Source organism: Acidovorax sp. CCYZU-2555 (assembly GCF_018413525.1).
Lineage (GTDB): Bacteria > Pseudomonadota > Gammaproteobacteria > Burkholderiales > Burkholderiaceae_C > Comamonas.
Genome location: NZ_JAHCDD010000046.1, coordinates 1 through 46,512, shown reverse-complemented (window position 1 = coordinate 46,512; position 46,512 = coordinate 1). Strand labels below are relative to the sequence as shown.

47 protein-coding genes are annotated in these 46,512 nt (G+C 65.2%); 21 read left to right on the top strand and 26 right to left on the bottom strand.

Going from position 1 to position 46,512, the window contains the following annotated elements; all coding sequences use genetic code 11:
• The 8 genes from KHY18_RS16585 to accD all read left to right on the top strand — a co-directional run.
• Positions 1–626: hypothetical protein (locus KHY18_RS16585; protein WP_213302156.1), on the top strand; the 626-nt coding region annotated here is incomplete at its 5' end.
• A gap of 303 nt (positions 627–929) precedes the next feature.
• Positions 930–2,039: an aspartate-semialdehyde dehydrogenase gene (gene asd / locus KHY18_RS16580; RefSeq protein ID WP_213302153.1), complete on the top strand. Its 1,110-nt coding sequence runs from the start codon at positions 930–932 to the stop codon at positions 2,037–2,039.
• 287 nt (positions 2,040–2,326) lie between these two features.
• Positions 2,327–5,230: a FimV/HubP family polar landmark protein gene (locus tag KHY18_RS16575; protein ID WP_213302150.1), complete on the top strand. Its 2,904-nt coding sequence runs from the start codon at positions 2,327–2,329 to the stop codon at positions 5,228–5,230.
• 52 nt (positions 5,231–5,282) lie between these two features.
• Positions 5,283–6,134: a tRNA pseudouridine(38-40) synthase TruA gene (gene truA / locus KHY18_RS16570; RefSeq protein WP_213302148.1), complete on the top strand. Its 852-nt coding sequence runs from the start codon at positions 5,283–5,285 to the stop codon at positions 6,132–6,134.
• Positions 6,131–6,844, top strand: coding sequence for a phosphoribosylanthranilate isomerase (locus tag KHY18_RS16565; RefSeq protein WP_213302145.1), 714 nt, complete (start codon positions 6,131–6,133; stop codon positions 6,842–6,844). The genes truA and KHY18_RS16565 overlap by 4 nt, the downstream gene beginning before the upstream one ends.
• The gene (gene trpB, locus KHY18_RS16560; RefSeq protein WP_213302142.1) at positions 6,844–8,097 is read left to right on the top strand and encodes a tryptophan synthase subunit beta; all 1,254 of its coding nucleotides are present in this window, start codon (positions 6,844–6,846) and stop codon (positions 8,095–8,097) included. The genes KHY18_RS16565 and trpB overlap by 1 nt, the downstream gene beginning before the upstream one ends.
• Complete coding sequence (gene trpA, locus KHY18_RS16555; protein ID WP_213302139.1) at positions 8,094–8,903, top strand: tryptophan synthase subunit alpha; 810 nt, start codon at positions 8,094–8,096, stop codon at positions 8,901–8,903. The genes trpB and trpA overlap by 4 nt, the downstream gene beginning before the upstream one ends.
• 177 nt (positions 8,904–9,080) lie before the next feature.
• Positions 9,081–9,953 (top strand): acetyl-CoA carboxylase, carboxyltransferase subunit beta, encoded by an 873-nt coding sequence (accD, locus tag KHY18_RS16550; RefSeq protein WP_213302136.1) that lies wholly within the window; start codon positions 9,081–9,083, stop codon positions 9,951–9,953.
• Between the two features lie 485 nt (positions 9,954–10,438).
• Here accD and KHY18_RS16545 read toward each other — a convergent pair whose 3' ends face one another.
• Entirely contained in the window at positions 10,439–10,990 is a 552-nt protein-coding gene (locus KHY18_RS16545) for a YggT family protein (RefSeq protein WP_213302133.1), read from the bottom strand.
• A 90-nt stretch (positions 10,991–11,080) separates the two neighbouring features.
• On the opposite strand from KHY18_RS16545, the gene KHY18_RS16540 reads away from it, so the two are divergent.
• The 6 genes from KHY18_RS16540 to KHY18_RS16515 all read left to right on the top strand — a co-directional run bounded on the left by KHY18_RS16540 (position 11,081) and on the right by KHY18_RS16515 (position 16,483).
• A complete protein-coding gene (locus KHY18_RS16540; RefSeq protein ID WP_213302130.1) occupies positions 11,081–11,716 on the top strand; it encodes an LON peptidase substrate-binding domain-containing protein in 636 nt (211 codons plus the stop codon).
• Between the two features lie 141 nt (positions 11,717–11,857).
• Complete coding sequence (lysS, locus tag KHY18_RS16535) at positions 11,858–13,417, top strand: lysine--tRNA ligase (protein WP_213302127.1); 1,560 nt, start codon at positions 11,858–11,860, stop codon at positions 13,415–13,417.
• Between the two features lie 192 nt (positions 13,418–13,609).
• Positions 13,610–14,635, top strand: a complete 1,026-nt coding sequence (locus KHY18_RS16530; RefSeq protein WP_349630308.1) for a GGDEF domain-containing response regulator — start codon at positions 13,610–13,612, stop codon at positions 14,633–14,635.
• Positions 14,636–14,725: 90 nt separating this feature from the next.
• Positions 14,726–15,358 (top strand): mechanosensitive ion channel family protein, encoded by a 633-nt coding sequence (locus KHY18_RS16525; RefSeq protein WP_213302124.1) that lies wholly within the window; start codon positions 14,726–14,728, stop codon positions 15,356–15,358.
• A gap of 102 nt (positions 15,359–15,460) precedes the next feature.
• On the top strand, positions 15,461–15,910 hold the full coding sequence (locus KHY18_RS16520) for a CesT family type III secretion system chaperone (RefSeq protein ID WP_213302120.1): 450 nt from the start codon (positions 15,461–15,463) through the stop codon (positions 15,908–15,910).
• A gap of 18 nt (positions 15,911–15,928) precedes the next feature.
• Complete coding sequence (locus tag KHY18_RS16515) at positions 15,929–16,483, top strand: hypothetical protein (RefSeq protein WP_213302117.1); 555 nt, start codon at positions 15,929–15,931, stop codon at positions 16,481–16,483.
• Positions 16,484–16,525: 42 nt separating this feature from the next.
• On the opposite strand, the gene nagZ is transcribed toward KHY18_RS16515, so the two are convergent.
• The 21 genes from nagZ to KHY18_RS16410 all read right to left on the bottom strand — a co-directional run bounded on the left by nagZ (position 16,526) and on the right by KHY18_RS16410 (position 34,869).
• Positions 16,526–17,617, bottom strand: a complete 1,092-nt coding sequence (gene nagZ / locus KHY18_RS16510; protein ID WP_213302113.1) for a beta-N-acetylhexosaminidase — start codon at positions 17,615–17,617, stop codon at positions 16,526–16,528.
• 62 nt (positions 17,618–17,679) lie between these two features.
• Positions 17,680–18,078, bottom strand: coding sequence for a holo-ACP synthase (gene acpS, locus KHY18_RS16505; RefSeq protein WP_213302110.1), 399 nt, complete (start codon positions 18,076–18,078; stop codon positions 17,680–17,682).
• Between the two features lie 4 nt (positions 18,079–18,082).
• Positions 18,083–18,856 (bottom strand): pyridoxine 5'-phosphate synthase, encoded by a 774-nt coding sequence (locus KHY18_RS16500; protein ID WP_213302107.1) that lies wholly within the window; start codon positions 18,854–18,856, stop codon positions 18,083–18,085.
• Positions 18,853–19,623, bottom strand: coding sequence for a DNA repair protein RecO (gene recO, locus KHY18_RS16495; protein WP_213302104.1), 771 nt, complete (start codon positions 19,621–19,623; stop codon positions 18,853–18,855). Before recO ends, KHY18_RS16500 begins: the two co-directional genes overlap by 4 nt.
• Before the next feature lie 15 nt (positions 19,624–19,638).
• Positions 19,639–20,646 carry a GTPase Era gene (era, locus tag KHY18_RS16490; RefSeq protein ID WP_213302101.1) on the bottom strand — a complete coding sequence of 336 codons (1,008 nt, stop codon included), beginning with the start codon at positions 20,644–20,646 and terminating at the stop codon, positions 19,639–19,641.
• Positions 20,639–21,325, bottom strand: a complete 687-nt coding sequence (rnc, locus tag KHY18_RS16485; protein WP_213302098.1) for a ribonuclease III — start codon at positions 21,323–21,325, stop codon at positions 20,639–20,641. Before rnc ends, era begins: the two co-directional genes overlap by 8 nt.
• A complete protein-coding gene (locus tag KHY18_RS16480; RefSeq protein ID WP_502769069.1) occupies positions 21,326–21,691 on the bottom strand; it encodes a DUF4845 domain-containing protein in 366 nt (121 codons plus the stop codon).
• Between the two features lie 56 nt (positions 21,692–21,747).
• Positions 21,748–22,725 (bottom strand): signal peptidase I, encoded by a 978-nt coding sequence (gene lepB, locus KHY18_RS16475; protein ID WP_213302094.1) that lies wholly within the window; start codon positions 22,723–22,725, stop codon positions 21,748–21,750.
• A complete protein-coding gene (gene lepA, locus KHY18_RS16470) occupies positions 22,725–24,533 on the bottom strand; it encodes a translation elongation factor 4 (protein ID WP_213302091.1) in 1,809 nt (602 codons plus the stop codon). The genes lepB and lepA overlap by 1 nt, the downstream gene beginning before the upstream one ends.
• 365 nt (positions 24,534–24,898) lie before the next feature.
• Positions 24,899–26,326 carry a DegQ family serine endoprotease gene (locus KHY18_RS16465; RefSeq protein ID WP_249729175.1) on the bottom strand — a complete coding sequence of 476 codons (1,428 nt, stop codon included), beginning with the start codon at positions 26,324–26,326 and terminating at the stop codon, positions 24,899–24,901.
• A gap of 192 nt (positions 26,327–26,518) precedes the next feature.
• Entirely contained in the window at positions 26,519–27,139 is a 621-nt protein-coding gene (locus KHY18_RS16460) for a sigma-E factor negative regulatory protein (RefSeq protein WP_213302087.1), read from the bottom strand.
• A 47-nt stretch (positions 27,140–27,186) separates the two neighbouring features.
• Complete coding sequence (gene rpoE / locus KHY18_RS16455; protein ID WP_213302085.1) at positions 27,187–27,816, bottom strand: RNA polymerase sigma factor RpoE; 630 nt, start codon at positions 27,814–27,816, stop codon at positions 27,187–27,189.
• Positions 27,817–27,870: 54 nt separating this feature from the next.
• Positions 27,871–28,338, bottom strand: coding sequence for a hypothetical protein (locus KHY18_RS16450; protein WP_213302083.1), 468 nt, complete (start codon positions 28,336–28,338; stop codon positions 27,871–27,873).
• A gap of 89 nt (positions 28,339–28,427) precedes the next feature.
• Positions 28,428–29,672 carry a beta-ketoacyl-ACP synthase II gene (gene fabF, locus KHY18_RS16445; protein WP_213302081.1) on the bottom strand — a complete coding sequence of 415 codons (1,245 nt, stop codon included), beginning with the start codon at positions 29,670–29,672 and terminating at the stop codon, positions 28,428–28,430.
• A gap of 40 nt (positions 29,673–29,712) precedes the next feature.
• On the bottom strand, positions 29,713–29,952 hold the full coding sequence (gene acpP / locus KHY18_RS16440; protein WP_048441207.1) for an acyl carrier protein: 240 nt from the start codon (positions 29,950–29,952) through the stop codon (positions 29,713–29,715).
• Between the two features lie 101 nt (positions 29,953–30,053).
• The gene (gene fabG / locus KHY18_RS16435) at positions 30,054–30,794 is read right to left on the bottom strand and encodes a 3-oxoacyl-ACP reductase FabG (RefSeq protein WP_213302079.1); all 741 of its coding nucleotides are present in this window, start codon (positions 30,792–30,794) and stop codon (positions 30,054–30,056) included.
• Complete coding sequence (fabD, locus tag KHY18_RS16430) at positions 30,791–31,735, bottom strand: ACP S-malonyltransferase (protein ID WP_213302162.1); 945 nt, start codon at positions 31,733–31,735, stop codon at positions 30,791–30,793. The genes fabG and fabD overlap by 4 nt, the downstream gene beginning before the upstream one ends.
• Before the next feature lie 70 nt (positions 31,736–31,805).
• The gene (locus KHY18_RS16425) at positions 31,806–32,783 is read right to left on the bottom strand and encodes a beta-ketoacyl-ACP synthase III (protein ID WP_213302076.1); all 978 of its coding nucleotides are present in this window, start codon (positions 32,781–32,783) and stop codon (positions 31,806–31,808) included.
• Positions 32,784–32,795: 12 nt separating this feature from the next.
• The gene (gene plsX, locus KHY18_RS16420) at positions 32,796–33,842 is read right to left on the bottom strand and encodes a phosphate acyltransferase PlsX (protein WP_213302073.1); all 1,047 of its coding nucleotides are present in this window, start codon (positions 33,840–33,842) and stop codon (positions 32,796–32,798) included.
• 112 nt (positions 33,843–33,954) lie between these two features.
• A complete protein-coding gene (gene rpmF / locus KHY18_RS16415) occupies positions 33,955–34,137 on the bottom strand; it encodes a 50S ribosomal protein L32 (protein ID WP_159917732.1) in 183 nt (60 codons plus the stop codon).
• 180 nt (positions 34,138–34,317) lie between these two features.
• Entirely contained in the window at positions 34,318–34,869 is a 552-nt protein-coding gene (locus tag KHY18_RS16410) for a YceD family protein (protein ID WP_213302070.1), read from the bottom strand.
• Positions 34,870–34,895: 26 nt separating this feature from the next.
• Here KHY18_RS16410 and KHY18_RS16405 point away from each other — a divergent pair, with 26 nt between their 5' ends.
• The 6 genes from KHY18_RS16405 (at position 34,896) to KHY18_RS16380 (ending at position 40,894) form a co-directional block, all read left to right on the top strand.
• The gene (locus tag KHY18_RS16405) at positions 34,896–35,510 is read left to right on the top strand and encodes a Maf family nucleotide pyrophosphatase (protein ID WP_213302067.1); all 615 of its coding nucleotides are present in this window, start codon (positions 34,896–34,898) and stop codon (positions 35,508–35,510) included.
• Entirely contained in the window at positions 35,507–36,295 is a 789-nt protein-coding gene (locus KHY18_RS16400; RefSeq protein WP_213302063.1) for an SAM-dependent methyltransferase, read from the top strand. The genes KHY18_RS16405 and KHY18_RS16400 overlap by 4 nt, the downstream gene beginning before the upstream one ends.
• 80 nt (positions 36,296–36,375) lie before the next feature.
• A complete protein-coding gene (locus tag KHY18_RS16395; RefSeq protein WP_213302060.1) occupies positions 36,376–37,110 on the top strand; it encodes a sterol desaturase family protein in 735 nt (244 codons plus the stop codon).
• Complete coding sequence (locus KHY18_RS16390; RefSeq protein ID WP_249729173.1) at positions 37,111–38,028, top strand: fatty acid desaturase; 918 nt, start codon at positions 37,111–37,113, stop codon at positions 38,026–38,028.
• Between the two features lie 18 nt (positions 38,029–38,046).
• Positions 38,047–39,978, top strand: coding sequence for a beta-ketoacyl-ACP synthase III (locus tag KHY18_RS16385; RefSeq protein WP_213302057.1), 1,932 nt, complete (start codon positions 38,047–38,049; stop codon positions 39,976–39,978).
• Positions 39,979–39,988: 10 nt separating this feature from the next.
• Positions 39,989–40,894, top strand: a complete 906-nt coding sequence (locus KHY18_RS16380) for a DUF6999 family protein (protein WP_213302055.1) — start codon at positions 39,989–39,991, stop codon at positions 40,892–40,894.
• A 200-nt stretch (positions 40,895–41,094) separates the two neighbouring features.
• On the opposite strand, the gene KHY18_RS16375 is transcribed toward KHY18_RS16380, so the two are convergent.
• From KHY18_RS16375 to KHY18_RS16360, 4 genes are read right to left on the bottom strand one after another with little or no spacing between them, the layout of a single operon-like run.
• A complete protein-coding gene (locus tag KHY18_RS16375; RefSeq protein WP_213302053.1) occupies positions 41,095–42,144 on the bottom strand; it encodes a S49 family peptidase in 1,050 nt (349 codons plus the stop codon).
• Between the two features lies 1 nt (position 42,145).
• A complete protein-coding gene (locus KHY18_RS16370) occupies positions 42,146–42,511 on the bottom strand; it encodes a Rieske (2Fe-2S) protein (protein ID WP_213302051.1) in 366 nt (121 codons plus the stop codon).
• 7 nt (positions 42,512–42,518) lie between these two features.
• Positions 42,519–43,187 carry an HAD family hydrolase gene (locus KHY18_RS16365; protein ID WP_213302049.1) on the bottom strand — a complete coding sequence of 223 codons (669 nt, stop codon included), beginning with the start codon at positions 43,185–43,187 and terminating at the stop codon, positions 42,519–42,521.
• Between the two features lie 34 nt (positions 43,188–43,221).
• On the bottom strand, positions 43,222–44,226 hold the full coding sequence (locus KHY18_RS16360; RefSeq protein WP_213302047.1) for an RluA family pseudouridine synthase: 1,005 nt from the start codon (positions 44,224–44,226) through the stop codon (positions 43,222–43,224).
• 590 nt (positions 44,227–44,816) lie between these two features.
• On the opposite strand from KHY18_RS16360, the gene KHY18_RS16355 reads away from it, so the two are divergent.
• On the top strand, positions 44,817–46,512 hold a 1,696-nt coding region (locus KHY18_RS16355; protein WP_213302045.1), incomplete at its 3' end, for an Rne/Rng family ribonuclease.

Genomic DNA, 46,512 nt, shown 5'->3' with positions numbered 1-46,512 from the left:
ATTTGAGCTACAGCGCGCTCAAGAGCATGCATGCATGGAACTTCGCCACTTCGGACCAAGACCCGCAAAAATGCAGCGCCACCATGGTCACCGAGCTCGCGGGCGCGGCGGGCGAAAAGCTGCAGGACTTGGGCTACAGCGCGCTCACCATGTTGTCCGACAAGGCCACGCAAGCCGGTTCGGCCGTCTGGGCCGAAGTGCGGGTTCAGGCCCCGGCGCTGGGCCAGGTGCTGCTGCAGGAGGCCCACCATCTGGCCAGCGTGGCCACCGATGCGGCAAGGGACGGTTTGAGCCTGCTTTCGGGCAATCCCCTGCAGTTCGACGCAATCGAAGTGCATTTCGAAGGTGCCGTTGCGCAGGCCCCCCACCTGAACCAGAGCGAAGTGCTGCCAACCTCGGTGCTGCCGGCCGGCCTGGACGGCAACGCGCCAGTGGATTTCGGCGCAGCCGTCGAGGGCAATGATGATTTCGGCGGCGTGCAAGAAGTCGAGCAGATGGGCCTGAATGTGATGGTGGCGCCCGAAGGCCAGGAAGACTTTGACGCGTACTACGCAGCGCAGCAAGCTTTCGAAGGCATGTCGCTGCACAACCACCTGGGCCACAGCACCACCGTGATGGCCTGTTGAGGCCCCGGCCTGCCAGCCTGTCGCGCCGCGGGCGCCACGGGCTGGCAGCCGCCTTCAGCCATGCAGGCGCGCAGCTTGACTGCGCCTGCGGGGAATCCATTACAATACGCGCCTATGTCTGCCGCCCACACCCGCATCGCCTCATTGACAACTGTCCCTTCGGCAGCTGTGGCTGCGCGCGCAGCAACCATTACGACGATTAAAGGCTGACACAGCCCGGTTCGTCGCGCGCCCTCTCCCGGCCAGACGAGCCGGGTCCCAGTCTGGTCGAACATTGTTTCTTAAACCACAGGGGCGTTGAAAATGAGCAAGTTGGTAGGTTTGGTAGGCTGGCGCGGCATGGTCGGCTCGGTGTTGATGGACCGCATGCAGGCCGAAGGTGACTTCGATCTGATCGAACCCATTTTCTTCTCCACTTCGAATGCCGGCGGCAAGGCGCCCGCCCAGGCCCGCACCCACACCACGCTGCAGGATGCGAACGACATCGCTGCACTGTCCCGCTGCGACATCATCATCACCGCCCAGGGCGGCGACTACACCAAGGCCGTGTTCGGCCCCCTGCGTGCTGCCGGCTGGCAAGGCCACTGGATCGATGCCGCTTCCTCGCTGCGCATGGAAGACGACGCCGTCATCGTGCTCGACCCGGTCAACGACGACCTGATCCAGACCAAGCTCGCCGCGGGCGGCAAGAACTGGATCGGCGGCAACTGCACCAACTCCATTTTGCTGATGGGTCTGTCCGGACTGTTCAAGGCCGGCCTGGTCGAATGGGTCAGCTCCATGACCTATCAGGCAGCGTCGGGCGGCGGTGCCAACCACATGCGCGAACTGCTCAAGGGCATGGGCGTGGTGCACGCCGCCGTGTCGGACGCACTGGACACCCCCGCTTCGGCGATTCTCGACATCGACCGCCAGGTCGCACACACCATCCGCAACGATGTGCCCACCGAATACTTCGGCGCACCGCTGGCCGGCGGCCTGATCCCCTGGATCGACGTGCAGCTGCCCAACGGCCAGTCCAAGGAAGAGTGGAAGGGCCAGGCGGAAGTCAACAAGATCCTGGGCACTTCGTCCACGATTCCCGTCGACGGCCTGTGCGTGCGCATCGGCGCGATGCGCTGCCACTCGCTGGCGCTGACCATCAAGCTCAAGCATGACCTGCCGCTGGCCGAAATCGAAACCCTGATCCAGACGGGCAACCCCTGGGTCAAGTTCGTCGCCAACGACCGTGCGGTGACCGTGAAGGAACTGACGCCCGCAGCCGTGACCGGCGGCCTCGAAGTGGCCGTGGGCCGTGTGCGCAAGCTCAACATGGGCCCCGAGTACCTGTCGGCCTTCGTGATCGGCGACCAGCTGCTGTGGGGCGCGGCCGAACCGCTGCGCCGCATGCTGCGCATCCTGCTGGCTAAATAAGCAACTGCTGCTTTTTGGCGTCAACCGCCCTCCAGACCATGGAAAATGGGCTGGAGGGCGGTTTGTCGTTGCCCAGGGACAACATCTGGCGCGTTCACCGGGCGCGTCGCCCTGCCATGCCCGTCAGGTGTTGGACAATGCCCTCTGTCACCTTGGCTTGTCACTGCTATGCATTGCTGCTAAGGTATTTTTCACTATGACGCGCGCGCTGTGCCGGTGCGGCGGTCATTCTTGAGAACAACTATGCCGCTCGCCCGGGCCGCACAACAACAGAAGTTGACGCCACCATGCATCGTTGGAAACTCTCTGCGCTGGCCGCAGCGGCCCTCGTCTCTGTCAGCCTGACGGCCACCGACGCCTGGGCGCTGGCGCTGGGCCGCATCAGCATCCAGTCCGCGCTGGGCGAACCCCTGCGCGCGGAAGTGGAACTGCCACAGATCACCGCCGCCGAAGCCGACAGCCTGCGCGCGACCATCGCCACGCCCGCCGTTTTCCGCGCCCAAGGAATGGAATACACGGCCACTGCCAGCCAGTTCCAGGTCCAGCTGCAGCGCCGCCCCGACGGCTCCGCCGTGCTGCGACTGAGCAGCGCCCAGCCCGTGTCCGAGCCTTTTGTCGATCTGGTGATCGACGCCTCCTGGGCCGCGGGCCATGTGGTGCGCAGCTACACCTTGCTGCTCGACCCGCCTGCGGGCCGCCAGCCCGCGCCGGCAGCGACTTCGGCAGCACAAATCAGCGCCCCTGCGCCCCAGGCAACCGCCCCCGCCCGCAGCACGCCTGCGCGCACCGCGCCTCCGGCTGGCGCCGCAACGCGCAATGCGCCGGCCGAGGCGCCGAAATCTTCGACACTCACCGTGCGCCCAGGCGATACCGCCAGCCGCCTGGCCCAGGCCAGTCGTCCGGCCGGCGTGTCGCTTGACCAGATGCTGGTCGCGATGCTGCGCGCCAACCCCCATGCGTTCATCAGCGGCAATGTGAACCGCATGACGGCCGGTGCCGTGGTCGAGATGCCCGACCAGGCCGCTGCCCAGGCCACGTCGGCCAGTGAAGCGCGGCAGATCGTCGCGGCGCAAAGCCAGGACTTCAACCAATACCGCCGCCGGCTCGCGGGCGCTGCCCCGCTGGCGGCCGTGACCGCCGCCCAGCGCAGCGCCAGCGGCAACGTCGAGGCCCAGGTTCAGGACAAGAAATCCTCGACGGCGGCCCCCGACAAGCTCACGCTGTCCAAAGGCGCGCTGCAGGGCAGCCAGAACGCCGACGAACGCCTGGCACGCGAAAAACAGGCCCAGAGCCAGTCCGAGCGACTTTCCGAACTCTCGCGCAACCTCAATGAGCTGAAGACCGTCGCGGGCGCGGCCCCGGCAGCGACCGCTGCTGCGGGCGCACCGGCGCCAGGCGCGCCTGCAGCCACCGCACCTGCGCCAGGCGTAGCGGTGCCGGGCGTACCGGCTGCAGGTGCTCCAGCGGCTAGTGCTCCGGCAACGGGCGCCCCCGCTGCAGGCGTTGCCGCTCCGGGAGAACCGGCTGCGGCCCCCCCTGCGGCAGCCGTGCCACCGACGGCCACACCGGCTGTCGGTGACGGCACCACCGCGCCAGCCGACCCGGCTGCACCCGAGACAGCTGCCGCCGAGGCACCGGCTGCGACGGACGCCGCGCCCGCACCTGCGCCCGCCCCGGCCGCGCCCGTGGCCGCCGCGCCCGTTGAAGCCCCGCCTGAAGCACCCAGCTTCATTGATACGCTGACCGAAGATCCGACACTGCCGCTCGCCGGCGTGGGCCTGCTGGCCTTGCTGCTCGGCTATGCCGGCTACCGCCGCGTGCAGCAGCGTCGCCAGCAGAATGCCGCAGGCGACAGCCTGCTGCACCCCGATTCCGTCTTCGCTGCGGGCCAGGGCCAGCATGTCGACACCGCGCTCACGCAGTTCGGCAGCTCGACCTCCTATTCGCACAGCCAGCTCGATGCAGGCGGCGAAGTGGACCCGGTGGCCGAAGCCGACGTCTACCTGGCCTATGGCCGCGACCTGCAGGCCGAAGAAATTCTCAAGGAAGCGCTGCGCACCCAGCCCGAACGCCTGGCGCTGCACCAGAAGCTCGCCGACATCTACGCCAAGCGCCAGGATCGCAAGGCCTTCGAGGCAGTGGCGCAAACCATGTTCGTGCTGACCGATGGACGAGGCCCTGAGTGGCAGCATCTGGCCGAACAGGGTCGCTTGCTGGACCCTTCGAATGCGCTGTACCAGGCCGCAGCCGATGCACTGCCCGCCACCGCGACCAACGCCGCGGCGCAAGTGCCCGCGCCAACGCAGGACCGCGCGATCGCACAGGCATCCGTGGCCGCGGCGCTCGGCGGACTTGCAGCCTCGACGGCCAAGCCTGAACCCGCGATGCTGCCAGACTTGGATCTGGACCTCGATCTGCCTTCGCCCACGGCCGAACAACGCGCGCCCGCGTCGGCGCTGCCGGCTGAAGAGCCGCGCGTGCAAACGCCCACCGACATCGACTTCGAGCCCATAGAGCCCATCTGGAAGCAACCTGCGTCTGCCACGCCAGCCCCTGCGCTGCCGGAAATCGCTTTCGACCCACTCGCTGACCTGCCGCCGGTCACGCCCCAGGACGAGCCCGCAAGCGCCGCGCTGCCAGATCTGGAATTCAGCCTCGACAAGGATGTGGAAACGAAGGCCGCCGACACCGCGCCTATCGATGCCCCTGCAGCAGATGCTGACGTGCCGGCCGCTATCGAACCGGTTGAAGCAACGCCCGCCCTGGAACCCGACAGCGTGTTCGAACCCGCTCTCACCCCGACCGACGTTCCCGCGCCCGTAGCCGCCGACATTGCGACGCCCGCGCCCGCGCCTACCTTCGACACGCCGCTCTTCGAGCTCGAAGACACCGACGCGCCCAAGACCGGCGCCACGCCGGCAGCGCCTGCGGCCGCACCCGCGTTCGACTTCCTCGAGTTCGACCTGGGCAACCTGTCGCTAGACCTGGGCAATGCCGCGCCTGCGGATGCGCTGTCGCAAAGCAGCCAGGCTGCAGCCGAAGATCCGCTGGCGACCAAGCTCGCGCTGGCCCAGGAATTCGCGGCCATTGGCGACAGCGACGGCGCGCGCACGCTGATCGAGGAAGTCATCGAAGAATCCGAAGGTGAACTCAAAGAACGCGCCCAGCGCCTGCTGTCCGAAATCGATTGATGTTTTTTCTGCAGATCAACGCGGCGCCTGGCGCCCGCGGCAAGGACTTGCCATGCGCATAGCCCTGGGAGTGAGTTACAACGGCCAGCGCTACAACGGCTGGCAAAGCCAGACCTCGGGCAACACGGTGCAAGACCATCTCGAAGCGGCCCTGGGCCGCTTTGCCACCCAGGCCGTGCCCACGGTCTGCGCGGGTCGCACCGATGCCGGCGTGCACGGCATCATGCAGGTGGCGCATTTCGACACCGCGCTCGAGCGCACGCCTTACTCGTGGGTGCGCGGCACCAACACTTTCCTGCCCGCCGACATCGCCGTGCAATGGGCCCAGCCCGTGGGCGACGACTTTCACGCGCGCTTTTGCGCCACGCGCCGTCGCTATGCCTATGTGCTGCTGCAGTCGCCGGTGCGCCCCAGCGTGGAAGCCGGCCGCGTGGGCTGGGTGTTCCACGAACTTGATGGCGCGGCCATGCAGGCCGCCGCCGCACAGTTGCTGGGCGAGCATGACTTCTCGTCATTCCGCGCTTCGGCCTGCCAGGCCAAGAGCCCGGTCAAGACGCTGCACCGGCTCGACGTGTCGCGCCGCGCCGCGCCCGCGGGCGATGCCCTCAGCCGCCTGCACGGCCTGGGCCGTCCCGGCGATCCGCCGATGGAAACCTGCTACTGGCATTTTGAGTTCGAAGGCAGCGCCTTCCTGCACCACATGGTGCGCAACATCATGGGCTGCCTGATCGCCATCGGCCAGGGCAAGCAGCCCGTGGACTGGATGCAGACCGTGCTCGCGGCGCGCTCGCGCGATGCCGCGGCGCCCACCTTCTCGCCCGACGGGCTGTACTTCCTCGGCCCGGTCTACGACCCGGTCTGGGGCCTGCCGACGCGCGCGGCGGCATTCGATTGGCTGCCATGACCACCACCTTGCCCCTGCGCACGCGCATCAAGATCTGCGGCCTCACGCGCGAAGAAGACGTCGACGATGCCGTGGCCGCGGGCGCCGATGCGATCGGCTTCGTGCTCTACGCGCCCAGCCCGCGCGCCGTGAGCATCGCGCGCGCGGCCGAGCTCGCGCGCCGGCTGCCGCCGTTCGTCACGCCCGTGCTGCTGTTCGTCAACGAGAGCGCAGCGCTTGTCCAGGCGGCATGTGCGGAGATTCCCGGCGCCTGCCTGCAATTCCACGGTGATGAGTCGCCCGCGCAATGCCTGGAAGCCAGCGGCGGCCAGCGGCCGTTCCTGCGCGCCGCGCGGATTCCCCTAGGAGACGCCGCCGCGCGCTTCGACCTCGTAGAATATGCACAGCGTTACTCTCACGCCCAAGCCATATTGCTCGATGCCCACGTGGACGGCTATGGCGGCGGCGGCAAGGCATTCAATTGGTCACTCCTTCCTCCAAGCGTCGACTCTCACCTCGTTTTGTCTGGTGGACTCACGCCTGCAAACGTGACCGATGGCATTCGGCAGGTGCGCCCGCGTTGCAAGACGCTCGCCGTTGATGTCAGTTCTGGCGTAGAAGCCACGGGCCCCGACGGCCAACCGCTCAAAGGCGTCAAGGACGCCGACAAGATCCACCGCTTCGTTGCCGCTGTGCGTGCGGCCGATGCCCAACCACGGCAGAATTTGTAATGTTTGAATACCAGCACCCCGACGCATCCGGGCATTTCGGTCGCTATGGCGGCAGCTTTGCCAGTGAAACCCTGACCCACGCGCTGACCGAACTGCGCGACGCCTACGCGCGCTACCAGAACGACCCCGAATTCGTCGCCGAGTTCGAGTCGGAGCTGAACCACTACGTGGGCCGTCCCTCGCCCGTCTATCACGCGGACCGCATGAGCCGCGAAATGGGCGGCGCGCAGATCTACCTGAAGCGCGAAGACCTGAACCACACCGGCGCGCACAAGATCAACAATGTGATCGGCCAGGCGATGCTCGCCAAGCGCATGGGCAAGAAGCGCATCATCGCCGAGACCGGCGCGGGCCAGCACGGCGTGGCCACGGCCACCATCTGCGCGCGCTACGGCCTCGAGTGCATCATCTACATGGGCGCCGAAGACATTCGCCGCCAGAGCCCCAACGTCTACCGCATGAAGCTGCTGGGCGCGACCGTCGTGCCCGTCGAGTCGGGCAGCAAGACGCTCAAGGACGCGCTCAACGAAGCCATGCGCGACTGGGTCGCCAATGTCGACAGCACCTTCTACATCATCGGCACGGCCGCGGGCCCGCACCCCTATCCCATGATGGTGCGCGACTTCCAGAGCGTGATCGGCACCGAGTGCCTGACGCAGATGCCCGAATTCCTCAACGGCGGCCAGCCCGACGCGGTCGTGGCCTGCGTGGGCGGCGGCAGCAATGCGATCGGCATCTTCCACCCCTACATCCCGTTCGAGGCCACGCGCCTGATCGGCGTCGAAGCCGCGGGCGAAGGCCTGGACTCGGGCAAGCATTCTGCATCGCTGCAGCGCGGCAGCTCGGGCGTGCTGCACGGCAACCGCACGTTCATCCTGCAAAACGATGACGGCCAGATCATCGAGACGCACAGCATCAGCGCCGGCCTCGACTATCCCGGCGTGGGCCCGGAACACGCCTGGCTGCAGGAAATCGGCCGCGCCGAATATGTCGGCATCACCGACACCGAAGCGCTCGAGGCCTTCCACTACCTGTGCCGCGCCGAAGGCATCATTCCCGCGCTCGAGTCGAGCCACGCCGTCGCCTATGCGATGAAGCTGGCCAAGCAGATGCGTACCGACCAGTCCATCCTGGTCAATCTTTCTGGCCGCGGCGACAAGGATATCGGCACCGTTGCCGACCTGTCGGGCGCCGATTTCTATGACCGCCCTTCGATGCGCGGTCTGACTGTCAAGGGAGGGCCTGCCGCATGAGCCGCATCGCCACCACATTCGAAAAACTCCAATCCGAAGGCCGCACGGCCCTGATCCCCTATGTCACGGCCGGTTTTCCGTTCGCCGCGATCACGCCCGCGCTGATGCACGGCATGGTCGAAGCGGGCTCCGACGTGATCGAGCTGGGCATTCCGTTCTCCGACCCCATGGCCGACGGCCCGACCATCCAGAAGGCCGGAGACAAGGCTCTGGCGCTGGGCGTGGGCCTGGTGCAGGTGCTGGCCTATGTGCGCGAGTTCCGCCAGAAGAACGACAGCACTCCCGTGGTGCTGATGGGCTACGCCAACCCTGTCGAACGCTATGACCAGATCCACGGCGAAGGCGCGTTCGTCAACGACGCCGCGAATGCCGGCGTCGACGGCATGCTGATCGTCGACTACCCGCCCGAAGAGTGCGAGGAATTCGCTGCCGCGCTGCGCGCGCGCGACATGGACCTGATCTTCCTGCTGGCCCCGACCAGCACCGATGAGCGCATCCAGCAGGTCGCCCGCGTGGCCAGCGGTTATGTCTACTATGTCTCGCTCAAGGGCGTGACCGGTTCGGCAGCGCTGGACCCGGCGGCCGTCGCCGCCATGCTGCCGCGCATCCGCAAGCATGTCCACATTCCCGTGGGCGTGGGTTTCGGCATCCGCGACGCGCAGACCGCCCAGGCGATCGGCGAGTTTTCCGACGCCGTGGTGATCGGCAGCCGCATCATCGAAATGCTCAACGACCAGCCGCATGAGAAAGTCGTTCCATTGACGATTGACTTCCTGCGCGGCGTGCGCAAGGCACTCGACGCATAATGTGAAAATTTAAGCACCCCCTGAGCGCCTTCGGCGCTTCCCCCTCTCAACCTTCGGTGGAGGGGGACGGCAGCCTCGCTGCGGGGCGGCTCTTGCTCGCTGCCCCCACGCTGGGGCGCGCCAGCTTCAAGGGCTGCAGGCATTGCTGGTGCCACGGATAAAAAAGAGGAAATACTTATGTCTTGGCTTGAAAAACTGCTGCCTGCCAAAATCCAGCACACCGACCCGACGGAACGCCACCAGATCCCCGAAGGTCTGTGGATCAAGTGCCCGTCCTGCGAGACCGTGCTTTATCAGGCCGACCTGGAAAAGAACCAGAACGTCTGCCCGACCTGTGGTCACCACCACCGCATCGGCGCGCGCGCCCGCCTGAACCATTTCCTCGACGCCGAAGGGCGCTATGAAATCGGCCAGGAAGTCGTACCCGTCGATCCGCTCAAGTTCAAGGACAGCCGCAAGTACCCCGAACGCCTCAAGGAAGCGCTGGAGAACACCGGCGAGACCGATGCGCTGATCGTCATGGGCGGCGCCGTGAAAAGCGTCAACGTGGTCGTGGCCTGCTTTGAATTCGATTTCATGGGCGGCTCCATGGGCTCCGTGGTCGGCGAGCGCTTCGTGCGCGGCGTCGAAACCGCGATCGAGCAGAAGGTGCCGTTCATCTGCTTCACCGCCACCGGTGGCGCGCGCATGCAGGAAGGCCTTCTGAGCCTGATGCAGATGGCCAAGACCAATGCCGCGCTCACGCGTCTGGCGAAAAAGGGCCTGCCCTACATCAGCGTGCTGACCGACCCGACCATGGGCGGCGTGTCGGCCGGCTTTGCGTTCGTGGGCGACATCGTCATCGCCGAACCCAAGGCCCTGATCGGCTTCGCCGGCCCGCGCGTGATCGAAACCACGGTGCGCGTCAAGCTGCCGCCAGGCTTCCAGCGCGCCGAGTTCCTGCAGGAAAAGGGCGCGGTCGACATGATCGTCGAACGTCGCCAGCTGCGCGATACCGTGGCCAATTCGCTGGCCATGCTGCAACGTTTGCCAGCGGACGCGGTGTCCTGAAAACACTCCTTTAGGGGGCAAAAGCGGCCAGTGCAGTGATGCACTGGCCGTTTTTTGCTTGCACCATGCCTCGCCCTTCGGGCAGGAGCCGGGTCTCGGCCCGGCAGCCGAGGTACTTTTCTTTGCTTCGCCAAAGAAAAGTACCCAAAAGAAAGGCGAGCCCTGCTGTCTGCGACCCTCCGCTTCGCTCCGGGCAACCTGCCGTGCTCGGTCCCGGGCTGCGCCGCAGAACTCGCTACGCGCCTGCGGCGCTGCGCTCGAACAACTGCGGCGAGTCAGATGACGAAGCAGGTGTGTCCTTCGGCACACCTGCCAGCCCGGGCCCTGCGCGCGCCAGGCGCAGCCAGAAGGGCGGGACAGCCGTCAGCGCCATGACGAAGCAGGACAAAGCCAAGGCATCAAGAAAGCCCAGACCCGGCTCCCGCCCTCGGCAGAGGCATGATGTAGCCACTCCCACTCCCACTCCCACTCACCCGGCACTAGGGTTACATCAACACGCCAGCTTGCACGTAGGCCAGCACCATCAACCCAATCTGCAGCAGCACCAGCAGCACCAGCGGCGAAAGATCGATGCCGCCGATCAGCGGCATCACCTTGCGCACCGGGCGCAGCAGCGGCTCGGCCAGGCGTTCCATCACCATGGCGATGGGCGAACGCGTCTGCACCCAGGAAAGAATGACGTAGATCAGCACGATGCCCACGCAGCCCGAAAGCGCCACGCGCGCCACGCCGCACAGCGCGAGCCAGGGCAGCCACAGGGCCTGGCCTGCGCCCGCGCCCATCATCAGCCACAGCAGCACGTACTGCAGCATCTGCAGCAGGTAGGCGGCGATCACGCTAGACGCATCCCAGCGGCCGGAAGCCGGCACGATCTTGCGCAGCGGCAGGATGATCCAGTCGGTCAGCGCGAACACCAGCCGGCCCACGGGGTTGGAGAAAGGGATGCGCTGGGCCTGCATGTACAGGCGCAACAGGCACAGGCCGGTGAGCAGGCCCACGACGACATCCAGCAAGAAGGTGATGATTTGAAAAAGCATGTAGGAATTGAATGAGCAAAGACAGTCGCTTGAGCCTGCATGACAGCGACGGGTACAGCATGGGATGATAGTGGGCCAGCGCGGATCACCATGACATTACCCTTGACCCTCACTTCCCTGCCGCTGTTCCCATTGGGCAGCGTGCTGTTCCCCGGCGGTCGCCTGCCGTTGCGCGTGTTTGAAGTGCGCTACCTCGACATGGTGCGCAAATGCGCGCGCGCAGGCGCGCCGTTTGGCGTCGTGGCGCTGAGCGACGGCCACGAAGTGCGCCATGCGGGCGCGCCACCCGAGCAGTTTCACAGCGTGGGCACGCTGGCCACGATCGCCCAGCTGCAGTTTCCCCAGGCCGGGCTGATGCACCTGCTGTGCCAGGGCACGCAGCGTTTTCGCATACGCGAGCGCCGCTGCCTGCCCCACGGCCTGTGGGTCGCCGATGTGGAGCTGATAGACGCCGATCTGGCCGTGACCGTGCCCGAAGACCTGCAGGCCGCGGCCCAGGCGCTCGACAAGCTGCTGCAGACGCTGCGCAGCCAGCATGCCGACGATCCCGGCCTGGCCTTGCCCGACGTGCTGCATCTGCAAGACTGCGGCTGGGTAGCCAACCGCTGGTGCGAGCTGTTGCCCCTGCCCACCACGCTGCGCCAGCAGCTGATGGAACTCGAAAATCCCCTGGTCCGGCTCGAGCTGGTGGCCGATGTACTTGAGCGCACGGGCATAGGTTTTTGAGCCATTGCGCAGGGCGCTGCACCGCCGAACCCAAATGGCCCCACGGCCATTGCACATGTGTTCTCCCCAATCCGGCTAAAAAACCTAAAATCAAGGGTTTTGGCCCCGTTCCACCAGCGCTTGCCCGCTGGCGCTCTTTTCATGTCTGACAACAACACCACTTCCGCAGCCGATACCGCCGCCCCGCAGGACGAAAACCAACTGATCGCCGAGCGCCGCGAAAAACTCAAAAGCCTGCGCGAAGCCCAGGCCCAGGGCGGTGGTGTGACTTTCCCCAACGACTTCCAGCCCACGCACCATGCCGCCGCCATCCAGGCCGCGCATGCCGAGCAGGATGCCGAAGCCCTCGAAGCCGCGGCAGTCAGCGTGAGCGTAGGCGGCCGCATGATGCTCAAGCGCGTCATGGGCAAGGCCAGCTTTGCCACCGTGCAGGACGGTTCGCTGGGCGCGACCGGCGGCCGCATCCAGCTCTACATCACGCGTGACGCCATCGGCGAAGAGCTGTATGCGCAGTTCAAGCGCTGGGATCTGGGCGACATCATCGGTGCCACCGGCACGCTGATGAAGACCAAGACCGGCGAGCTGTCGATCAAGGTCACGGCGCTGCGCCTGCTCACCAAGAGCCTGCGCCCCATGCCCGACAAGTTCCACGGCATGGCCGACCAGGAACAGAAGTACCGCCAGCGCTATGTCGATCTGATGATGGACCAGGCCGCCCGCGAGCGCTTCACCGCGCGCTCGCGCGCCATCAGCGGCGTGCGTGAGTTCATGGTTGCGCACAACTTCCTCGAAGTCGAAACGCCCATGCTGCACCCCATCCCGGGCGGCGCGAACGCCAAGCCGTTTGTCACACACCACAACGCGCTCGACCAGGAAATGTATCTGCGCATCGCGCCCGAGCTGTATCTCAAGCGCCTGATCGTCGGTGGTTTCGAGCGCGTGTTCGAAATCAACCGCAGCTTCCGCAACGAAGGCATTTCGGTACGGCACAACCCTGAATTCACGATGATGGAGTTCTACGCGGCCTTCTGGAACTACCGCGACCTGATGGACTTCACCGAGAAGCTGATCCGCGACACCGCGCAGAAGGCTGTCGGCAGCCTGCAGCTGACCTATGGCGGCAAGCCTGTCGATCTGGCCCAGCCGTTCGAGCGCCTGACCATCCGCGAAGCCATCCTGAAGTACACCGAAGCCGGCGACAACGTCGACCAGCGCGACTGGCTGATTCCCGCGCTGCGCAAGCTGGGCCTGACCGAAGAGAAGAACAAGCTGAGCGGCCGCACGCTGGCCAGCCTGCAAGTGTTGTACTTCGAAGAACTGGTCGAGGAAAAGCTCTGGAACCCCACGTTCATCATGGAGCACCCGACCGAAATCTCGCCGCTGGCGCGTGCCAACGACGAGCGCCCCGAAGTGACCGAGCGCTTCGAGCTGTACATCACGGGCCGCGAATTCGGCAATGGTTTCAGCGAGCTCAACGACGCCGAAGACCAGGCCGCGCGCTTCAACGCCCAGGTCGATGCCAAGGACAGCGGCGATGACGAAGCCATGTTCTTCGACCACGACTTCGTGCGCGCGCTCGAATACGGCATGCCTCCCACCGGCGGCTGCGGCGTGGGCCTGGATCGCCTGATGATGTTGCTCACGGACAGCGCCAGCATCCGCGACGTGATTCTGTTCCCTGCGTTGCGCCGCGAACACTGAGTCGGCTAAGTTGTGACGGCGCGGCGGCGCCCGTTTACACTTGTATCGTCTTCCCGCCATTTTGCAGGCAGGCATACTCAGACTGGTGGGGCATTGCACGCAATGCCCGGGCCGTTTCGCAGGGACACAAGCCCCGCGGACCGGCGCCAGTCACAGGAAACCGATGTGATACCGACGCAGCCTCCACCAGCCATCGAGCCCCACGCAGCCCGTTTCACCGCGCGTTCCACGGACACCGCACCGTTTTCGGTGCTGGTCGTGGAGGACCAGGCGTCCATGCGTGCCTCGCTGGTGCATGAACTGCAGCACGCGGGCGTGACCGAAGTCATGGAGGCAGCCGACGGCCAGATTGCACTGCAGCTGTTCAAGCTGCGGCGTCCCGATCTGGTGCTGCTCGACATCCGCCTGCCCGGCCTCGACGGTTACGGCGTGGCCCACCAGATGCGCGAGTCCGAGGCAGGCGACTGGACGCCCATCATTTTCCTGTCGGGCCTGGACACCGATCTCGACGTCTGGCGCGGCATCGAGTCCGGCGGTGACGACTACCTGGTCAAGCCGGTCAAGCCCATCGTGCTGGTCGCCAAGCTGCGCGCCATGCGCCGCCTGCTGGACATGCGCCGCCGGCTGATTTCGATGTCGGCCGAGCTGCATCTGGCCAACCAGCGCCTCAATGAGATGGTTGAAATGGACGCGCTCACGGGCCTGGTCAACCGCCGCGGCTTCGACCGCATCCTGCACGCCGAAATCATTTCAGCGCAGCGCGACAACAAGCCGCTGACCCTGATGCTTTGCGACCTCGATCACTTCAAGCGCTACAACGACAGCTGCGGCCATGTCAAAGGCGACGACTGCCTGCGCGCCGTCGGCAAGCTGCTGCGCGATGTCTGCATGCGCCCGCGCGACGTCGCTTCGCGCTATGGCGGCGAAGAGTTCGCGATGATCCTGCCCAACACGCCACGTTCGGGCGCGATGACGTTCGCGCGCGCGCTCGGCAAGATGCTGCGGGTGCGCGCCATCCACCATCCCGACTCGCCGCTGGGCGATGTGCTGACGCTGTCGGGCGGCATCACCACCTGCCTGCCCGACGCCAGCACCAGCGCCGAAAGCATGGTGATGCGCGCCGACCAGGCCCTCTATGCCGCCAAGGCCCAGGGGCGCGACCGCTTCTTCAGCTTCGAGATGCAGATGGACACGATTGAACAGAGAAGCACGCCCTGAGCCTGGCCAAGGGTGCGTGAACGGTCACGCACGACACGATAGCTGATAGGCTTGGGGTCACCTTTTCTGTTTGTTGACCCCATTGGAGTTATGCGTCGTCTCTCAATTCACCTGCCCAGCTGGCTGCAGGACTGGCTGGAAATCCTGATTCCGGCCTCGCAAATCCTGCTGATCCTGTTTGCCGCCTGGCTGATCAACCTGTTCTTCAAGCGCGTGATCTATCGCGCCGGCGCCCACTATGCGCTGCCGCGCGAGCTGCTGGTACCGCTGCGCGGCGTGATCCGCTGGCTGATCATCGCGGCCACCGTGCTGTTGATACTCGAGCGCCTGGGCGTGTCGGCCACCGTGCTGTGGACCGCGTTCACCGGCTTCGCCACCGTCGGCGCAGTGGCGTTCTTCGCCGCCTGGAGCGTGCTGTCCAACCTGTTTTGCGCGCTGCTGATCGTCACCGTGGGCCCTTACCGCCTGGGCGACTACATCGAGTTGCTCGACACCGCGGAGAAGCCCGGCGCCAAGGGGCGCGTGGTCGACATCAACATGCTCTACACGACGCTGGAAGATGTGACGCATCGTGAAGGCGCGTTGCTGCAGATCCCGAACTCGCTGATCTTCCAGCGCGTGGTGCGCCGCTGGAAAGGCGGCATCCATGCGCATATGCCTGACGATGCGCCCTCCTCCGCGCAGGAAGAGGCGGCGGCGCAGGCATTGACCACGCGCCTCTGAAAAGCGCAGTGGCCGGCGGGGTGCGGCCGGCCAGGTACATGGGGAACGCCCGGCCCGGCCCGGTTACTAAGGAGATTCCATTCCTTAGAACAGGCAGCATCCATGTCCCAGGCCTACCACACCCTTTTGAGGGAGCTTGCAGAAGAAATCGGCCTCGACCCCGACGAGCTGCTGAAGACCGAGGAGATCGTCATCGATGAACTGCCCATCGGCCTGCAGCTCGAGGGCAAGGGCGACGAATGCGAAATCTGGCTTTGCGCCCTGCTGGCCGCACCGTCCGCCGACCGCTGGGCGGAAGTCGCGCGCACCGTGCTGCAGGCCAACCATCTCTGGACCGCCACCGGCGGCGGCACCCTGGGCATGCTCCCTTCCGACAGCACGGTGAGCCTGAACGTGCGCCGGCTGCTGCGCGATCTCGATTGCGAAAAGCTGGCGGTGCTGCTGGCCAAGACCGCCGATATCGGCCTGGCCTGGCAGGACTTCATCACGCTGGGCATAGGCACCGACGATCTGCCGGCGTTTTCCAGTGCCGACATGAACATGCGCGCCTGACGCTCAAGGAGATTACCCATGTCTGTAACTCCCGTTCCCCCAAAACCGCCATTGGCGGGCCAAAGCGAGGTCTTTGCCGCCAAGGCAAAAGGCCTCAATGCGGCCGACAAGGCCACGGCCACCAATCCCCACAACGCGCTGGCCGGCAGAAACTGCAGCGTAGGCCCGGGCAATAGCCGGGCCAAGGCGCAGTCCGAAGGCACGACGATCAAAGGCCTTATTACTTCACTGTCCAACGGCTTCACGAGCGTCGTGCACGGCGCCAAGAACCTGTGCAAATCGGCGACATCCTATGTCTTTCGTCCAAGCCAGCCCGAGGCGCCGCTGCAGCCCAAGAAAGCCATGACCGCGATCTTGGGTGCGGCGGGCCAAGGAGTGGACACGGTCACCGATTTCCTCAACCGCACCCCGGCCATCAAGGATGCCTACCGCGGCGTGCGAGATGCGCTGAATCCGCCCAAATCGACCATGGTTGCCCTGGGACGAGAAGCCAGCGATGCCATCACGGACATCAAAAGCGCTGAGCAGGGCCTGATGGACGACGTCGGGAAGTTCTTCAAGAAGCTCTTCTGAGCACGCCGCAGGCGCCAGGCCTGGCGCCTGCCGGTCCCGCACTCAGGGCAGACGGTCCAGCGCGTTGCGGTACGCGGGCTGCAGCATCAGTTCGTCCCAGTTCTGCGGCAGCGTTTCCGGCAGCAGCGCGAGGCGGCGTGATTCGCTGTCGGCGCTGGGCGTCCAGCGGCCCTGGTCGCGCGCGGCCTGCATGCCATCCAGCCACTCATCCACGGCCGCGCCGCCGTTGAGACTCTGGTTGCACAACAGCGCCATGTCGCAGCCCGCATTCAAGGCTTCGATCGCGGCGGCAGTGAAGTCCAGCGTCTGGCCGTCAAGCCGGCGCGCGGCTTCCATGCTCAGGTCGTCGCTGAAGATCGCGCCGTCAAAACGCAGGCGACTGCGCAGAATGTCCTGCAGCCACTTGGCGGAGAAGCCCGCGGGGCGCTTGTCGACCTTGGAATAGATCACATGCGCGGGCATGACACTGGTCAGCACCGAGGCCAGCCACGGATAGGGCGCGGCGTCGTCGGCCAGAATGGCCGTGAGGCCGCGGCGGTCGACCGGAATATCGGTGTGCGAATCGGCCTTGACGAAGCCATGGCCGGGAAAATGCTTGCCACAGTTGGCCATGCCGGCCTGCAGCAGGCCGTGCATCAGGCTCTTGGCCAGCGCCGCGACCACGCGCGCATCCGAATGGAAGGCGCGGTCGCCAATGACGCCGCTTTCGCCCCAATCGAGGTCCAGCACCGGCGTGAACGAGAAATCGATGCCGCAGGCGCGCAGCTCGCTGCCCAGCACATAGCCCGCGGCCGTGGCCGCGTCCATGGCGTTCAGCGCGCCGCTACCCTCGCGGTGCTTGCTGCCCTGGCCGTCGTCCATCCACATCCGGCCAAACGCGCGCATCGCCGGCAGGTGCGTGAAGCCGTCGGTGCGAAAGCGCTGCACGCGCCCGCCCTCATGGTCGACGCAGATCAGCAGGTCTTCGCGCACGGCCTTGATCTCGGCCGTGAGCGCCAGCAGCTGGGCGCGGTCCTGCCAGTTGCGCGCGAACAGGATCATGCCGCCGACCAGCGGATGCGCGAGGCGGGTGCGATCGGCAGGCGTGAGTTCGGTGCCCGCGATGTCGATGATGAGGGGAGCGTGCTCGGTCATGTCCGGCCTTCAAGAATCAATCAAGCCACGGATGATGCCAGCACCGCTGGCGCGGGCGGCAACTATGCGGCTTTTTTCTCGACCACGCAGAAGCTCGCGGCGTAGTCGCTTTCGTCGGTCACCGTGAGATGCACCTGCAGGCCCTGGGCCTCGAACCACTCCTTCAGCGCGCCATGCAGCACGATGCTCGGCTGGCCGCTGGGCAGGTTGACGATCTCGCAGTGGCGCCAGGTCATGGGCATGCGCATGCCCATGCCTATGGCCTTGCTGAACGACTCCTTGGCCGAAAAGCGCGTGGCCATGTAGCGCACGCCGCGGTCGGGCCAGCGCGCGCTGCGCGCGCGCCAGGTCGCGAGTTCGCCTTCGGCCAGCACTTTCTCGGCAAAGCGGTCGCCCAGGCGCTCCAGGCTGGAGCGGATGCGCCGCACATCGCAGATATCGGTGCCTATGCCGTAGATCATGATTTCAGCCGTTCTTTGCCGCCATGCCGGCGTCTATGGTCTGCTGGTAGGCCTGCACCGCGCCCGCATAGCCGCGCTCGAGCGCATCGGCAATCAATGCATGGCCGATGGACACTTCCTGCAGTCCCGGCACACCGGCCACAAAGGCCGCGAGGTTGTCCAAACTCAGGTCATGGCCGGCGTTGACGCCCAGGCCCGCATCGAGCGCGGCCTGGGCCGCCGCGCGGTAGGCTTCGAGCTGTTCGGCCTGCGCCGGCGTGCCCCAGGCCGCGGCATAGGGTTCGGTGTAAAGCTCGACGCGGTCCGCGCCCACGGCCTTGGCCGCGGCCATCTGTTCGGGAATGGGGTCCATGAACAGGCTCACGCGCACGCCCAGCGCCTGGCATTCGGCGATCAGCGGCGCGAGGCGCTCGGCGTCCTGCGGAAAGATCCAGCCGTGGTCGCTGGTGAACTGGTCTTCGCCGTCGGGCACGAACGTCGCCTGATGGGGCCGCTGCGCGCGGATGAAGTCCATCAGGTTGTGGAAGGGATTGCCTTCGATGTTGTATTCCGCCTCGGGCCACTGCTGCAGCAGGTCGTGCAGCTCCTGCACGTCGCTGGCGCGGATATGGCGTTCATCAGGGCGCGGGTGCACGGTGATGCCCTGCGCGCCGGCTTCGAGGCACAGCCGCGCGGCGAGCGTCACGCTGGGAATGCCCAGGTGGCGCGTGTTGCGCACCAGCGCGACCTTGTTGACGTTCACCGACAGCGCGGTGCGGGAGGAGGCGGAAGTAGTCATAGGTTTTGCAGATCCATCATCAGCTGGCGGGTGCGCAGCAAGGGACTGCCGCAATGGTATTGCAGCAGCGTGCGCAGTTGGGATTTGAGGGCCAGCGCCACGGGCGCGGCGGCGCGCAATGTGGCGGTGTAGGCCTGGGGCGAATGGCCAGTGCCCAGCGCCTGTTCCAGCGCCTGCCATTGCGCGCCCGTGAGCGCCGCGCGCTCGCCCGCCGCGGCCTGGCGCAGTCCGCCTTCGGGCACCAGCATGTAGCGCTTGCCGGCGCTGAGCGCGGACAGCGTCATGGTTTCCTCGGCCAGTCCGGGCAGCAGGCCCAGCTCGCGCAGCAGCACCAGCTCGAACGCGCGCAGCACGGGCTCGAGCGCGTCGCCCTGGGTGCCGGCCAGCACGCGCACCACGCCGCTGTAGACGTCGAACAGCGCCGCATAGGGGTCGTCGCGCGCCAGCAGGCGCAGCAGCAGTTCGTTGAGGTACATGCCCGACAGCAGGGCCTCGCCCATGGGCATCACATGGCCGCCGGCCCATTCCGCGCCCTTGAGCGTGTGAATTTCGGCATTGCCTTCGCCGCCCAGCGTGTAGGTGACGCGCAGCGGCTGCAGCGGCAGCAGCACGGGGCGGAAATTCGAAGTGGGCTTCTTCGCGCCGCGGGCCGCGAGCGCGACCCGGCCCCGATGGCGTGTGAACACCTCCAGGATCAGGCTGGATTCGCTCCAGTCATAGCTGTGGAGCACGAACGCAGGTTCGTCGGAGACGCGCTTGGCGGCCATGCTGGCCTAAACGCCTTATTCGTAGCCGAAGGAGCGCACGCGCGCTTCATCGTCGGCCCAGCCCGAGCGCACCTTGACCCAGACTTCGAGGAAGACCTTGGCGTCGAGCAGGCGTTCGAGTTCCTGGCGGGCTTCGGTGCTGATGCGCTTGAGGCGGTCGCCCTTGTCGCCGATGACCATGGCCTTGTGGCCGTCGCGTTCGACGATGATGGTCACGGCCACGCGCACGAAGCGCTTGTGTTCCTTGCTCTTCTCTTCGCTGAACTTGTCGAGCACCACAGTGGAGGTGTAAGGCAGTTCGTCGCCGGTGAAGCGGAACAGCTTTTCACGCACGGTTTCCGTGACCAGGAATTTCTCGCTGCGGTCCGTGAGTTCGTCGGGGCCGTAGAACCAGGCCTGCTCTGGCAGGTACTTCTCGCAGATGCCGAACAGGCGCTGGATGTCGTCGCGCTTCTTGGCGGACATCGGCACGAACTCGGTGAACGGGTGGCGTTCCTGCATGCTCTTGAGCCAGGGCGCGAGATCGGCGCGGCGATGCACCTGATCGAGCTTGTTGGCCAGCAGCAGCGTGGGAATGCCGGGCTTGAACAGGCTCAGCACCTTGGCGTCGGCCAGCGTGAAGTTGCCCGCTTCGACGACGAACAGGATCAGGTCGACGTCGCTGATCGCGCCCATGACGGTCTTGTTCAGCGACTTGTTGAGCGCGGTCGAGTGCTGGGTCTGGAAGCCCGGCGTGTCGACGAACACGAACTGCGTGGCTTCGCGCGTGGCGATGCCGGTGATGCGGTGGCGCGTGGTCTGGGCCTTGCGCGAAGTGATGCTGATCTTCTGGCCGACCAGGGCGTTCATCAGCGTCGACTTGCCGACGTTGGGCTTGCCGACAATGGCGATCAGGCCGCAGCGCTGGCCTTCGACATGGACCGGAGCGCCGGCCGCGGCCAACATGGCGCCGATATCGTCGAGTTGCGCCTCAGGCTTTTCCTCGCCTGCGTCGCCGGCTACGTCTTGGGTAGCGTCATTCATGATTTTTTGCTTTCAATGTGGTCAACATGGCCTCGGCCGCGGCCTGCTCGCCCGCGCGGCGGGATCCACCCATGCCACGCTCGACCAGGTCCATCTCGGCGATGGCGCATTCAATTTCAAATTCCTGGCGGTGCGCCGCGCCGGTGGTTGCCACCACACGGTACTGCGGCAGCTTCATCTTGCGGCCCTGCAGCCACTCCTGGAGTGCGGTCTTTGCATCCTTGGCGGCGGCTTCCATCTGCGGATTGATTTCCACCTTCTCGAACAGGTGGTGCACCAGCACTTCGGCCGGCGTATAGCCCGCGTCCAGATAGACAGCGCCGATCACGGCTTCGACGGCATCGGCCAGGATGGAGGGGCGCTGTTTGCCGCCCGACTTGAATTCGCCTTCGCCCAGCCGCAGCACGTCGGGCAATTGCAGGCGCACGGCGATGCGGTGCAGCGTGTCCTGTTTCACCAGATTGGCGCGAACGCGCGAAAGGTCGCCTTCGGGCAGCGAGCGCAGGCGCTCGAACAGCAGGCTTGAAATCGCCAGGCTGAGCACCGAGTCGCCGAGAAACTCGAGGCGTTCGTTGTGGTCTGCCGAAAAACTGCGGTGCGTCAGCGCACGCTGCAGCAAGGCAGAGTCTTTGAATGTGTACTGCAGGCGCTGCTGCAATGCGATTAGTCCGGGTTGCACCTAGGGAGTCTGCTTCTCAAAACGGTAAACGAGATAGGCCGGCCCGACGAGATGTATCTCGCGGGTATAGCTGAAGGAGACCTGCACCCGTTCATTGTGCTTGGTCACCTCCAGGTCCTTGCCCTGAATGGAAGTAATGGTGTCGATCGTGGCGGATCGGTCGAAGCTGGCGCGTACTTCAGGCACCGTGCTGCCCTCGCGGGCAGCCTTCTTCGCGGCCTTCAGCACGGCCTGGTATTCGACGAAGATGGGAACGGATTGTCCACCAATCGCGACCAGCGCGACGGCGACCACCCCGATAAACACCAAACTCAGAAAGGACAGCCCACGCTGGCGCGTGCGGCGGGTGATGCTTTGCATTCTCATGTTCCCGTTTCCTCGTCGCGGGCCCCCTCGGCCCTGGCCAATATGCTCGGCAGCGTTCAGTGGAAACCACCGATGCGCTGAATATCGCCGAAGTTCATCCAGACAAAGAATGCCTTGCCGACAATATTCTCGTCAGGCACGAAACCCCAGTAGCGTGAATCCAGCGAATTGTCGCGATTGTCGCCCATCACGAAGTAATGGCCGGCGGGCACCTTGCAGCTCACGCCTTCGACACTGTAGCGGCAGTTTTCACGGAAGGCGAAATTGCTCGCGCCCTGGATGAAAGCCGGTGTATTGGCGTTGTTCAGCAGGCGGTGCGGCTTGTCGCCGAGCTTTTCCTCGAACTGCTGGAAATAACGCATTTCGTCTTTTTCGAAGAAATCGGGCAGCTTGCTGGTTTCCACGGGCTGGCCGTTGATCGTCAGACGCTTGTTCAGATAGGCGACCTCATCACCCGGCACGCCGACCACACGCTTGATGTAGTCGAGGTTCGGCTGGGGCGGGTAGCGGAACACCATCACGTCGCCGCGCTCGGGGCTGCCGGTCTCGATGATCTTCTTGTTGATCACGGGCAGACGCACACCGTAGGTGAACTTGTTGACCAGGATCAGGTCGCCGATCATCAGCGTGGGAATCATCGAACCCGAAGGGATCTTGAACGGCTCGAACAGGAAAGAGCGCAGCACGAACACGATGGCGATCACCGGGAACAGGCCCGCGGTCCAGTCCAGCCACCAGGGCTGCATCAGGATGCGACCACGGGCTTCGGGGCTGACTTCGAGATCGACCTTGGCGATGCCCTTGCGGTCGAGCTCGGCGCGGCGGGCCACGATGGACTCTTCCAGCGCGACCGCGGCCTTGCGCCGGCGCGGCCAGAAGTACATCCGCTCGGCAACCCAGTAGACGCCAGTCACCACCGTCGCCAGGAACAGCAGCAGCGAAAAGTTGCCCTGCAGAAATCCCAGATACCAGGCGCCGATGTAGCCCAAGAAAGCAGCCAGCACGGCCGCCGTGATCCATTGCATTGCTCGCATCAATCCTCCACTTGCAAAATCGCCAGAAAGGCTTCCTGCGGCACTTCGACCGCGCCGATTTGCTTCATGCGCTTCTTGCCGGCCTTCTGCTTTTCAAGCAGCTTGCGCTTGCGGCTGATGTCGCCGCCGTAGCACTTGGCCAGCACGTTCTTGCGCAGCGCCTTGACGGTTTCGCGCGCGATGATGTTGGCGCCGATCGCCGCCTGGATGGCGACGTCGAACATCTGGCGGCTGATGATTTCGCGCATCTTCGCGACCACGGCACGGCCGCGGTAGGCGGATTGCGAGCGGTGCACGATGATCGACAGTGCATCGACCTTCTCGCCGTTGAGCAGAATGTCGACCTTGACCACGTCGGACGCGCGGAACTCCTTGAACTCGTAGTCCATCGAGGCATAGCCGCGCGAGACGCTCTTGAGCTTGTCGAAGAAGTCGAGCACGATTTCGCCCAGCGGCATTTCGTAGGTCAGCATGACCTGGCGGCCGTGGTAGGCCATGTTCATCTGCACGCCGCGCTTCTGGTTGGCCAGCGTCATCACCGGGCCCACGTATTCCTGCGGCATGTAAAGGTGAACCGTGACGATGGGTTCGCGAATCTCTTCCATGCGGCCCTGATCGGGCATCTTGGACGGGTTCTCGACCATGACCACTTCACCATCGGCCTTGACCACTTCATAGACCACGCTGGGCGCGGTGGTGATCAGGTCCTGGTCGAACTCGCGCTCCAGGCGCTCCTGCACGATTTCCATGTGCAGCAGGCCCAGGAAGCCGCAGCGAAAGCCAAAGCCCAGCGCCTGCGAGACTTCGGCCTCGTATTGCAGCGAGGCATCGTTGAGCTGCAGCTTCTCGAGCGCGTCGCGCAGCGAGTCGTACTCGCTGGCTTCGGTCGGGTACAGGCCCGCGAACACCTGGGGCTGGATTTCCTTGAAGCCGGGCAGCGCCTGCGTGGCCGAGCCCAGGTTGTTGGGCAGCTTCTTTTCGAGCGTGATGGTGTCGCCGACCTTGGCGGCCTTCAATTCCTTGATGCCGCAGATCACATAACCCACTTCACCGGCGCGCAGCGCTTCGCGCGGCTCGTTGCCCGGCGTGAACACGCCCAGCGAACCGGCTTCGAAAACCGCGCCCGTGGCCATCAGCTTGATGCGCTCGTTCTTCTTGAGCTGGCCGTCGACCACGCGCACCAGCATCACGACGCCCACATAGGAGTCGAACCAGCTGTCGATGATCATCGCGCGCAGCGGCGCTTCGGGCTCGCCCTTGGGGTGAGGAATCTTGGCGACGATGGCTTCGAGGATCTCGTCGATGCCCATGCCACTCTTGGCGGAGCAGGGAATCGCGTCGGTCGCATCGATGCCGATCACGTCCTCGATCTCGGCCTTGGCGTTGTCGGGATCGGCGTTCGGCAGATCCATCTTGTTGAGCACGGACACCACTTCCACGCCCAGGTCGAGCGCGGTATAGCAGTTGGCCACGGTCTGGGCTTCGACGCCCTGGGAGGCATCGACCACCAGCAGCGCGCCTTCGCAGGCCGACAGCGAGCGGCTGACTTCATAGGAGAAGTCAACGTGGCCCGGGGTGTCGATCAGGTTCAGGTTGTAGATCTGGCCGTCCTGGGCCTTGTATTGCAGCGCCGCCGTCTGGGCCTTGATGGTGATGCCGCGCTCTTTCTCGATGTCCATCGAGTCCAGCACCTGCGCTTCCATTTGGCGCTCGGCGAGACCGCCGCAGCGTTGGATCAGTCGGTCTGCAAGAGTCGACTTGCCATGGTCGATATGCGCAATGATGGAAAAATTTCTGATGTGCTTCATCAACGAAGGGCGTCTGGTAAGAAAAAAACGAAAGGTGGCGCGTGCAAGAAAAAAGGGCGCGTCTACTGAAGGACGCGCCCTGAACCAACAATCTAGGGCAACTGCGATGGTTGGGGCTTCATTGTAGGCAAAAAGCCCATCTTCCAAAGCCCGGCCACCGCCCCCCGAAGGGAATTGCCACATGCCGACAGGGGTAAAGCGTGCGGGCGAATGCGCGCGCGCTGCGCGCCCGGAGGTTTTCCGGCGCGCATCAGCGCAGCAGCCCGTCCAGGCCGCAACCGGCGATTCTACCCAATGCGCCGCAGGCCGCGTATCGGTGGCTCAAGCGCTTCCCCGGGAGATAGGGCCTGGCCACCGCTGTGACTTCAGCGCGTCGGGCGGATCAGCACGTACTGTGCCCATTCGCCACGGCGCACCAGCAGGTTGATGGGCTTGGCCTTGTCGGCCTTGGCCAGCGCGGCTTCGAAGCTCTTGAGACCCGAAACTTCGGTGTTGGCCACGGCCAGCAGCACATCGCCTTCGCGCAGGCCAGCACGCGCCGCCGCGCCTTCGGCCGAGACCACGCGCACGCCGCCCTTGACCTTGAGTTCCTTCTTCTGCGCTTCGGTCAGCTCGGCGACCGCCAGGCCCAGCTGCTGGGCAGCGGCCGACGCCTTGGGCGTCTTCTCTTCGGCGGGCGCACTGGCCGCTGCGGTCTTCTCGTCGGGCTCGACTTCGGCGATGGTGATGCTCAGGTCGCGCTGGCTGCCGCGACGGAACACGGTGATCGCGCTCTTGGTGCCGGGCTTGGTGTTGCCGACCATGCGCGGCAGGTCGCCGAACTTGTCGATGGCCTTGCCTTCATAGCGCGTGATCACGTCGCCGGGCTCGATGCCGGCCTTCTCCGCCGGCGAGCCGGCTTCGACGGCGCTGACCAGCGCGCCCTGGGCCTTGCCCAGGCCAATGGATTCGGCGACATCCTTGGTCACGGCGCCGATCTGCACGCCGATGCGCCCGCGCGTGACCTTGCCGGTAGTGCGCAGCTGGTCGCTGACGCGAATCGCTTCATCCATGGGGATGGCGAAGGAAATGCCCATGAATCCACCCGAGCGCGAGTAGATCTGGCTGTTGATGCCGACCACTTCGCCGCGCATGTTGATCAGCGGGCCGCCCGAATTGCCAGGGTTGATGGCCACATCGGTCTGGATGAACGGAATGTATTCGCCGGTATCGCGCTGCTTGGCGCTGACGATGCCCGCGGTGACGGTGTTCTCGAGGCCGAACGGCGAACCGATGGCCATGACCCACTCGCCGACCTTGAGGCGGTTGACGTCGCCGACCTTGACCGCGGGCAGGCCCGTGGCTTCGATCTTCACCACGGCCACGTCGGTGCGCTTGTCGGAACCGATGATCTTGGCCTTGAATTCACGCTTGTCGGTCAGCGTCACGATGACTTCGGACGCGCCTTCGACCACATGCGCATTGGTCATCACGTAGCCGTCCTGCGTCAGGATGAAGCCAGAGCCCACGCCGCGCGGCTGCTCTTCTTCAGGCTGCTGCTGCTGCGGGCGCTGGGGGCGCTGGGGCATATTGGGAATCGGCACGCCGAAACGCCGGAAGAACTCCAGCATGTCTTCGTCCATGCCGCTGGCGCCGCCGCGCGCCGCGACTTTTTCCGAGGTGCGAATGTTGACCACCGAAGGCCCGACCTGCTCCACCAGCTCGGTGAAGTCTGGCAGCCCGCGCACGGCCGTCGCAGGCGCCTGCGCCAACGCGGGCAAAGGCAGGATTGCGCCGACGGACGCGACCGTCATGACCGATGCCAGCACGTAGGAACGGGCCGATTTCCAGGGGGTATGGGACATTCTCATCCTTTCACAATTCTCGAAGCGAACACAGTTTGGAAGGCGCTCAAGCGATTTGGTTCCCTGCGGCGCGCATGCGCGCGTATTCCACGCCATCATGCACGCATTGACGGCGCTTTGCAGCGCCCCGGTGCACGGCGTTCAGCGGCGCACCGAAGCGTCCGAAAAACTGGCGTTGCGCAGGAAGTTGGCCGGCATCTGCAGCGCCGCGACGCTGCTGTACTGGCGGTGGGCCGCGAGCAGCTCATCGAGGCGCGGGTCGCGCAGCATGACGGGCGCGCCGTCGCCGGCCTGCATGGCCACGATCTCCGTGGGCACCGACTGCTGCGGTGCGCCGCCCTGCACCAACTGCACGGCGGCCGAGGATGCCGCGCCGTCGGTCAGCAGCGAGGTCCAGCCCAGCGCGGCAACGGCCGCCACCGAGGCCATGCCCGCGGCCATCTTCCAGCGGAACACCGAGCTGTTCGCGGCGCGGTCGGGCCCGCGCGCAGCGGCGATCGGCACCAGCGGCACGGGCTGCAGCTGCGGGCGCGGCTCCTTCGCGAGCTGGGCACGCACGCCCGACAGCACATCGTGCTGGGCATGGTGGGCCAGTTCGGGCGAACGCAGCACATCGCCGACGAGCTGGTACAGCTGCCAGGTCTGGCGCCCTTCATCGCTGTCGGCAAACGCCAGCGCCTGCGCGATGTCGTCGGCCGCGAGCTCTCCGTCGGCCAGGGCCGACAACTGTTCTCTTTGACTTTGGTTCAGTTCTTCATTCATGATGCCATCCACCTGCGCCCGCTGTTCAGAGCCGGCTACGTCCACCACTACCATCGCTTGCCCGCCTGGTTTTCCAGCATGGGTTTGACCCGCGCGGAAATTGCCTCACGTGCACGAAAGATGCGCGAGCGCACCGTGCCGATCGGACACCCCATTGCCGCGGAAATTTCCTCGTAGCTCAAGCCTTCGATCTCCCGCAGCGTCACCGCCTGACGCAATTCTTCGGGCAAGGCCTGCATCGCGTCGTTCACCGCCTGCGCGATTTCCTGTGCCGCAAGCACTGTTTCCGGTGTCTCGTCCGTGGTTAGTTCTTGTCCGAGGTAAGAAGTTTCATCTTCATCGCTCTGACTACGTAAAGCCGACTCGGACACCACCGGGTTGCGCTTCATGTCGAGCAGCGCCTTCTTCGCGGTGTTGACCGCGATGCGGTAGAGCCACGTATAGAACTGGGCCTCGCCGCGGAACTGGTGCAGCGCGCGGTAGGCGCGGATGAACGTTTCCTGGGCGATGTCCTGGACCTGGTCGGTGTCGCGCACCATGCGCGCGATCAGGCGTTCGATGCGGCGCTGGTACTTGATCACCAGCAGCTCGAAAGCCCGCTGGTCACCGGCATTGGTCCGCTCCACCAATTGGAGGTCGCTGTCGCTGGCGGAGGGTGGAGTCACGGGAGGGTTCATTGAATCGTTCAAGGCCAGCCTAGTATCGCGCATGGCCGACCCGCGGTCGCGGCGTCATGTACTCTGGGCAGGTCGGGGGCGCCAATATACCGTACGCCTGAGATCCCCCCACAGTGCGGGCGCGCTGGCGCGCTGCAGCCACAGCCAGCCGCCGCGCAAACGCCCGTGCACGTGCAGCAGCAGGAAATCCTGGCCGTCCCAGCAGACCCGGGGCGCCGCGGGCAATGCCTGCGGGCGCGCGTGCGGCGCATCCGGGGAGCCCGCAGAGCGCTGCAGCCACCATCGGTCGCCGTCCCACTCGAGCCGCCCTTCGGGCCAGGCGCGCCAGCAGCGCCATGCGCCGTTGCAGACCACAAGCCACAGCAGCAGCCCCATGGCCGCGGGCCAGGGCGCCGCGCCCTGGCGCGCCCACAGCAGCAGCGCGGCCGCGCACAGCCCGGCCAGGGCCAGCAAAGCGCAGCCCAGGGCCCGCGGCGGGCGCACCAGCGCATAGCGCAGGCGCGGGGGTGCGGTGCGTGTCATGGGATGGCCCGGCCATGAAAAAAGCGCCGTCTCACCGACACATGGACGGGAGAGCGGCGCCTGGGCATGGTGCAGCGGCTGAAAAGTACTCAGATCCGCTTGAAGATCAGCGAGCCATTGGTCCCGCCGAAACCGAAGTTGTTCTTCAACGCCACGTCGATCTTCATGTCCCGTGCGGTGTTCGCACAGTAATCAAGATCGCATTCCGGATCCTGCGAGAAGATGTTGATGGTCGGCGGCACCTTTTGGTGGTGCAGCGCGAGCACGGTGAACACGCTTTCGATGCCGCCCGCGCCACCCAGCAGGTGACCGGTCATCGACTTGGTCGAACTCACCACCATGTTTTTCGCATGGTCGCCGAGCGCCGCCTTGATGGCGTTCGTCTCGTTGAGGTCGCCCAAAGGCGTGGAGGTGCCATGGGCATTGAGGTAATCCACCTGGTCGGCGTTGATTCCTGCATTGCGCATGGCGCTGAGCATGGCGCGGCGTGGGCCGTCCATGTTGGGCGCTGTCATGTGACCGGCGTCGGCACTCATGCCGAAGCCTGCCAGTTCAGCGTAAATCTTGGCACCGCGGGCCTTGGCATGTTCGTACTCTTCGAGCACCAGCATGCCTGCACCCTCGCCCAGCACAAAACCATCACGGTCCTTGTCCCAGGGGCGCGAAGCGGTCTTTGGATCGTCATTGCGCGTGGAAAGCGCGCGCATCGCGGCAAAACCGCCGACGCCCAAAGGCGAGACTGTCGCTTCCGTGCCGCCAGCAATCGCCACGTCGGCGTCGCCGTACTCGATCATGCGACCCGCTTCACCGATGCAATGCAGTCCGGTGGTACATGCCGTGACCACAGCGAGATTCGGCCCCTTGAAGCCAAACCGCATGGACACATGTCCGGCCACCATGTTGATGATGGACGCGGGCACGAAAAACGGCGTGATGCGGCGCGGGCCGCGGTTACCCAGTTCGATCTGGGTGTTTTCAATCAGAGGCAGGCCACCAATGCCTGAACCCACCACGCACGCAATGCGCGTGGCGAATTCGTCAGACAAGGCTTCGCCCGTAGGCAAGCCTGCGTCCTGCACGGCTTGCGCCGCAGCCGCAATGCCATAGTGGATGAAGCTGTCCATACCGCGCGCATCTTTTGCGCTGATATAGGACTCGACATCAAACCCTTTGACCTCCCCTGCGATCTTGCAGGAAAAGTTCGACGTGTCGAACTTGGTAATGAGGTCAATTCCGGACTGGCCGGCCAAGATATTGGCCCAGGCATCCGCCACCGTGTTACCTACGGGGCTGATGCAACCCAGGCCGGTCACGACAACGCGACGACGGCTCATGCGTAAAACTTTCTACTGAACGCGCAGTGCGCGCAGACCCTTAGGCCTTTTGGTGGGTATTGGCGTAGTCGATGGCGTTTTGCACCGTCGTGATCTTCTCGGCGTCTTCGTCGGGGATCTCGATGCCGAACTCGTCTTCCAAAGCCATCACCAGTTCCACGGTGTCCAGGGAGTCTGCACCCAGATCAGCCACGAAGGCCTTTTCGCTGGTGACTTGAGACTCTTCCACGCCAAGTTGTTCGGCAATGATTTTTTTGACACGTGCTTCGATATCGCTCATGGTTTCCCTCTGGGGGTTGTGAATGAATCCGCGATTCTAGCTGCTCAGGGCAAAACCCCTGCACAACTTGCCGCTCGGACATACGGCGTGACTCTTGACAATTACATATACATGCCACCGTTGACATGCAATTCCTGGCCTGTGACATAGCCCGCACCCGTGGATGCGAGGTATGCGACAGCGTGTGCGATGTCGGACGGCTGACCCAGTTGCCCCAGGGCAATCTGGGATTGCAGCGCCTGGCGCTGCTCCTGCGGCAGCTGCGCGGTCATGTCGGTCTCAATGAAACCGGGGGCCACGCAGTTGACGGTGATGTTGCGGCTGCCCAGTTCGCGCGCCAGCGCGCGCGTCATGCCGGCCACACCGGCCTTGGCAGCGGCGTAGTTGGCCTGACCGGGGTTGCCCGATGCGCCGACCACGCTGGTGATCGAAATGATACGGCCAAAGCGCTGCTTCATCATGGGACGGATGGCGGCGCGGCTCACGCGGAAGACCGCTTTGAGATTGGTGTCAATCACCGCATCCCAGTCTTCGTCCTTCATGCGCATCGCCAGCTGGTCGCGCGTGATGCCCGCGTTGTTGACCAGCACATGCAGGCCGCCCTGGGTCTTGACGATGCCGTCGATCAGCGCCTCGACGGCTGCGCCGTCGGTGACATTGAGGTTGACGCCGCGGCTGCCAGGGAAGGCCGCGAGGGCCTCGCTGATGCGCTCGGCGCCGCTGTCGGAGGTGGCCGTGCCGACCACCTGGAAGCCGCGGCCCGCGAGTTCGAGCGCGATCGCCGCGCCTATGCCACGCGTGGCACCGGTGACGAGGGCAATTTGGGGCTTGGTTTCTGTCATGCGAACAATTCCTTCACTTCGGCCAGCGTGGCCGGATCGTACAGGGCTGCGCCCACGAGTTCGGCGTCAATGCGCCGTGTCAGGCCCGCGAGCACCTTGCCCGGGCCGCATTCGACCAGATGGGTGATGCCGCGGGCCTTGATGGCCTGCACGCATTCAACCCAGCGCACCGGGCCGAAGGCCTGGCGGTACAAGGCATCGCGGATCGCATCGGCCTCGGTCTGCACCGCGACGTCGATGTTGTTGATCACGGGGATCTGCGGCACGCCGAACGTCGTTTCAGCGAGCGCGACGCGCAGCTTTTCGGCCGCGGGCTTCATCAGGCTCGAATGGAACGGCGCCGAGACCGGCAGCGGCAGCGCGCGCTTGGCGCCCGCGGCCTTGAGGGCTTCGCAGGCTTTCTCGACGGCCAGCTTGCTGCCCGCGATCACGGTCTGCGAGGGATCGTTGAAGTTCACGGCCTCGACGACTTCAGCGCCGCCCAGGGCCGCGGTGACTTCGGCGCAGCCTGCGGTCACGGTGGCGGCCGGCAGGCCCAGGATCGCGGCCATGGCGCCCGTGCCCACGGGAACGGCTTCCTGCATGGCCTGGGCGCGCAGGCGCACCAGCGGCGCGGCCTGGGCCAGCGTCAGCACGCCCGAAGCGACCAGCGCCGAGTACTCGCCCAGCGAGTGCCCTGCGAGGGCCTGGGGCTGGGCGCCGCCTTCGGCGTTCCAGACGCGCCATGCAGCGACCGCGGCAACCAGCATCACCGGCTGGGTGTTGGTGGTCAGCGCCAGCGCTTCCTTGGGGCCTTCATGGATCAGACGGGCGACGTCTTCGCCGAGCGCGTCGGATGCTTCGACCAGGGTCTGGACGACCACGGGGTGGTCCAGCCATGCGTCCAGCATGCCCACGGATTGCGAGCCCTGACCAGGAAAGACAAATGCAAAGTTCTTCATACTCATGGTCTGTGATTTTGGTGAAAAAAGGGGCGGCCTCGCCGCCCCGCCAGTGCCGTGCCGCAGCTGGTTACAGCTTGAGCAGCACCGCGCCCCAGGTGAAGCCGCCGCCCACCCCTTCGAGCAGCAGGTTCTGTCCGGGCTTGATCTGTCCGGAGCGCACGCCATGGTCGAGCGCCAGCGGAATGGACGCCGCCGACGTGTTGCCGTGCTGGTCCACCGTGACGATGACTTTTTCCATCGGCAGCTTGAGCTTCTTGGCGGTGCTCTGCATGATGCGGATGTTCGCCTGGTGCGGAATCAGCCAGTCGATGTCGGCGTCGGTCATGCCGGCCTTGTCGAGCGTGGCGCGCGCAGCTTTCTCGAGCACGCCCACGGCCAGCTTGAACACTGCCTGGCCGTCCATCTTGAGCACCGGGTCGCCGATGATCTTGCCGCCCGAGACGTTGCCGGGAACGCACAGGATGCCGCTGTGCTTGCCGTCGGCATGCAGGTCGCTGGCCAGGATGCCGGGCTGCTCGGAAGCTTCGAGCACGACCGCGCCCGCGCCGTCGCCGAACAGCACGCAGGTGGTGCGGTCGTTGAAATCGAGAATGCGGCTGAAGACTTCAGCGCCGATGACCAGCGCGCACTTGGCCGAGCCGGTCTGGATCAGCGCATCGGCCACCGTGAGCGCGTAGACGAAGCCACTGCACACGGCCTGCACGTCGAAGGCCGGGCAGCCGTTGGCGCCGAGCTTGTGCTGCAGGATGGTTGCGGCCGAAGGAAAGACCATGTCGGGCGTGGAGGTGGCCACGATGATCAGGTCGACTTCCTCGGGCGTGCGGCCTGCGGCCTCGAGCGCGTTGCGCGCGGCTTCGAGTCCCAGGTCGCTGCAGGTGACATCGGGCTCGGCGAAATGCCGCGCCCGGATGCCGGTGCGCTCGACAATCCACTCGTCAGAAGTTTCAATGCCACGCGTGGCCAGATCGGCCTGCATGTCCTGGTTGGTCACGCGCCGCGGAGGCAGATAACTTCCGGTGCCGGTGATGCGGGAGTAAATTCTCATCTGTTTTTAAGCTCAAGACGCCGACACTGCCGGAACCGGAGTGGCAGGCACGGCGTCCAGCAAGGGCGCTGCACGGGCAATCCGGGACTGAACGCGGTCGAGCAAGTTATTGCAGGCCGCATCATACGCCCGGGTCAATGCGTACTCGAAAGCAATCGCATCCGCTGATCCGTGGCTCTTGAAAACCAGGCCGCGCAGGCCCAGCAGCGCGGCGCCGTTGTAGCGGCGGTGGTCCATGCGCTTCATCAGCGCCGACAGCACCGGGTAGGCGACGACGGCCGCGAGCTTGGTCAGGATGTTGCGCTTGAACTCCTGCTTGAGCCCGTTGCTGATCATCGAGGCCACGCCTTCGCTGGTCTTGAGCGCCACGTTGCCGACGAAACCGTCGCAGACCACGATATCGACCGTGCCCTTGAAGATGTCATTGCCTTCGACATTGCCGAAGAAATTGATGTCGCCCGCCTGGCCGGCCTTGCGCAGCAGCTCGCCGCTGCGCTTGATGACATCGCTGCCCTTGATGGCTTCCTCGCCGATGTTGAGCAGGCCGACCGAAGCTTTCGAGTTCTCTTCGAGCGCCGAGACCAGGGCCGTGCCCATGAAGGCGAATTGCAGCAGGTGTTCTGCCGAGCAGTCGACGTTCGCGCCCAGGTCGAGCACCGTGGTCGCATGGCCCTTGCTGTTGGGCAGTTGGGCGGCGATCGCGGGACGGTCTATGCCGTCGAGCGTCTTGAGCACATAGCGCGCGATGGCCATCAGCGCACCGGTATTGCCGGCAGAAACGGCGGCCGCGGCGGCGCCGGATTTGACCTGTTCGATGGCCACACGCATGGAAGAGTCTTTTTTGCGCCGCAACGCGACCTCAACGGGGTCATCCATGCCAACGACTTCGGACGCGGGCACCAGGGTGACACGTTCGTGCTGGAAGGATTCCAGGCTGTCGGGCTTGCCGACCAGCAGCAGATGCGCCTTCGGATGTTTGTCGAGAAACTGACGGCACGCCGCGAGCGTGACGCGGGGGCCGTGATCGCCCCCCATGCAGTCAACAGCCAGTGTGATCATGGGCGACTTGCGGACCTGCATTGAGGTCTCAAAGAAAAAATCATGCGTTCAAAAACACAAAAGCCCGCGCTACTTTTTTTGTAGCCGCGGGCCCTGTGGGAGCGGTCGAAGATCAGGCTTCAGACTTGTTCTTCAGCACCTGACGGCCGCGGTAGACACCGGTGGGGCTGATGTGGTGACGCAGGTGGGTTTCACCAGTTGTCGGCTCGACAGCGATGCCGGGCACGTTCAACGCATTGTGCGAACGGTGCATGCCGCGCTTGGAGGGGGATTTTTTGTTTTGCTGAACAGCCATGGTGGCTCCTGAGTCTTGAAGGGGTTGGTAAAAAACGCGATCAGCCCATTGAAGACACGAGGGGATTCGCGAGAAGCCTAAGAGTATAACGCAAACCAAAAGAAAGCGGTAATAACCCCCTGAGCGGCTTCGCCGCAGGCGGACCTTGTGTCTTGTATCGGCTGTGCGAACAGCAGGGGATTATGGCTTGGGCTTGGAAATGCGCAGGCCGGCAAGCGCCGCGAAAGGGTTGGGCTTTTCGCTGTTGGCCTGTTCGAAATCTTCGTCGCTCGACGCCAGGGGCACGGCTTCGGGACAGACATCATGCAGCGGAACCACGGGCAGCTCCATCAGCAGTTCGTCTTCGAGCAGCTCGAGCAGATTGAATTCCTTGCTCAGGGCGAGCAGGTCTTCTTCGCTTTCGTCGTCGAGCGCTTCGGCCGTGGCTTCATCGGCGACAAAGCGGAAAGACCGCTCCACGTCGAGGGCGATAGGCGCGGGCGTGAGGCAGCGCTGGCAGATCATCGGCAGGTCGGTTTCGCCCTGCAGATGCAGCCACACCTGGGGCTCGGCGCCGGCTTCGGCGCGCAGTTCGCCCTCGGCGGCCCAGCGTACATGCACACCATCGTGCGGGCCCTGGGCTTCGAGCGCCAGGCGTTTGAATTGCGAGAGCGGATCCTGGCCTTCGATGTGCGCCTGCGCTTGCGCAAACGCCTTGACATCGAGCCGTTCCGGGGAAAATTCCTTGGTCATGGCAGCCAGTGTAAGAGAATCAGCCCATGCTTGAATCCCCTGCCACTCCGAACCCTTTGCGCCAGCGTCCCTTGATTCTGGGCTCGACCTCGCGCTACCGCCGCGAGCTGCTGACACGCCTGGGCCTGCCTTTCGAGACCGCATCGCCCGAAGTCGACGAAACGCCGCTGCCCGGTGAAGCCCCGCGCGCGCTCGCCTTGCGCCTGGCCGAGGCCAAGGCCCGCGCCGTCGCCGCGCTGCACCCCGAAGCCATCGTGATCGGCTCCGACCAGGTTGCCGACCTCGCGGGCCAGCCCCTGGGCAAGCCGCTGACCCACGAGCGCGCCGTGCGCCAGCTGCAGGCCATGCGCGGCCAGACCGTGCTGTTCGAGACTGCCGTGAGCGTGGTGTGCCAGGCCAGCGGCTTCGCACAGACCGAACTCGCCACCGTGGAAGTGCAGTTCCGCGACCTGACGGACGACGAGATCGAGCGCTATCTGCGCGCCGAGGAACCCTATGACTGCGCGGGCAGCGCGAAAAGCGAAGGACTGGGCATCAGCCTGCTGATGCAGATCCTCAACGACGACCCGACCGCGCTGATCGGCCTGCCGCTGATCCGCACCACCCAGCTGCTGCGCGCCGCAGGAATGCAACTGCCATGAACACTTCCACCAAGCCCGCCCGCGGCACGCTGTACCTCGTTCCCGCGCCGCTGGACTTCGGCTGCGACAGCCAGGCCCCGCTGACCGATGTGCTGCCTGAAGCCACGCTGCGCCGCGCCGCCGGCCTCACGCACTGGATCTGCGAGAACGCCAAGAGCACGCGCGGCTATCTGAACCGCATCGCCCCCCTCTTCCCGCTCGCGGCGACCATGCAGGAGCAGTCCATCGTCGAGCTGCCGCGTGAAGCGCACAAGAAGGGCGACCATGGCGACAAGGGCAGCGCGGTGTTCGACGCCAAGTCGCTGCTCGCGCCCGCGCTCCAGGGCCACGATATCGGCCTGGTCAGCGAAGCCGGCATGCCCGCGATCGCCGACCCGGGCAGCTCCATCGTGCGCGCCGCGCACGACCTGGGCCTGGCGGTCGCGCCCTTGGTCGGCCCGGTGTCGCTGCTGCTGACGCTGGCCGCGAGCGGCCTCAACGGCCAGAACTTCGCGTTTGTCGGCTACCTGCCGCAGGACGGCGCGGCGCGCATGCAGCGCATCCGCGAACTCGAAGCGCTGGCGCTGCGCCAGGGCCAGACCCAGCTGTTCATCGAAACGCCCTACCGCAACCCCGCGCTGTGGCAGGCGCTGCTGCAGACGCTGCAGCCCAACAGCCGCCTGGCGCTGGCCGCCGGCCTGACGCTGGCCACGGCGCGCATAGAAAGCCGGCTGGTGCGTGACTGGAAACAGTTGCCCGTGCCCGCCGACAACCGCACGCCCGTGGTGTTCGCCATAGGTCGCTGAAGTCGCTGAGGCCGGCGCGGACCAAGCCTCTGCCGCTATCATTGCGCCCGGTTGGAAGGCGTTCACGTCATGGAGACTTCATGGACACTGGTACCTGGTTCACCCAGCTTTCCGCCTGGCAGGTGATGGCGCTGGGGCTGGCCTTTTTCGGCGGCCTGTATTGCCTCGGCGGCTGGGGCATGTCGGCGCTCACGCGCTCGCTGGCGCGGCGCGGCCTGGGCCGGCCGCTCGATACCCGCGCGCTCAAGCCCGACCAGCTGCGCCGCGAATGGCGCCAGTCGTTCCACTCGGTGCTGGTGTTCGGCCTGGGAATGGTCGTGCCCTGGGGCTTTCTGCAGCTGGGCTGGGCGCAGCTCACGCCCAATGCCGGCGCGGGCCGCATCGCGCTCGAGATCGCGGCGCTGCTCATCTGGAACGACGTACATTTCTGGATCAACCACCGGCTGCTGCACACGCGCAAGCTGGTGCGCTTTCATGGCGACCACCACCGCTCGGTGGTCACCACGCCCTGGTCGACCTACAGCTTTCACCCGATAGAAGCCATGATGCTGGGCAATGTCATCCTGCTGCCCATGCTGGTGCATGACTTCTCGTTCTGGTCGCTGGCCAGCGTTCCGGTGCTGAGCCTGCTGCTCAATGTGATTGGTCACGCCAATTACGATTTCTTTCCACGCGTGGGCGACAGCCACCCGCTGGCCGCGAGCCGGCGCCACCATCTGCACCATGCGCGCCCGGCCGGCAATTACGGCTTCGCGCTGGCGTTCATGGACCAGATCATGCGCACCCAGGTCAAGACCGCGCCGGGCGCGCGCTGAATGACATTGCAAGCGCCGCGCCTGCGCCACCGGCGAGACTGGCAATCGGTCGCTTATATGCTCGCATTGCCGCTTCTGGTCGCGTGGCAATGGACCCAGGGCTTCCATTGGCTGCTTTACGGCCTGACGCTGTTCCTGACGCTGGGCACGGGCGTCATTCACCACAACCACACGCATCTGCGTATGTGGCGCGGGCGCCGCGCCAACCGCTTCACCGACTACTGGCTCACGCTGCTGCAAGGCCACCCGACTTTCGTGTTCTGGCCCGCGCATGTGGGCAACCATCACCGCTTTCGCCATGGGCCGCGCGACATCGCGCGCACCTACCGGCCGGAATTCGGCGGCGACACCAACCATCTGTGGGGCTATCTGATACACCCGCTGCAGGCCGGCGTGGTGCTCTACCCATTGTTTCTGCGCTGGCTGCAACGCCTGCGCCGGCATTCGCCGGGCGCGTTCCGCTACTGCATGGGCCAGTACGCGCTGTGGCTGGGCAGCTGGGCCTTGCTGCTCGCGCTCGACTGGAAAAAAGCGCTGCTGTTCGTCATCGTGCCGCAGTTGCATGGCCTGCACTGGCTGCTCGCGACCAACTACCTGCAGCATGCCCATGCCGACGGCCGGCCGCTGACGCGCGCCCAGCGCCAGACGCCGGGCCAGCCGCTGAATTACGCGCGCAATTTCGAAGGCTGGGTCAACCCGCTGCTGTTCAATATCGGCCTGCACACGGCCCACCACGAGCACCCCCAGGCCCACTGGTCGCAGCTGACCCGGCTGCATGCCGACCATTACCGCCAGCGCGTGGACCCGGCGCTCAATGAAGGCGGGCTGCTGCCTTATATGGGACGCGTGTTCGTGCTGGGCCTGGTCTGGCCCGCGGCGCGCACCCGCGCGCAGATGCCGGCCGACGCCATCCAATAATCAACGACAAAAGAAGCCATGCCAGTTGCCTATTCCAACGTCTTTCTCCAATCCGCGGGAATGTTCCTGCCCGGCGCGCCCGTGGACAACGCGGGCATGGATGCGTTTGTCGCTCCGCTCAACCGCATTTCCGAGCGCCTCAAGCGCCGCATCCTGGCCGAGAACGGCATCCTGACGCGCCACTACGCGATCGACGGCGAAGGCGCGACCGTGTTCAGCAATGCGCAGATGGCCGCGGGCGCGATTGAGCAGACGCTCGCGGGAGCCGGCCAGTCGCTGGCCGATATCGGCTTTCTGTCGAGCGGCTCATCGGGCGGCGACGCGCTGATGCCGGGCTTTGCGAACATGATCCAGGGCGAAATGGCCGCGCCGCCGATGGAGACGCTGTCGGTGCACGGCGTCTGCGCGGCCAGCGTGGGCGCGCTGCAGGCCGCTGCCATGGCCGTGGAAAGCGGCGCCCATCGCCTGGCGCTGTCGGTGGCCAGCGAAATGCCTTCGCGGCTGTTCAAGCGCTCGCGCTTCGCGGCCCAGGGCTACGACACCGACTTCGACGCCCACTTCCTGCGCTGGATGCTGTCGGACGGCGCGGGCGCGGTGCTGCTGGGCGGCCCCAAGGCCTTGCCGCAGATCAACGGCCTGCGCCTGCAGCTCAAGTGGACCCATCTGCGCAGCTTCGCGGGCGACTACCCGGTCTGCATGCAGCTCGGTCTAACGGCCGATCGCGGCAAGAGCCACCTCGATTTCCCGGCCTGGGGCGATGCCGAGGCGGCTGGGGCGCTGTCGCTGCGCCAGGACATACGCCTGCTGCCGCACCTGTTCGACGTCTGCATCCACGAATACGCCGACCTCGCGCACAAGGGCTGGGTGCCCGAGCGCGGCATAGACCACTTCCTGTGCCACTACTCGTCCGAGCGCTTCATTCCCGTGGTCGACGACCTGCTGGGCAAGGCCCAGCTGTCGATTCCGCGCGAGCGCTGGTGGAGCAACCTGGCCTGGCGCGGCAATACCGGCGCGGCGTCGATCTTCATCATGCTGTCGGAGTTTCTGCAGCAAAAGGGCTCCAGCCTGAAGGCCGGCGACACCGTGCTGTGCTTCATTCCCGAGTCCGGGCGCTTCACGGCAGGCTACATGCTGTGGGAGGCCGTGGCCGATACTCCCGCTGCCCCAGCGCCTGCGTATCCACGCCAGCCCGCCCACGCCGGCGATGCCATCGCCGATGACGCCCTGCCCGATGTCAGCACCATCGCGCCGCCGCACGACCCCGCAGCCGCCCCCAAGGCGCTGGCGCCGCTGCTGACCGAGCTGGCCAGCATCTGGCAGGACTACCGCTCCAGCGTCTGGCGCACGCCGCTGCTGCAGCGCATACGCACGCGCCAGCTGCACACGCAAGACTATGTGCGCTGGATGAGCCAGTGGATTCCCCAGGTGCGCGAAGGCAGCCTGTGGATGCGCGAAGGCGCGGCCTCGCTGACCGGCGACTACGCGGCGCTCGCGGCGCTCATCGACCTGCACGCGGGCGAGGAACAGAACGACTTCAAGATCCTGCACAGCGATTACCTCCAGGCCGGCGGAACGCAGACGGATATCACCCAGCTGCGCCGCAACCCCGGTGGCGAAGCGCTCAACGCCTATCTGCACAGCCTGGCGGCGACGCCCAACCCGATAGGCCTGCTGGGCGCGATCTACATCATCGAGGGTACGGGCCAGCGCATCGTTCCCAGCCTGCTGCCGCTGCTGCGCGCCGCGCTGGCGCTGCCGCCCGAGGCGTTCCGCTTCCTCGAATACCACGGCGCCAACGACGAGCACCATCTCGAGCGCTGGCTGATGGCGGTGCAGATGACGCTGGAACTCGACAGCACGGGAACGGCCCAACAGGCCATCTTGCAGACCGCGCGCCATACGGCGGCGATGTATCTGATGCAGTTCCAGCATGTGCGGCCCGAACAATAAGGAAGCGCCGATGAAGAACGAATACACCGATCACCACTGGGACGAACGCGACCCCAGCCCCTGGCTCGCGCTGTATCTGGACCAGAGCACGCCCCTGCCCGACGACGTCAAGGCCGCGTGGCTGCGCGACTGCAGCAGCAGCTCGCGCCAGTTCTTCCTGCCGCTGGTGCGGCCGCTGGCGCGGGTGTCGATGATCATCATCCAGCTGCTCAAGATCTTCCTGCCCAAGCGCTGGTCGCATTCCATGCTGCTGCACCGGCTGCTGGCGTTCAGCATGAACCGCTTCGTTTCGCCCGAAGCCAACTGGCTGATCATGCGGCACTTCCACCTGGGCTCGCAGGTGCTGTCCTTCGTCTCGGCGAACTCGCCCGTGCCGGTCAGCACCGCGCCGCTCAAGCCCATGACCATAGACGAGGTCAAGGACGAGCTGTTCCTGCGCCATGACTTGAACCTGTTCAATTTCGTGATTCGCCTGAACAAGGCCTTGCGCGCCGAAAACAAGGAACTGGTGCCCGTGCCCGAGCCCGATTTTTCGATGCTGCACGAGCCCGAACTGCGGCTGGAGGACATGCCGCGCGGCAAGTTCAATCTGCTGGATCTGCAAAGCGCGATTGAAATCTATACACCGGTCTACCAGCTGCTGCTGACCGACAACGACTTCTGGCGCGCGAGCAATTCGCTGCAGCTCGACGAGACCGTGGCGATCTACTGCGCCAAGATCCTGGCCTCACCCGAGCATCTGGTGCTGCTCAACAACAAGCACCCGCTGGTGCCCATGACCACGCTGTATGCGGCATACCGGCTGGTGCTGCATGGGCTGTCATCGGAAATGCTGCATTCGCTGCTGATGCGCATGGCGCGCGGCGAGGTGCCCATTCCGGCGCGTGAATTCGCCGAAATGAAAAGCACCCCCTGAGCCGCTTACGCGGCTTCCCCCTCTCATCCTTCGGTGGAGGGGGACGGCAGCCTCGCTGCGGGGCGGCCCTTGCTCGCTGCCCCCATGCTGGAGCACGCCAGTATCAAAGGCCGCAAGCTATGCCGAAAGCCGTTCGCCCTGAGCCAGTCGAAGGGTGGACGACCTGCCCTACAGATATATAAGGAGCCGCCCCAGCGAGTTCAGCGCAGCACAGGAAGCGCCGAGCGCAAGGTCTGCACCGCCCCACCGCCCACCGCCGCGCCAAACTTCTTGGCCAGGCGTTCGGCGACGTTGTCGCGGCGTGTGTAGTCGATCACTTCCTCGACCTTGACGATTTCGCGCGCCACGTAGTCGAGGTTGCCGAGCTTGTCGGCCAGGCCCATTTCGACGGCCTGCTGGCCGGTCCAGAACAGGCCGCTGAACGTGTCGGAGTTGATCTTCAGGCGCTCGCCGCGGCCGGTCTTGACGGCGGTGATGAACTGCTGGTGGATCTGGTCGAGCATCGACTGCGCGTGCAGGCGCTGGGCTTCGGTCTGCGGGCTGAACGGGTCGAGAAAGCCCTTGTTTTCGCCGGCCGTCAGCAGACGGCGCTCGACGCCGAGCTTTTCCATCGTGCCGGTGAAGCCGAAGCCGTCCATGAGCACGCCTATGCTGCCCACGATGCTGGCCTTGTCGACAAAGATGTCGTCGGCCGCGGCCGCGATGTAATAGGCGGCCGAGGCACAGGTTTCCTCGACCACGGCATACACCGGCTTGCTGTGCTTGGCCTTGAGGCGGCGGATTTCATCGTAGATGATGCCGGCCTGCACCGGGCTGCCGCCCGGGGAGTTGATCAGCAGCACCACGGCGCGCGAGCCCGAGTCTTCGAAGGCGCTGCGCATGGCGGCGACCACGAATTCGGCGCTGGCTTCGGCGCCGGTGGCGATTTCGCCCTTGATGTCGACCACGGCCGTGTGCGGGCCGCTGACCGATGTGGTGGCCACATCGCGGCCGAACATCATCCAGCCCAGCGCCAGCAGCACCAAGAGCCACGACATGCGGCCGAACAGCCGCCAGCGGCGCGCGGCGCGTTGTTCGCGAATGGTCGCCATGACGAGGTTTTCGAGCACGTCACGCTCCCAGCCCGGCGACTGCGCAGCAGATGCGGCGGCCGGCGCGGCGCTTTCGGGCCGGGCCTGCGCCCACAGATCGGGGGCTGCGGGGTGAACGGGATCGGAGCCAGGGGTTCCAGGGGTCAATGGGGTGGTCATGTCAGAACTCGACAGGGTGCAGGTCTTGGGAAGTATGCCAGTGCACCACACCCTGAGCTTCGTGCACGACTATTTTCACCAGACCGCCGCGGCACGGGCCGCCGACACAGGCACCGGAGTCGGGCGCATAGGCCGCACCGTGGGTTGCGCACAACAGCCATTGCCCGGAATCGTCGAAGATCTGGTTGGGCTGCCAGTCGAGTTCCATGGGAATATGCGTGCAGCGATTCAGATAGGCATGCACGCTGCCTTCGAAACGCACCGCGAACGCACGGCAGCGCTGGCCCGTGTGGACCACGTCGAACGGCTGGGCCAAGCCGCCTTCCAGCAAGTCTTCGCTGCGGCACAGGTACACCGACGTGGACATTGCGCGCTCAGCCGTTGGTCAGCAGCCACTGGTGCAGCTCGGCGACCGATTCGGCCACGAACAGCGGCTCGAATTCGCCAAAGCCGCCGGTCGCATGCGCGCCATACGACACGCCCACGCGCGCGCAGCCGGCGTTGCGCGCCATCAGCAGATCGTGCGTGGTGTCGCCAATCATCAGCACGCGCTCGGGTTCGACGCCGAATTCGGCCATCAGCTCCTGCAACATCAGCGGATGCGGCTTGCCCGCGGTTTCGTCGGCGGTGCGCGAGCCGTCGAACAGGCCCTTGAGCGCGACGCTGGCCAGCACCTCATTGAGACCGCGCCGGCTCTTGCCCGTGGCCACCGTGAGCAGGTGGCCGCTCTCGCGCAGCGTCTCGAGCATCGGCACGACGCCTTCGAACAGGCTCAGGTCGTTCTGGTGCTGCAGGTAGTGGTAGCGGTAGCGGTTGCCCAGCTCGGGGTATTTTTCGGGCGGTACATCGGGCGCCGCATGGGCCAGCGCCTGGGTCAGCGCCATGCCGATGACATAGGACGCGGCTTCCTGGGTCGGCACCTGGCCGCCCACATCGCGCACCGCTTCCTGGATGCTTTTGGTGATCGCTGCCGTGGAGTCGTACAGCGTGCCGTCCCAGTCGAAGGCGATCAGGTCAAAGCGGCGGGGAGAAACAAGAGACATGGCGGTTCCGTCGGAAATCAACAAGGCAAGGCCCTCAGGCCACGAAGCTGGCAAGCTCGGCGGGCAATTCGGCGCGCAGTTCCACGCGCTCGCCCGAAGCAGGATGGTTGAACTGTAAACGCCAGGCATGCAGGAACATGCGCTTGAGGCCATGCTTTTGCACGCGGCGGTTCAGATCGAAGTCGCCATATTTGTCGTCGCCAACGATGCCATGGCCCTGCGACGACAGGTGCACGCGGATCTGGTGCGTGCGCCCGGTCTTGATCGTGACTTCGAGCAGGCTCATCGCGGGCAGGCCCTGCAAGGGGCGTGCGGCGATGTGCGTGCGCACCTTGACCAGCGTCACCGAACGCATGCCGTCGGGGTCGTCGGCCGTGGTCACGCGCACGCGGCGCTCGCCGTCGGGCAGCAGATATTTGTGCAGCGGCGAGTCGATGACCTTCTTGTTGGCGGGCCAACTGCCCTGCACCAGCGCCAGATAGGTCTTGCCGGTTTCGCGTTCGCGGAACTGGTCCTGCAGGCCGGTGAGCGCCGAACGCTTCTTCGCGACCAGCAAGATGCCCGAGGTTTCCCTGTCGAGCCGGTGCACGAGTTCGAGAAACTTGGCCTCGGGACGCGCCTGACGCAGCTGTTCGATCACGCCGAAGCTCACGCCGCTGCCGCCATGCACGGCGACGCCCGCGGGCTTGTCGATCGCCAGCACATGGTCGTCTTCGAGCAGCTGCGGAAATTCGCGCGCCGGCGCCGGGTTGGCGGCCTTTTCCGCGATTTTCTCCGAAATGCGCACCGGCGGCAGGCGCACGCTGTCGCCTTCGGCCACGCGCGTGTCGGCACTGGCACGGCCTTTGTTGATGCGCACTTCGCCGCTGCGAATGATGCGGTAGACGTGGGTTTTTGGCACACCTTTGAGGTGGCGGATCAGGAAGTTGTCGAGTCGCTGGCCAGCGGAATCGGCATCGACTGCGATGAGGCGAGCAGCAGGGGCTGGTATGCCTTGGGCTCGGTCCATCGCCGGTTTGCCCTCTATAATGTGTTTCACCTGCGCGATACTAGTGTAAGTGGTTGATTTGCATGGAGTTTAGTCCACCCAGCCATTTCCCGCTGCGCAGGCAGGTCGATGCCAGCCGGTTTCGCACACGCAGATTGCAGGCCAGATGCCTGTATTGGCCTGTGTCACACCGGGCATTCTGACGAATTGAAACAACGGAATTTCACAGTTGGCAGCTTTCGGCGAACCAAAGCGTTCGCAACCTGCCAACGGATCAAAGCGAGCATGTGGATCTTTTATGCATGGATGGTCTTTCTGGGACGGAGGTCTTCACCTCCGCACTCGACCGTCCGCGCTCTCAAGACTCCCGCTTCCCCTGCACTGCCACTTTCACGCACCATGGTGAAACTGCGCGCGCATTTACTCGCTCCCATCCACGCGCCTTTGCCCCCTTTGCTGACATAACTCGATGATGGTCAGCAACCCGCGGCATTCCCGGCCATTCCTATTCGTTTCAAGACGTCAGTCCGGCATCATCGGCTCCGACAGAGCCCGTCTTTGATTGAGAGTCACAGGCGTGCCGCTCCGACAGCTATGGCTGCCGATCGGCTCGTCTTCATAACGAATAAAGGAAACGCATCATGAAACGGATGCTTATCAACGCTACGCAGGCCGAAGAACGCCGCCTGGCCATCGTCGACGGTCAAAAACTCCTCGACTACGAAATCGAAATCGAAGGCCGCGAACAGCGCAAGGGTAATATTTACAAGGCAGTCGTCACACGCGTGGAGCCATCGCTCGAAGCCTGTTTTGTCGATTACGGCGAAGACCGCCACGGTTTCCTGCCTTTCAAGGAAATCTCGCGCCAGTATTTCGCCGAAGGCGTCCCGGCCAGCCAGGCCCGCATCAATGACGTGATCCGCGAAGGCCAGGAAATGCTGGTCCAGGTCGAAAAGGAAGAACGCGGCAACAAGGGCGCGGCCCTGACCACCTTCGTCTCGCTCGCCGGCCGCTATGTCGTGCTGATGCCCAACAACCCGCGCGGCGGTGGCGTCTCGCGCCGCATCGAAGGCGAAGACCGGGCCGAGCTCAAGGAAGCGATGGACCAGCTCGAATACCCCAAGGGTATGAGCATCATCGCGCGCACTGCCGGCATCGGCCGCAGCGCACCCGAACTGCAATGGGATCTGAACTACCTGCTCAAGCTCTGGAGCGCGATCGACAGCGCCACCAAGGGCAAGGGCGCGTTCCTGATCTATCAGGAATCGAGCCTGGTGATCCGCGCCATCCGCGATTACTTCAACAACGAGATTGGTGACATCCTCATCGATACCGACGACATCTACGAGCAGGCCCAGCAGTTCATGGCGCACGTGATGCCCGAGCACACTGCCCGGGTCAAGCGCTACCGCGACGACGCTCCGCTGTTCAGCCGCTTCCAGATCGAGCACCAGATCGAATCGGCCTACTCGCGCACCGTGACCCTGCCCTCGGGCGGCGCCGTGGTGATCGACCACACCGAAGCCCTGGTTTCGGTGGACGTGAACTCGGCGCGCGCCATCAAGGGCGGCGACATCGAGGAAACCGCCACACGCACCAACCTCGAAGCCGCCGACGAAGTCGCGCGCCAGATGCGCCTGCGCGATCTGGGCGGCCTGATCGTCATCGACTTCATCGACATGGAAGAGTCGAAGAACCGCCGCGAAGTCGAGAACCGCCTGCGCGACGCGCTGCGCCAGGACCGTGCGCGCGTGCAGTTCGGCAGCATCAGCAAGTTCGGCCTGATGGAAATGAGCCGCCAGCGGCTCAAGCCCGCGCTGTCCGAAGGCGCGCACATCAACTGCCCACGCTGCGGCGGTTCGGGCCATATCCGCGACACCGAAAGCTCGGCGCTGCAGATCCTGCGCATCATCCAGGAAGAGTCCATGAAGGACAACACGGCCGCCGTGCACTGCCAGGTGCCGGTGGAAGTGGCTTCGTTCCTGCTGAACGAAAAGCGCACCGAGATCGCCAAGATCGAACTCAAGCAACGCGTGTCGGTGCTGATGGTGCCCAACAAGTCGCTGGAAACCCCGCACTACAAGCTCGAGCGCCTCAAGCACGACGACCCGCGCCTCGAGAACCTCGACGCCAGCTACAAGCTTGCCGAAGAAGTCGAAGCCAACACCGCCGTGACGCGCCGCTCGCAGGAGCCGACCAACAAGCAGACGCCGGTCATCAAGGGTGTGCTGCGCGATACGCCCGCTCCCGTGGCCGAGTCCCGCCCCGAAGCCGCGCCGCGTGCCGCTGCGCCTGCAACCGCTGCTGCGCGCCCTGCCGCTGCAGCCCGCCCGGCTG

Excerpts from the sequence above, each read along its gene's own strand:
- lepA (WP_213302091.1), bottom strand. The coding sequence starts at position 24,533 with ATGAAGCACATCAGAAATTTTTCCATCATTGCGCATATCGACCATGGC.
- truA (WP_213302148.1), top strand. The coding sequence starts at position 5,283 with ATGCGCATAGCCCTGGGAGTGAGTTACAACGGCCAGCGCTACAACGGC.
- KHY18_RS16400 (WP_213302063.1), top strand. The coding sequence starts at position 35,507 with ATGAACACTTCCACCAAGCCCGCCCGCGGCACGCTGTACCTCGTTCCC.
- KHY18_RS16565 (WP_213302145.1), top strand. The coding sequence starts at position 6,131 with ATGACCACCACCTTGCCCCTGCGCACGCGCATCAAGATCTGCGGCCTC.
- KHY18_RS16500 (WP_213302107.1), bottom strand. The coding sequence starts at position 18,856 with ATGACTACTTCCGCCTCCTCCCGCACCGCGCTGTCGGTGAACGTCAAC.
- era (WP_213302101.1), bottom strand. The coding sequence starts at position 20,646 with ATGAATGACGCTACCCAAGACGTAGCCGGCGACGCAGGCGAGGAAAAG.
- acpP (WP_048441207.1), bottom strand. The coding sequence starts at position 29,952 with ATGAGCGATATCGAAGCACGTGTCAAAAAAATCATTGCCGAACAACTT.
- KHY18_RS16575 (WP_213302150.1), top strand. The coding sequence starts at position 2,327 with ATGCATCGTTGGAAACTCTCTGCGCTGGCCGCAGCGGCCCTCGTCTCT.
- recO (WP_213302104.1), bottom strand. The coding sequence starts at position 19,623 with ATGGCCGCCAAGCGCGTCTCCGACGAACCTGCGTTCGTGCTCCACAGC.
- KHY18_RS16450 (WP_213302083.1), bottom strand. The coding sequence starts at position 28,338 with ATGACACGCACCGCACCCCCGCGCCTGCGCTATGCGCTGGTGCGCCCG.
- KHY18_RS16525 (WP_213302124.1), top strand. The coding sequence starts at position 14,726 with ATGCGTCGTCTCTCAATTCACCTGCCCAGCTGGCTGCAGGACTGGCTG.
- KHY18_RS16520 (WP_213302120.1), top strand. The coding sequence starts at position 15,461 with ATGTCCCAGGCCTACCACACCCTTTTGAGGGAGCTTGCAGAAGAAATC.
- fabD (WP_213302162.1), bottom strand. The coding sequence starts at position 31,735 with ATGAAGAACTTTGCATTTGTCTTTCCTGGTCAGGGCTCGCAATCCGTG.
- lepB (WP_213302094.1), bottom strand. The coding sequence starts at position 22,725 with ATGCGAGCAATGCAATGGATCACGGCGGCCGTGCTGGCTGCTTTCTTG.
- KHY18_RS16515 (WP_213302117.1), top strand. The coding sequence starts at position 15,929 with ATGTCTGTAACTCCCGTTCCCCCAAAACCGCCATTGGCGGGCCAAAGC.
- rpmF (WP_159917732.1), bottom strand. The coding sequence starts at position 34,137 with ATGGCTGTTCAGCAAAACAAAAAATCCCCCTCCAAGCGCGGCATGCAC.
- asd (WP_213302153.1), top strand. The coding sequence starts at position 930 with ATGAGCAAGTTGGTAGGTTTGGTAGGCTGGCGCGGCATGGTCGGCTCG.
- KHY18_RS16540 (WP_213302130.1), top strand. The coding sequence starts at position 11,081 with ATGACATTACCCTTGACCCTCACTTCCCTGCCGCTGTTCCCATTGGGC.
- KHY18_RS16405 (WP_213302067.1), top strand. The coding sequence starts at position 34,896 with ATGCTTGAATCCCCTGCCACTCCGAACCCTTTGCGCCAGCGTCCCTTG.
- acpS (WP_213302110.1), bottom strand. The coding sequence starts at position 18,078 with ATGATCTACGGCATAGGCACCGATATCTGCGATGTGCGGCGCATCCGC.
- KHY18_RS16370 (WP_213302051.1), bottom strand. The coding sequence starts at position 42,511 with ATGTCCACGTCGGTGTACCTGTGCCGCAGCGAAGACTTGCTGGAAGGC.
- trpA (WP_213302139.1), top strand. The coding sequence starts at position 8,094 with ATGAGCCGCATCGCCACCACATTCGAAAAACTCCAATCCGAAGGCCGC.
- lysS (WP_213302127.1), top strand. The coding sequence starts at position 11,858 with ATGTCTGACAACAACACCACTTCCGCAGCCGATACCGCCGCCCCGCAG.
- KHY18_RS16465 (WP_249729175.1), bottom strand. The coding sequence starts at position 26,326 with ATGACGGTCGCGTCCGTCGGCGCAATCCTGCCTTTGCCCGCGTTGGCG.
- nagZ (WP_213302113.1), bottom strand. The coding sequence starts at position 17,617 with ATGACCGAGCACGCTCCCCTCATCATCGACATCGCGGGCACCGAACTC.
- KHY18_RS16545 (WP_213302133.1), bottom strand. The coding sequence starts at position 10,990 with ATGCTTTTTCAAATCATCACCTTCTTGCTGGATGTCGTCGTGGGCCTG.
- KHY18_RS16460 (WP_213302087.1), bottom strand. The coding sequence starts at position 27,139 with ATGAATGAAGAACTGAACCAAAGTCAAAGAGAACAGTTGTCGGCCCTG.
- KHY18_RS16365 (WP_213302049.1), bottom strand. The coding sequence starts at position 43,187 with ATGTCTCTTGTTTCTCCCCGCCGCTTTGACCTGATCGCCTTCGACTGG.
- KHY18_RS16375 (WP_213302053.1), bottom strand. The coding sequence starts at position 42,144 with ATGACCACCCCATTGACCCCTGGAACCCCTGGCTCCGATCCCGTTCAC.
- rpoE (WP_213302085.1), bottom strand. The coding sequence starts at position 27,816 with ATGAACCCTCCCGTGACTCCACCCTCCGCCAGCGACAGCGACCTCCAA.
- fabF (WP_213302081.1), bottom strand. The coding sequence starts at position 29,672 with ATGAGCCGTCGTCGCGTTGTCGTGACCGGCCTGGGTTGCATCAGCCCC.
- KHY18_RS16380 (WP_213302055.1), top strand. The coding sequence starts at position 39,989 with ATGAAGAACGAATACACCGATCACCACTGGGACGAACGCGACCCCAGC.
- KHY18_RS16410 (WP_213302070.1), bottom strand. The coding sequence starts at position 34,869 with ATGACCAAGGAATTTTCCCCGGAACGGCTCGATGTCAAGGCGTTTGCG.
- plsX (WP_213302073.1), bottom strand. The coding sequence starts at position 33,842 with ATGATCACACTGGCTGTTGACTGCATGGGGGGCGATCACGGCCCCCGC.
- KHY18_RS16480 (WP_502769069.1), bottom strand. The coding sequence starts at position 21,691 with ATGAGAATGCAAAGCATCACCCGCCGCACGCGCCAGCGTGGGCTGTCC.
- KHY18_RS16390 (WP_249729173.1), top strand. The coding sequence starts at position 37,111 with ATGACATTGCAAGCGCCGCGCCTGCGCCACCGGCGAGACTGGCAATCG.
- fabG (WP_213302079.1), bottom strand. The coding sequence starts at position 30,794 with ATGACAGAAACCAAGCCCCAAATTGCCCTCGTCACCGGTGCCACGCGT.
- accD (WP_213302136.1), top strand. The coding sequence starts at position 9,081 with ATGTCTTGGCTTGAAAAACTGCTGCCTGCCAAAATCCAGCACACCGAC.
- KHY18_RS16385 (WP_213302057.1), top strand. The coding sequence starts at position 38,047 with ATGCCAGTTGCCTATTCCAACGTCTTTCTCCAATCCGCGGGAATGTTC.
- KHY18_RS16425 (WP_213302076.1), bottom strand. The coding sequence starts at position 32,783 with ATGAGAATTTACTCCCGCATCACCGGCACCGGAAGTTATCTGCCTCCG.
- trpB (WP_213302142.1), top strand. The coding sequence starts at position 6,844 with ATGTTTGAATACCAGCACCCCGACGCATCCGGGCATTTCGGTCGCTAT.
- KHY18_RS16395 (WP_213302060.1), top strand. The coding sequence starts at position 36,376 with ATGGACACTGGTACCTGGTTCACCCAGCTTTCCGCCTGGCAGGTGATG.